The 56,536-nt window shown below is 63.7% G+C and carries 49 protein-coding genes and 11 tRNA genes (1 of these 60 only partly in view); 49 read left to right on the forward strand and 11 right to left on the reverse strand.

The window, feature by feature from the left end; translation table 11 throughout:
- The first annotated feature begins 17 nt into the window (after positions 1–17).
- The 12 genes from ccmA (at position 18) to C3F42_RS25680 (ending at position 8,827) form a co-directional block, all read left to right on the forward strand.
- Positions 18–650: a cytochrome c biogenesis heme-transporting ATPase CcmA gene (gene ccmA, locus C3F42_RS25625; RefSeq protein WP_094012462.1), complete on the forward strand. Its 633-nt coding sequence runs from the start codon at positions 18–20 to the stop codon at positions 648–650.
- A complete protein-coding gene (ccmB, locus tag C3F42_RS25630) occupies positions 647–1,315 on the forward strand; it encodes a heme exporter protein CcmB (protein WP_031315999.1) in 669 nt (222 codons plus the stop codon). Before ccmA ends, ccmB begins: the two co-directional genes overlap by 4 nt.
- 46 nt (positions 1,316–1,361) lie before the next feature.
- The gene (locus C3F42_RS25635; RefSeq protein WP_023632019.1) at positions 1,362–2,129 is read left to right on the forward strand and encodes a heme ABC transporter permease; all 768 of its coding nucleotides are present in this window, start codon (positions 1,362–1,364) and stop codon (positions 2,127–2,129) included.
- A complete protein-coding gene (ccmD, locus tag C3F42_RS25640) occupies positions 2,126–2,302 on the forward strand; it encodes a heme exporter protein CcmD (RefSeq protein WP_023632020.1) in 177 nt (58 codons plus the stop codon). Before C3F42_RS25635 ends, ccmD begins: the two co-directional genes overlap by 4 nt.
- Positions 2,299–2,754 (forward strand): cytochrome c maturation protein CcmE, encoded by a 456-nt coding sequence (gene ccmE / locus C3F42_RS25645; RefSeq protein ID WP_023632021.1) that lies wholly within the window; start codon positions 2,299–2,301, stop codon positions 2,752–2,754. The genes ccmD and ccmE overlap by 4 nt, the downstream gene beginning before the upstream one ends.
- An 11-nt stretch (positions 2,755–2,765) precedes the next feature.
- Positions 2,766–4,739 (forward strand): heme lyase CcmF/NrfE family subunit, encoded by a 1,974-nt coding sequence (locus C3F42_RS25650; RefSeq protein WP_177410859.1) that lies wholly within the window; start codon positions 2,766–2,768, stop codon positions 4,737–4,739.
- Positions 4,736–5,272, forward strand: a complete 537-nt coding sequence (locus C3F42_RS25655; RefSeq protein WP_023632293.1) for a DsbE family thiol:disulfide interchange protein — start codon at positions 4,736–4,738, stop codon at positions 5,270–5,272. The genes C3F42_RS25650 and C3F42_RS25655 overlap by 4 nt, the downstream gene beginning before the upstream one ends.
- Complete coding sequence (locus C3F42_RS25660; RefSeq protein WP_023632294.1) at positions 5,269–5,745, forward strand: cytochrome c-type biogenesis protein; 477 nt, start codon at positions 5,269–5,271, stop codon at positions 5,743–5,745. The genes C3F42_RS25655 and C3F42_RS25660 overlap by 4 nt, the downstream gene beginning before the upstream one ends.
- A complete protein-coding gene (gene ccmI, locus C3F42_RS25665) occupies positions 5,738–6,925 on the forward strand; it encodes a c-type cytochrome biogenesis protein CcmI (protein ID WP_038706547.1) in 1,188 nt (395 codons plus the stop codon). The genes C3F42_RS25660 and ccmI overlap by 8 nt, the downstream gene beginning before the upstream one ends.
- A gap of 13 nt (positions 6,926–6,938) precedes the next feature.
- Positions 6,939–7,364, forward strand: a complete 426-nt coding sequence (locus tag C3F42_RS25670) for a hypothetical protein (protein ID WP_038706546.1) — start codon at positions 6,939–6,941, stop codon at positions 7,362–7,364.
- A gap of 148 nt (positions 7,365–7,512) precedes the next feature.
- Positions 7,513–8,301: a PhzF family phenazine biosynthesis protein gene (locus C3F42_RS25675; RefSeq protein ID WP_104445095.1), complete on the forward strand. Its 789-nt coding sequence runs from the start codon at positions 7,513–7,515 to the stop codon at positions 8,299–8,301.
- A gap of 109 nt (positions 8,302–8,410) precedes the next feature.
- Positions 8,411–8,827: a cupin domain-containing protein gene (locus C3F42_RS25680; protein ID WP_104445096.1), complete on the forward strand. Its 417-nt coding sequence runs from the start codon at positions 8,411–8,413 to the stop codon at positions 8,825–8,827.
- A 54-nt stretch (positions 8,828–8,881) separates the two neighbouring features.
- Here C3F42_RS25680 and C3F42_RS25685 read toward each other — a convergent pair.
- A tRNA-Asn gene (locus C3F42_RS25685) sits at positions 8,882–8,957 on the reverse strand.
- A 61-nt stretch (positions 8,958–9,018) separates the two neighbouring features.
- Positions 9,019–10,215: an amino acid aminotransferase gene (locus C3F42_RS25690; RefSeq protein ID WP_094012465.1), complete on the reverse strand. Its 1,197-nt coding sequence runs from the start codon at positions 10,213–10,215 to the stop codon at positions 9,019–9,021.
- Between the two features lie 288 nt (positions 10,216–10,503).
- On the opposite strand from C3F42_RS25690, the gene uvrB reads away from it, so the two are divergent.
- Positions 10,504–12,519 carry an excinuclease ABC subunit UvrB gene (gene uvrB, locus C3F42_RS25695; RefSeq protein ID WP_038706544.1) on the forward strand — a complete coding sequence of 672 codons (2,016 nt, stop codon included), beginning with the start codon at positions 10,504–10,506 and terminating at the stop codon, positions 12,517–12,519.
- A gap of 48 nt (positions 12,520–12,567) precedes the next feature.
- Here uvrB and C3F42_RS25700 read toward each other — a convergent pair whose 3' ends face one another.
- A complete protein-coding gene (locus C3F42_RS25700; protein ID WP_177182952.1) occupies positions 12,568–14,058 on the reverse strand; it encodes an MDR family MFS transporter in 1,491 nt (496 codons plus the stop codon).
- Between the two features lie 49 nt (positions 14,059–14,107).
- Positions 14,108–15,163, reverse strand: coding sequence for an HlyD family secretion protein (locus C3F42_RS25705; RefSeq protein ID WP_094012467.1), 1,056 nt, complete (start codon positions 15,161–15,163; stop codon positions 14,108–14,110).
- Positions 15,164–15,303: 140 nt separating this feature from the next.
- Between C3F42_RS25705 and gltX the strand changes: the two genes are divergently transcribed.
- From gltX to C3F42_RS25765, 12 genes are all read left to right on the forward strand, one after another.
- Complete coding sequence (gene gltX, locus C3F42_RS25710; protein WP_094012468.1) at positions 15,304–16,785, forward strand: glutamate--tRNA ligase; 1,482 nt, start codon at positions 15,304–15,306, stop codon at positions 16,783–16,785.
- Positions 16,786–17,066: 281 nt separating this feature from the next.
- Positions 17,067–17,142 (forward strand) — tRNA-Ala (locus C3F42_RS25715).
- A 72-nt stretch (positions 17,143–17,214) separates the two neighbouring features.
- Positions 17,215–17,290, forward strand: a tRNA-Glu gene (locus C3F42_RS25720).
- A gap of 53 nt (positions 17,291–17,343) precedes the next feature.
- Positions 17,344–17,419, forward strand: a tRNA-Ala gene (locus C3F42_RS25725).
- A 42-nt stretch (positions 17,420–17,461) separates the two neighbouring features.
- Positions 17,462–17,537: transfer RNA gene (locus tag C3F42_RS25730), tRNA-Glu, on the forward strand.
- Positions 17,538–17,604: 67 nt separating this feature from the next.
- Positions 17,605–17,680 (forward strand) — tRNA-Ala (locus C3F42_RS25735).
- Positions 17,681–17,722: 42 nt separating this feature from the next.
- A tRNA-Glu gene (locus tag C3F42_RS25740) sits at positions 17,723–17,798 on the forward strand.
- Between the two features lie 170 nt (positions 17,799–17,968).
- Entirely contained in the window at positions 17,969–18,508 is a 540-nt protein-coding gene (locus tag C3F42_RS25745; protein ID WP_023631831.1) for a TetR/AcrR family transcriptional regulator, read from the forward strand.
- A gap of 24 nt (positions 18,509–18,532) precedes the next feature.
- Positions 18,533–19,366: an alpha/beta fold hydrolase gene (locus C3F42_RS25750; RefSeq protein ID WP_038706542.1), complete on the forward strand. Its 834-nt coding sequence runs from the start codon at positions 18,533–18,535 to the stop codon at positions 19,364–19,366.
- A 44-nt stretch (positions 19,367–19,410) separates the two neighbouring features.
- The gene (locus C3F42_RS25755; RefSeq protein ID WP_023632910.1) at positions 19,411–19,845 is read left to right on the forward strand and encodes a thioesterase family protein; all 435 of its coding nucleotides are present in this window, start codon (positions 19,411–19,413) and stop codon (positions 19,843–19,845) included.
- 52 nt (positions 19,846–19,897) lie between these two features.
- A complete protein-coding gene (locus C3F42_RS25760; RefSeq protein ID WP_038706541.1) occupies positions 19,898–20,869 on the forward strand; it encodes a tRNA-dihydrouridine synthase in 972 nt (323 codons plus the stop codon).
- A 129-nt stretch (positions 20,870–20,998) separates the two neighbouring features.
- Entirely contained in the window at positions 20,999–21,442 is a 444-nt protein-coding gene (locus C3F42_RS25765; RefSeq protein ID WP_031315058.1) for an Hsp20 family protein, read from the forward strand.
- Between the two features lie 74 nt (positions 21,443–21,516).
- Here C3F42_RS25765 and C3F42_RS25770 read toward each other — a convergent pair whose 3' ends face one another.
- Together C3F42_RS25770 and C3F42_RS25775 are read right to left on the reverse strand one after the other, a co-directional pair.
- Positions 21,517–24,813, reverse strand: coding sequence for a PAS domain S-box protein (locus tag C3F42_RS25770; protein ID WP_023630509.1), 3,297 nt, complete (start codon positions 24,811–24,813; stop codon positions 21,517–21,519).
- Between the two features lie 62 nt (positions 24,814–24,875).
- On the reverse strand, positions 24,876–25,754 hold the full coding sequence (locus C3F42_RS25775) for a LysR family transcriptional regulator (RefSeq protein ID WP_023630510.1): 879 nt from the start codon (positions 25,752–25,754) through the stop codon (positions 24,876–24,878).
- Between the two features lie 132 nt (positions 25,755–25,886).
- On the opposite strand from C3F42_RS25775, the gene leuC reads away from it, so the two are divergent.
- The 4 genes from leuC (at position 25,887) to asd (ending at position 30,331) form a co-directional block, all read left to right on the forward strand.
- Positions 25,887–27,320, forward strand: coding sequence for a 3-isopropylmalate dehydratase large subunit (leuC, locus tag C3F42_RS25780; protein WP_094012469.1), 1,434 nt, complete (start codon positions 25,887–25,889; stop codon positions 27,318–27,320).
- Entirely contained in the window at positions 27,317–27,958 is a 642-nt protein-coding gene (gene leuD / locus C3F42_RS25785) for a 3-isopropylmalate dehydratase small subunit (RefSeq protein ID WP_094012470.1), read from the forward strand. The genes leuC and leuD overlap by 4 nt, the downstream gene beginning before the upstream one ends.
- A gap of 114 nt (positions 27,959–28,072) precedes the next feature.
- Positions 28,073–29,155, forward strand: a complete 1,083-nt coding sequence (gene leuB / locus C3F42_RS25790) for a 3-isopropylmalate dehydrogenase (RefSeq protein ID WP_023630513.1) — start codon at positions 28,073–28,075, stop codon at positions 29,153–29,155.
- 63 nt (positions 29,156–29,218) lie between these two features.
- Positions 29,219–30,331 (forward strand): aspartate-semialdehyde dehydrogenase, encoded by a 1,113-nt coding sequence (asd, locus tag C3F42_RS25795; protein ID WP_023630514.1) that lies wholly within the window; start codon positions 29,219–29,221, stop codon positions 30,329–30,331.
- Positions 30,332–31,169: 838 nt separating this feature from the next.
- On the opposite strand, the gene C3F42_RS25800 is transcribed toward asd, so the two are convergent.
- The gene (locus tag C3F42_RS25800) at positions 31,170–32,348 is read right to left on the reverse strand and encodes an integrase core domain-containing protein (protein ID WP_104444790.1); all 1,179 of its coding nucleotides are present in this window, start codon (positions 32,346–32,348) and stop codon (positions 31,170–31,172) included.
- A 343-nt stretch (positions 32,349–32,691) separates the two neighbouring features.
- Between C3F42_RS25800 and C3F42_RS25805 the strand changes: the two genes are divergently transcribed.
- From C3F42_RS25805 to C3F42_RS25880, 16 genes are all read left to right on the forward strand, one after another.
- On the forward strand, positions 32,692–33,699 hold the full coding sequence (locus tag C3F42_RS25805) for an aspartate-semialdehyde dehydrogenase (protein ID WP_038706539.1): 1,008 nt from the start codon (positions 32,692–32,694) through the stop codon (positions 33,697–33,699).
- A 71-nt stretch (positions 33,700–33,770) separates the two neighbouring features.
- The gene (locus C3F42_RS25810) at positions 33,771–36,404 is read left to right on the forward strand and encodes a FimV/HubP family polar landmark protein (protein WP_104445097.1); all 2,634 of its coding nucleotides are present in this window, start codon (positions 33,771–33,773) and stop codon (positions 36,402–36,404) included.
- Positions 36,405–36,539: 135 nt separating this feature from the next.
- Positions 36,540–37,394 (forward strand): tRNA pseudouridine(38-40) synthase TruA, encoded by an 855-nt coding sequence (gene truA / locus C3F42_RS25815; protein WP_023632367.1) that lies wholly within the window; start codon positions 36,540–36,542, stop codon positions 37,392–37,394.
- A 59-nt stretch (positions 37,395–37,453) separates the two neighbouring features.
- Positions 37,454–38,074: a phosphoribosylanthranilate isomerase gene (locus C3F42_RS25820; RefSeq protein WP_038706537.1), complete on the forward strand. Its 621-nt coding sequence runs from the start codon at positions 37,454–37,456 to the stop codon at positions 38,072–38,074.
- 208 nt (positions 38,075–38,282) lie between these two features.
- On the forward strand, positions 38,283–39,176 hold the full coding sequence (gene accD, locus C3F42_RS25825; RefSeq protein ID WP_028690439.1) for an acetyl-CoA carboxylase, carboxyltransferase subunit beta: 894 nt from the start codon (positions 38,283–38,285) through the stop codon (positions 39,174–39,176).
- The gene (folC, locus tag C3F42_RS25830; RefSeq protein WP_094012613.1) at positions 39,176–40,483 is read left to right on the forward strand and encodes a bifunctional tetrahydrofolate synthase/dihydrofolate synthase; all 1,308 of its coding nucleotides are present in this window, start codon (positions 39,176–39,178) and stop codon (positions 40,481–40,483) included. Before accD ends, folC begins: the two co-directional genes overlap by 1 nt.
- The gene (locus tag C3F42_RS25835; protein ID WP_094012614.1) at positions 40,467–41,129 is read left to right on the forward strand and encodes an SPOR domain-containing protein; all 663 of its coding nucleotides are present in this window, start codon (positions 40,467–40,469) and stop codon (positions 41,127–41,129) included. Before folC ends, C3F42_RS25835 begins: the two co-directional genes overlap by 17 nt.
- A 187-nt stretch (positions 41,130–41,316) precedes the next feature.
- Positions 41,317–41,871: a CvpA family protein gene (locus tag C3F42_RS25840; protein ID WP_038706536.1), complete on the forward strand. Its 555-nt coding sequence runs from the start codon at positions 41,317–41,319 to the stop codon at positions 41,869–41,871.
- Positions 41,872–41,913: 42 nt separating this feature from the next.
- The gene (purF, locus tag C3F42_RS25845; protein ID WP_023631895.1) at positions 41,914–43,419 is read left to right on the forward strand and encodes an amidophosphoribosyltransferase; all 1,506 of its coding nucleotides are present in this window, start codon (positions 41,914–41,916) and stop codon (positions 43,417–43,419) included.
- Between the two features lie 15 nt (positions 43,420–43,434).
- On the forward strand, positions 43,435–44,646 hold the full coding sequence (locus tag C3F42_RS25850; RefSeq protein WP_038706535.1) for an O-succinylhomoserine sulfhydrylase: 1,212 nt from the start codon (positions 43,435–43,437) through the stop codon (positions 44,644–44,646).
- Positions 44,643–45,416 carry an SDR family oxidoreductase gene (locus C3F42_RS25855; RefSeq protein ID WP_031316683.1) on the forward strand — a complete coding sequence of 258 codons (774 nt, stop codon included), beginning with the start codon at positions 44,643–44,645 and terminating at the stop codon, positions 45,414–45,416. Before C3F42_RS25850 ends, C3F42_RS25855 begins: the two co-directional genes overlap by 4 nt.
- Positions 45,417–45,666: 250 nt before the next feature.
- A tRNA-Val gene (locus C3F42_RS25860) sits at positions 45,667–45,742 on the forward strand.
- 81 nt (positions 45,743–45,823) lie between these two features.
- Positions 45,824–45,900 (forward strand) — tRNA-Asp (locus C3F42_RS25865).
- A gap of 83 nt (positions 45,901–45,983) precedes the next feature.
- Positions 45,984–46,060, forward strand: a tRNA-Asp gene (locus C3F42_RS25870).
- A 139-nt stretch (positions 46,061–46,199) separates the two neighbouring features.
- Positions 46,200–46,276: transfer RNA gene (locus C3F42_RS25875), tRNA-Asp, on the forward strand.
- 197 nt (positions 46,277–46,473) lie between these two features.
- Positions 46,474–47,361 (forward strand): DUF2242 domain-containing protein, encoded by an 888-nt coding sequence (locus C3F42_RS25880; RefSeq protein WP_038706534.1) that lies wholly within the window; start codon positions 46,474–46,476, stop codon positions 47,359–47,361.
- Between the two features lie 203 nt (positions 47,362–47,564).
- Here C3F42_RS25880 and C3F42_RS25885 read toward each other — a convergent pair whose 3' ends face one another.
- Positions 47,565–48,605: an AraC family transcriptional regulator gene (locus C3F42_RS25885; protein ID WP_038706533.1), complete on the reverse strand. Its 1,041-nt coding sequence runs from the start codon at positions 48,603–48,605 to the stop codon at positions 47,565–47,567.
- 4 nt (positions 48,606–48,609) lie between these two features.
- Positions 48,610–49,728, reverse strand: coding sequence for a nitrilase-related carbon-nitrogen hydrolase (locus tag C3F42_RS25890; RefSeq protein ID WP_094012616.1), 1,119 nt, complete (start codon positions 49,726–49,728; stop codon positions 48,610–48,612).
- Positions 49,729–49,933: 205 nt separating this feature from the next.
- On the opposite strand from C3F42_RS25890, the gene C3F42_RS25895 reads away from it, so the two are divergent.
- From C3F42_RS25895 to C3F42_RS25905, 3 genes are all read left to right on the forward strand, one after another.
- Entirely contained in the window at positions 49,934–51,970 is a 2,037-nt protein-coding gene (locus tag C3F42_RS25895; protein ID WP_094012617.1) for an NADPH-dependent 2,4-dienoyl-CoA reductase, read from the forward strand.
- A gap of 860 nt (positions 51,971–52,830) precedes the next feature.
- Positions 52,831–53,088, forward strand: a complete 258-nt coding sequence (locus tag C3F42_RS29665; RefSeq protein ID WP_177410823.1) for a hypothetical protein — start codon at positions 52,831–52,833, stop codon at positions 53,086–53,088.
- A 9-nt stretch (positions 53,089–53,097) separates the two neighbouring features.
- Complete coding sequence (locus C3F42_RS25905) at positions 53,098–53,991, forward strand: 1-aminocyclopropane-1-carboxylate deaminase/D-cysteine desulfhydrase (RefSeq protein WP_104445098.1); 894 nt, start codon at positions 53,098–53,100, stop codon at positions 53,989–53,991.
- Here C3F42_RS25905 and C3F42_RS25910 read toward each other — a convergent pair.
- Positions 53,982–54,527, reverse strand: a complete 546-nt coding sequence (locus C3F42_RS25910) for a cytochrome b (RefSeq protein ID WP_023631611.1) — start codon at positions 54,525–54,527, stop codon at positions 53,982–53,984. The two genes, C3F42_RS25905 and C3F42_RS25910, sit on opposite strands and share 10 nt — an antisense overlap.
- A 124-nt stretch (positions 54,528–54,651) precedes the next feature.
- The gene (locus tag C3F42_RS25915) at positions 54,652–55,647 is read right to left on the reverse strand and encodes a DUF1853 family protein (protein WP_094012582.1); all 996 of its coding nucleotides are present in this window, start codon (positions 55,645–55,647) and stop codon (positions 54,652–54,654) included.
- 44 nt (positions 55,648–55,691) lie between these two features.
- On the opposite strand from C3F42_RS25915, the gene C3F42_RS25920 reads away from it, so the two are divergent.
- Positions 55,692–56,536 carry the 5' portion of an NAD(+) kinase gene (locus C3F42_RS25920; protein ID WP_023632574.1) on the forward strand. The gene runs 46 nt beyond the window's last position, so 845 of the gene's 891 nt are visible here — the first part of the coding sequence; the start codon lies at positions 55,692–55,694; its stop codon lies beyond the right edge, outside the window.

The following is a 56,536-nucleotide window of genomic DNA, read 5'->3' on the forward strand; positions in this document are numbered from 1 at the left end:
CTGCATAAGGCGATACCGTGACCCTTCACCTCCAAGCTGCGGGCGTGGCCTGCGAGCGCGACTGGCGGCTGCTGTTCGAGCACCTGCACTTCGAGCTGCACCCCGGCGACATGCTGCAGATCGCCGGCCCCAACGGTAGCGGCAAGACCAGCTTGCTGCGCCTGCTGGCCGGGCTGATGCAGCCCACCGCCGGGCAGATCCTGCTGGGGGGGCAGCCGTTGGCCGAACAACGCCATGCCCTGGCCAGCATCCTGCTGTGGATCGGCCATGCCGCCGGGATCAAGGACCTGCTCACCGCCGAAGAGAACCTTGCCTGGCTCTGCGCATTGCACCGCCCGGCCAACCGCGAGGCGATCTGGAAGGCGCTGGAGGCTGTCGGCCTGCGCGGTTTCGAGGACGTGCCCTGCCATACCCTGTCCGCTGGCCAGCAGCGCCGCGTGGCCCTGGCCCGGCTGTACCTGGACAGCCCGCCGCTGTGGATCCTCGACGAACCTTTCACCGCTCTTGACAAGCAGGGCGTGGCCCAACTGGAAGCGCACCTGGCGGCGCACTGCGAGCAGGGTGGTACCGTGGTGCTGACCACCCACCATACGCTCGAGCGCAAGCCATCCGGCTATCGCGAGCTGAACCTGGGGCAATGGGCGGCATGAGCGTATTCCTTCTGCTGTTGCGCCGCGAGGCGCGGCTGTTGTTCCGCCGCCCGGCGGAGCTGGCCAACCCGCTGGTGTTCTTCGCCATTGTCGTTGCCCTGTTCCCGCTGGCGGTAGGGCCAGAGACACAATTGTTGCAAACCTTGTCGCCAGGACTGGTCTGGGTAGCGGCCTTGCTGGCGGTATTGTTGTCGCTCGACGGGTTGTTTCGCAGTGATTTCGAGGACGGCTCGCTCGAGCAGTGGGTGCTTTCGCCGCATCCGTTGGCCATGCTGGTACTGGCCAAGGTGCTGGCGCACTGGATCTTTTCCGGGTTGGCGCTGGTATTGTTGGCACCGCTGCTGGCGCTGATGCTGGGGCTGCCGCCCAGTTGCCTGCCGGTGCTGCTCGCCTCCTTGTTGCTGGGCACCCCGGTCTTGAGCCTGCTGGGCGCGGTTGGGGCGGCGCTGACGGTCGGTCTCAAGCGCGGCGGCCTGCTGCTGGCATTGTTGATTCTGCCGTTGTATATCCCTGTATTGATCCTGGGCAGTGGTGCGTTGCAGGCGGCGTTGCAGAATATGCCCGCCACCGGTCATCTGCTCTGGCTCGCCAGCCTGACGGCCCTGGCGGTGACATTGGCACCCTTTGCGATCGCGGCCGGCCTGAAGATCAGCGTCGGCGAATAACGAGTGCCGGGCATTGCAGCCCGGCCAACACCCTGGATGTACCCTGATGAAAATAAGCTGGACGTGGTTCCACAAGCTGGGTTCCCCCAAATGGTTCTATGCCATCAGCGGCCGCATGCTGCCGTGGCTGACCGTTTGCGCCATCGTGCTGTTGCTGGTCGGCATCACCTGGGGCCTGGCCTTCGCCCCCCAGGACTACCAGCAGGGCAACAGCTTCCGCATCATCTATATCCATGTGCCGACCGCCATGCTGGCGCAGTCGTGCTATGTGATGCTCGCCGTGGCAGGCGTGGTGGGGCTGGTGTGGAAGATGAAACTGGCCGATGTCGCGCTGCAGTGCGCGGCGCCCATTGGTGCCTGGATGACCGCGGTGGCCCTGGTCACCGGGGCAATCTGGGGCAAGCCCACCTGGGGCAGTTGGTGGGTCTGGGATGCGCGTCTGACGTCCATGCTTATCCTGCTGTTCCTGTACTTCGGCATCATTGCCCTGGGTCAGGCCATCAGCAATCGCGACAGCGCTGCCAAGGCCTGCGCAGTGCTGGCGATCGTCGGCGTGATCAACATCCCGATCATCAAATATTCGGTGGAGTGGTGGAATACCCTGCACCAGGGCGCCACCTTCACGCTCACCGAAAAGCCGGCAATGCCGGTGGAAATGTGGGCGCCGTTGCTGATCACCGCGTTGGGCTTCTATTGCTTCTTCGGAGCCGTGCTCTTGCTGCGCATGCGTCTGGAAGTGCTCAAGCGCGAGGCACGGGCCAGTTGGGTCAAGGATGAAGTGCTGAGCCAGCTTGGCCGGGAGGCGGCACGATGAGCTTTGCCTCCTTCACTGATTTTCTGGCCATGGGCCACCATGGCCTGTACGTCTGGTCGGCCTATGGCATCTGCCTGGCGGTGCTGGCGTTGAATGTCGCCGCGCCCCTGTTGGCCCGCCGTCGTTACCTGCAAGAAGAGGCGCGCCGTCTGCGCCGGGAGAACAAACCGTGAATCCGCAGCGTAAGAAACGCCTGTTCATCATCCTAGGCTTGCTGGCCGGCGTCGGCGTCGCCGTGGGCTTTGCCCTGAGTGCGCTGCAGCAGAACATCAACCTGTTCTACACCCCGACGCAGATCGCCAACGGCGAGGCGCCCCTGGACACCCGCATCCGCGCCGGTGGCATGGTCGAGAAAGGCTCGGTGCAGCGCTCGGCCGATTCGCTCGACGTGCGCTTCGTGGTCACCGACTACAGCAAGTCGGTACCGATCACCTACCGCGGCATCCTCCCCGACCTGTTCCGCGAAGGGCAGGGCATTGTCGCCCTCGGCAAGCTCAATGCCGACGGCGTGGTGGTGGCCGATGAGGTATTGGCCAAGCACGATGAGAAATACATGCCGCCGGAAGTCACCAAGGCACTGAAGGAAAGCGGCCAGGCCGCCAGCGATGCGGGGGCCAAGCCATGAACGCGACCCTGGTGATCCCCGAGCTCGGCCAGTTGGCGATGATCCTGGCCATCTGCTTCGCCGTCGTGCAGGCCAGCGTGCCGCTGCTCGGCGCCTGGCGCGGCGACAGCCTGTGGATGGGCCTGGCGCGGCCGGCGGCCTGGGGGCAGTTCGCCTTCCTGGCCTTCGCCTTTGCCTGCCTCACCCACGCCTTCATGACCGACAACTTCTCGGTCGCCTATGTGGCCAGCAACTCCAACAGCGCCTTGCCCTGGTACTACAAGTTCAGTGCCGTCTGGGGCGCGCACGAAGGCTCACTGCTGCTGTGGGCGTTGATCCTCGGCGGCTGGACCTTCGCCGTGTCGATCTTCTCGCGCCAGTTGCCCCAGGTGATGCTGGCCCGGGTACTGGCGGTCATGGGCATGATCAGCGTGGGCTTCCTGAGCTTCCTGATCATCACTTCCAACCCGTTCCAGCGCCTGCTGCCGCAGGTGCCGGGCGACGGTCGCGACCTCAACCCGTTGCTGCAGGACTTCGGCCTGATCGTCCACCCGCCGATGCTGTACATGGGCTACGTGGGCTTCTCGGTGGCGTTCGCCTTCGCCATCGCCGCCTTGCTCGGCGGGCGTCTGGACGCCGCCTGGGCGCGCTGGTCGCGGCCCTGGACCATCGTCGCCTGGGCCTTCCTCGGCGTCGGTATCACCCTCGGCTCGTGGTGGGCCTACTACGAACTGGGCTGGGGCGGCTGGTGGTTCTGGGACCCGGTCGAGAACGCCTCGTTCATGCCCTGGCTGGTGGGCACGGCGCTGATCCACTCGCTGGCGGTCACCGAAAAGCGCGGGGTGTTCAAGAGCTGGACCGTGCTGCTGGCCATCGCCGCCTTCTCCCTGAGTCTGCTGGGTACATTCCTGGTGCGTTCCGGTGTACTGACCTCGGTCCACGCGTTCGCCGCCGATCCTTCGCGCGGCATCTTCATCCTGTTCTTCCTGCTGTTCGTGGTCGGCGGCTCGCTGACCCTCTTCGCCCTGCGTGCCCCGGTGGTCAAGAGCCAGGTGGGCTTTGCCTTATGGTCCCGTGAAACGCTGCTGCTGGCCAACAACCTGGTGTTGGTGGTGGCGGCGTCGATGATCCTGCTCGGCACGCTGTACCCGCTGGTGCTCGACGCCCTGACCGGGGCCAAGTTGTCGGTCGGCCCGCCGTACTTCGACGCCTTGTTCCTGCCGCTGATGGCGCTGCTGATGGTGGTGCTGGGTATCGGTGTGGTGGTGCGCTGGAAGGACACCCCCGGCAAGTGGCTGGCCGGCATGCTGACCCCGGTGCTGATCGGTAGCGCGGTGCTGGCGCCGATCGCGGGGTTGATCGTCGATGACTTCGACTGGCCGGCCCTCAGCGTGTTCGCCCTGGCCGCATGGGTGGTGCTCGCTGGCGTGCGCGATATCCTCGACAAGACCCGTCACAAGGGCCTGGTCAAAGGCCTGGGTGGCCTTAACCGCAGCTATTGGGGCATGCACCTGGCGCACCTCGGGCTGGTGGTCTGCGCCCTGGGCGTGGTGCTGTCGAGCAACAACAGCGCCGAGCGCGACCTGCGCATGGCACCGGGTGAGAGCGTCGAGCTGGGCGGTTACCAGTTCCTGTTCGAGGGCGCCAAGCACTTCGAAGGCCCGAACTTCATCTCTGACAAGGGCACTATTCGCGTTTCGCGCAATGGCCGCGAAGTGTCCGTGCTGCACCCGGAAAAGCGCCTGTACACCGTGCAGCAGTCGATGATGACCGAGGCCGGCATCGATGCCGGTTTCACCCGCGACCTGTATGTCGCCTTGGGCGAGCCGCTGGAAAACGGCGCCTGGGCGGTGCGGGTGCATATCAAACCCTATGTCCGCTGGATCTGGCTGGGCGGTCTGCTGACCGGCCTGGGCGGCTTGCTGGCGGCCTTCGACCGGCGCTACCGCGTCAAGGTCAAGACCCGGGTGCGTGAGGCCCTGGGCGTGTCTGGAGCAACTGCATGAAGCGTTGGATCATGGTGGTGCCCCTGGCGGTGTTCCTGCTGGTGGCGGTCTTTCTCTACAAGGGGTTGTTCCTCAAGCCCGACGAACTGCCTTCGGCGATGATCGGCAAACCATTCCCGGCGTTCTCCCTGGCGTCGGTGCAGGATGACCGCACCCTGACCCAGGCCGACCTGCTCGGGCGCCCGGCGCTGGTCAACGTGTGGGGCACCTGGTGCCCGTCCTGCAAGGTCGAGCACCCCTACCTGAACCAGCTGGCCGAGCAGGGCGTGGTAATCCACGGGGTCAACTACAAGGACGACAACGCCGCCGCGCTGAAGTGGCTGGCCGAGTTCCACAACCCTTACCAGCTGAACATCGCCGACCAGCAAGGCACGCTGGGCCTGGACCTGGGCGTGTATGGCGCGCCGGAAACCTTCCTGATCGACGCCAAGGGCATCATCCGCTACAAGCATGTCGGCGTGGTCGATGCCACGGTGTGGCGCGAGCAGTTGGCGCCGCTGTACCAGGGCCTGGTCGACGAGGCCAGGCCATGAAGCGCTGGCTTACTGCTGCCGTGCTTGGCCTGAGCCTGGCCGGGGTGGCCAAGGCCGCCATCGACACCTACCAGTTCCGCGACGAAGCCGAGCGCGAGCGCTACCAGCAACTGACCAAGGAACTGCGCTGCCCCAAGTGCCAGAACCAGGACATCGCTGATTCCAACGCACCGATCGCCGCCGACCTGCGCCGCGAGATCTTCCGCATGCTGGGTGAAGGCAAGAACAACCAGCAGATCGTCGATTTCATGGTCGATCGCTACGGTGACTTCGTGCGCTACAAACCGGCGCTGAGCGGGCGCACCTGGCTGCTCTGGTTCGGCCCGGGGATTCTCCTGGCCGGTGGTTTCGTGGTGTTGGCGGTGATCGTCCGCCGTCGCCGCGGGCAGGCTGTGGCCGGCAACACCGAACTGTCCGCCGACGAACGCGAGCGTCTGGCCAAACTGCTGGATAAAGAACATACCCATGACTGAATTCTGGCTTAGCGCGGGCCTGTTGTTGCTCGCCGCCCTGGCTTTCCTGCTGCTGCCGATCCTGCGTGGCCACCGCCGTCAGCAGGCCGAACAAGACCGTACCGCCCTCAATGTGGCGCTCTACGAGGAGCGCGTCGCCGAACTGTCCGCCCAGCAGGCGGCCGGGGTGCTTGACGACCGGCAATTGGCCACGGGGCGTGACGAAGCCGCCCGCGAGCTGCTGGCTGACACCGAACGCGACGATGCGGTGCGCCAGGGCCGCCTGGGCAAGGCCATTCCGTTGCTGGCGGCGGTGCTGGTACCGGTGATGGCTCTGGGGCTCTACCTGCACTTCGGCGCAGCCGACAAGGTCGAGTTGACCCAGGAGTTCGCCAGCGCGCCGCAGTCGATGAGCGAAATGACCACACGCCTGGAGCGCGCGGTGCAGGCCCAGCCGGACTCGGCCGAGGGCCTGTACTTCCTTGGCCGGGCATACATGGCCGAGCAGCGGCCGGCTGATGCGGCCAAGGCCTTCGAGCGTGCCGTGGCCCTTGCCGGGCGCCAACCCGAGCTGCTCGGGCAATGGGCCCAGGCGCTGTACTTCGCCGCCGACAAACAATGGTCGGCGCAACTGCAGGCGCTCACCGATGAAGCACTGAAAGCCGATCCACGAGAAGTCACCAGCCTTGGCCTGCGTGGCATCGCTGCGTTCGAGGGCGAACGCTTCCAGGAAGCCATCGACTTCTGGCAGCGCCTGTTGGCGCAATTGCCGGAGGGTGATGCCTCTCGTGCCGCGCTGCAGGGTGGCATCGATCGTGCCGCCGACAAGCTCAAGGCCGGGGGCGGCAAGGTCGCCGAGGCCGCGCGCCTGAAAGTACGGGTCGAGCTGGGCGCGGCGCTCAAGGACAAGGTGCGCCCGGATGACACCGTGTTCATCTTCGCCCGTGCCAGCAATGGCCCGCCCATGCCGCTGGCGGCCAAGCGGGTGACGGTGGCGCAGTTGCCGATCGAAGTGGAGCTGTCGGATGCCGACGCGATGATGCCGCAGATGAAACTGTCGGACTTCACCGAAGTCCAACTGGTTGCCCGAGTCTCGCGCGCCGGCGTGCCGACTCGCGGCGAGTGGAAGGGCCAGAGTGCGCCACTGGCCACCACCACCCAGGCCACCCAGCACCTGACCATCGACAGCCCCGATTCGTAAGAGAGCAACCGTCATGAACAGCACCGTCCGCCTGACCCTGATCACCCTGGCCCTGGGTCTTTCCGCGTGTACGGTGCACCAGCCGGGGGAGCGTGAACCGCTGCCACCGATCGAGACCACGCCGCCACCGCACCAGGGGCCTGTGGTCAAGCCATTGCCAGGCGGGCAGCCCGGCACCCAGCCGAGCAAGCCGGCGGCGATTCCCAAGCCCATGCCGCGCACCTCCGCAAGCTTCGCGCCGCCGCCCGGTGGCGCCAGCCATTGGGATCCGAAGCTTGGGGTCTATGTACTGGAGAAGCAACCCAATACGTTCTACCGCCAGCGCACCTACTACCGCTGGAACAACGGCTGGAGCTGGTCGCTGAGCCCCAGTGGGCCTTGGCAGGAAACCGACAGCAGTGGCGTGCCGGGCGGCTTGGGCAGGGCGTTCGCGCAGTAGCGATCATCTGCCAGGTGCGAGCGGGATGGGTTCGATGATTAGCCGGCGATGCCCGCTGCGTTGAGGGTGCTGGGCAATACGGTTCCGGTTAGCGGTTGAATCTTGTTCGAGTCCGCCCGGTGCTGCGCCGGGCTTGAGGAGCCTTTGCATGCAACTAGAGATTTTTCAGGTCGATGCCTTTTCATCCGTGCCATTCGGCGGTAACCCGGCGGCGGTGATTCCCCTGCAACAGTGGCTGCCCGACGACGTTCTGCAGCGCATCGCCGAGGAAAACAACCTGTCCGAAACGGCGTACTTCGTACGAAATGGCGAAGCGTTCGATCTGCGCTGGTTCACCCCGGCGGTGGAAGTCGACCTGTGTGGGCATGCGACATTGGCCGCGGCCTGGGTGCTATTCGAGCAACTGGGGGAGCAGGCTGAGGTGCTGCGCTTCAATACCCGCAGCGGGGAATTGCGGGTGAGCCGCAACGCTGATGGTCTGCTGGCAATGGATTTCCCGGTCAAGCAGCCGGTTGCCGTCGAGATTGCGCCGGGGTTGCTCGAGGCGTTGGGGTTGAGCGAGGCCCGGGCGTTGTATCGGACGGACGATTATGTATTGGTGATCGACGATGCTTCGCTGATCGAAGGGCTCAAGCCGGATTTCGTGGCGTTGTCGTCATTCGATGTGCGGGGGATTGCAGTGACGGCGGCGGGGCGGGGGTTCGATTTCGTCACGCGATGGTTCGGGCCCAGGGTGGGGGTCAATGAAGATCCGGTGACCGGGTCGGCCCACACTACCCTGGCGCCTTATTGGGCCGAACGGCTGGGCAAAAACAGCTTGCGCTGTGAGCAGGGTGGGGCGCGCAAGGGGCAGTTGCAGTGTGATGTGCCGGGCAATGGGCGAGTGATCATCAGTGGGCGGGGGGCGCTGTATCTGCGGGGTGTGATTTTTATTTGAGTGCCACTGGCGGGCGGCCAATCGGCCTCCCGCTATTTCCGCGAATTGGCCGTTTGCCCTTTGTGACGCCGGGCTTAACCTGCAGGCAGATCCCTACAGGAGAAGCCCCATGCGTTCTGTCCATTTCCCCGCGGCCCTGCTGACGCTCGGCCTGCTCGCCCCACTATCGCTGGCCTGGGCCCATGGCGAAAAGCCCGATCAGGTCAGGATCCTCCAGGAGCAGCTCCCCACCAATTCCCCTGGCAACAAAGCCGTGATGCTCACGGTGAGCTATGCCCCTGGCGAGGCATCGCCCGGCCACTGGCATCCGGGTGCGGTCATGGCCTATGTGCTGGAAGGCGCGGTGACATCCAAGCTCAATGACGAATCGGAGAAGACCTACAAGGCCGGCGAATTCTGGTACGAGGCTCCGGGGACGGTGCACAGCGTCTCGCGCAATGCCAGTAAAAGTGCCCCAGCCAAGCTGCTGGTATGGAGCCTGGTGGAAGAAGGCAAGCCGGTGACCGAGCCGTTGCCCAAGCGCTGAATCGCAGGTAATAAAAAACCTCCAGTGCATGCGCATCTGGAGGTTTTCAGAGTTTGGCTCCGCGACCTGGACTCGAACCAGGGACCCAATGATTAACAGTCATTTGCTCTACCGACTGAGCTATCGCGGAATCTGCGCGTATCTTACTGCGTGTCTCGGGGAAGTCAAGCTTCCCCTAGACAATCAAGCAGTTACAGCACTTCTACGATGGCCTTGGTGACCACGTGGATGTTGCTCTGGTTCAGCGCGGCGACCGCGATGCGGCCAGTGTCCAGCGCGTAGATGCCGAACTCGTTCTTCAGGCGTGCCACTTGTTCAACGGTCAGGCCCGAGTAGGAGAACATGCCGCACTGGCGGCCGACGAAGCTGAAGTCACGCTTGGCGCCGTACTCGGCCAGCAGCTCGACCATCTGCTTGCGCATGCCGTGGATACGCTCGCGCATCTCGGCCAGCTCGGTTTCCCACATCTGGCGCAGCTCGGGGCTGTTGAGCACCGCGGCGACGATGCTGGCACCGTGGGTCGGCGGGTTGGAGTAGGTGGTGCGGATAACCCGCTTGACCTGCGACAGCACGCGGGTGCTCTCGTCCTTCGAGGCGGTGACGATCGACAGCGCGCCGACACGCTCGCCGTACAGCGAGAACGACTTGGAGAACGAGCTGGAAACGAAGAACTCCAGGCCCGACTCGGCGAACAGGCGAACGGCAAAGGCGTCTTCGTCGATGCCGGCACCGAAGCCTTGGTAGGCCATGTCGAGGAAGGGGATGTGGCCTTTTGCCTTGACTACTTCCAGCACATTTTTCCAGTCGTCCAGCGACAGGTCGACGCCGGTCGGGTTGTGACAGCAAGCGTGCAGCACGATGACCGAACCAGATGGCAGGCTGTTCAGGTCTTCGAGCATGCCGGCGCGGTTGACGTCCTGGCTGGCGGCATCGTAGTAGCGGTAGGTCTGTACCGGGAAACCGGCGCTCTCGAACAGCGCACGGTGGTTTTCCCAGCTCGGGTCGCTGATGGCGACTACGGCGCCCGGCTGCAGGCGCTTGAGGAAATCGGCGCCGATCTTCAGCGCGCCGGTACCGCCGACGGCCTGCACGGTGACCACGCGGCCTGCGGCCAGCAACGGCGATTCGGCGCCGAAGATCAGCTTCTGCACGGCCTGGTCGTACTGGGCGATGCCGTCGATCGGCAGGTAGCCGCGGGAGGCGTGCTGGGCGGCACGGGCGGTCTCGGCTGCGATCACCGCGCGCAGCAGCGGGATGCGGCCTTCCTCATTGCAGTAGACGCCCACGCCCAGGTTCACCTTGTCGGTGCGTGGGTCGGCGTTGAATGCTTCGTTGAGGCCCAGGATAGGGTCGCGGGGTGCCAGCTCGACAGCGGAAAACAGGCTCATTGTTACCTTGGCTCTGATAGGAGAGTGATAGGGTCGCCACGCTCCAGCCGAAGGCACTGAAGCGGTGCGCAAACGGGGAGTCAGTATAGTGATACCCACCGGTCACTGCGACAGTCTGGCGCAGCTTTTCCGGCTGTTTGCGCAAATATTTTTCGACCATTGGTCGAATTGCCCGGTCCATTGCCTTGAAGGGGCGAGGGTCGCACTTGAATCTGGCGCCCGGGGGGCGCATTTGGGTATAGACTACTGGCTAAATTTACAGTTGCCGCGACATCCACGAGGTCCGTCATGTCCGAGTTCCAGCTCGTCACCCGCTTCCAGCCGGCCGGCGATCAGCCCGAGGCCATCCGCCAGATGGTCGAGGGTATCGACGCCGGCCTTTCGCACCAGACCCTGCTCGGGGTGACCGGCTCGGGCAAGACCTTCAGCATCGCCAACGTCATCCAGCAGGTGCAGCGCCCGACCATGGTGCTGGCGCCGAACAAGACCCTGGCCGCCCAGCTGTACGGCGAGTTCAAGGCATTCTTCCCGAACAACGCCGTCGAGTATTTCGTTTCCTATTACGACTACTATCAGCCGGAAGCCTATGTTCCGTCGTCGGACACCTTCATCGAGAAGGACGCCTCGATCAACGACCATATCGAACAGATGCGCCTGTCGGCGACCAAGGCGCTGCTGGAACGACGCGACGCGATCATCGTCACCACCGTGTCGTGCATCTACGGCCTGGGCAGCCCCGAGACGTACCTGAAGATGGTCCTGCACGTCGATCGTGGCGACAAGCTCGACCAGCGCGCCCTGTTGCGCCGCCTGGCCGACCTGCAATACACCCGCAACGAGATGGATTTCGCCCGCGCCACCTTCCGCGTGCGCGGCGACGTGATCGACATCTTCCCGGCCGAATCAGACCTCGAGGCCATCCGCATCGAGCTGTTCGACGACGAAGTGGAGAACATCGCCGCTTTCGACCCGCTCACCGGCGAGGTCATCCGCAAGCTGCCGCGTTTCACCTTCTACCCCAAGAGTCACTACGTGACCCCGCGGGAAACCCTGGTCGAGGCAGTGGACGGCATCAAGGAAGAGCTCAAGCAGCGCCTCGAGTACCTGCACGCGAGCAACAAGCTGGTCGAGGCCCAGCGCCTGGAGCAGCGCACCCGTTTCGACCTGGAGATGATCCTCGAACTGGGCTACTGCAACGGCATCGAGAACTACTCGCGCTACCTCTCCGGCCGCCCGGCCGGCGCGCCGCCGCCCACGCTCTACGATTACCTGCCGGATGACGCGCTGCTGGTGATCGACGAATCACACGTCAGCGTTCCGCAGGTCGGCGCCATGTACAAGGGCGACCGCTCACGCAAGGAAACCCTGGTGGAGTATGGCTTCCGCCTGCCGTCGGCACTCGACAACCGTCCCATGCGTTTCGATGAATGGGAGGCGGTCAGCCCGCAGACCATCTTCGTCTCCGCCACCCCTGGCCCCTACGAGGCCGAGCATGCCGGGCGGGTGGTTGAGCAGGTGGTGCGGCCGACCGGCCTGGTCGACCCGCAGGTCGAGGTGCGTCCGGCACTGACCCAGGTCGACGACTTGCTGTCGGAGATCGGCAAGCGCGTCGCCCTGGGCGAGCGCGTGCTGGCCACCACGCTGACCAAGCGCATGGCCGAGGACCTCACCGATTACCTGGCCGATCACGATGTGCGGGTGCGCTACCTGCACTCGGACATCGACACCGTCGAGCGGGTCGAGATCATCCGCGACCTGCGCCTCGGCACTTTCGACGTGCTGGTGGGGATCAACCTGCTGCGCGAGGGTCTGGACATGCCCGAGGTGTCGCTGGTCGCGATCCTTGACGCCGACAAGGAGGGCTTCCTGCGTTCGGAACGCTCGCTGATCCAGACCATCGGCCGTGCCGCACGTAACCTCAACGGTAGGGCGATCCTCTACGCCGACAACATCACCGGCTCCATGCAGCGAGCCATCGATGAGACCGAGCGGCGCCGCGAGAAGCAGGTCGCTTTCAACCAGGCCAACGGCATCGTGCCCAAGGGCGTGGTCAAGGACATCACCGACATCCTCGAAGGCGCCACCGTGCCTGGAGCCCGCAGCAAGAAGCGCAAGGGCATGGCCAAGGCGGCGGAGGAGGCCGGGCGTTACGAGGTCGAGCTGCAGACCCCGGCGCAGATCACCAAGCGCATCAAGCAACTGGAAGAGAAGATGTTCCAGTTCGCCCGCGACCTGGAGTTCGAAGCGGCGGCGCAATTGCGCGACGAGATCGGACAGTTGCGCGAGCGGCTGATCGCCAGCTGATTGCCGCCTGTTAGTGTTATGTGGTGTGGAAGCGGGCTTGCCAATGGGTCAATGGGCTTCCCCAGCTTTCAACCCCTGCGGCAGCTTGCGCGTCAACAGCACCGCCAGCATGCTCACCACAAGGCCGATGCCGACGAAATGGAAGGCATCGTTGTAGGCCATGATCAGGGCCTGCTGGTGGGTGATCTCCGACAGCTTGCCCAGTGCCGCGTTGTCGCTGCCCAGGCGTTCAGCCAGTTGCGCCAGGCGTTCGGCCACCTGCGGATTGCTCGGCACCACCGCCTCGCGCAAATAGTCGAAATACACTTTGGTCCTCGCATCCAGCAGCGTTGCCAGCAGGGCTATGCCGATGGCACCCCCCAGGTTGCGCAGGATATTGAACAGGCTCGAAGCCGACCCCGCGTCCTGCGGCTGGATGTAAGCCGTGGCAATCAGCGAGATGGTCACCATGATCATCGGCTGGCCGAGGGCGCGGATCACCTGGATCTGGTTGAACTGCGGGCCGGCAAAGTCCGGGTTGAGCACGCCGGAGCCGAAACTGGCTGCGCCGAACAGGCAGAAGCCCAGGGCGCACAGCACCTTGGGCGGGATCACCTTCATCAGCTGCGGTACCAGAGGGATCAGGAACAGCTGCGGTATGCCCATCCACATGATCACTTTGCCGATCTGCAGCGCGTTGTAGCCCTGCACCTGCGCCAGATAGAGCGGCAACAGGTAGATCGAGCCATACAGGCCGACGCCCATGCCCAGGCTGGCGATGCTCGACAGGCCGAAGTTGCGGTTGCCGAGGATGCGCAGGTTGATCAACGGGTGCGGCCGGGAGAACTGGAGGATCACGAACAGGATAAGGGCGAGCAGGGCGACGGTGCCCAGGCTGACGATCAGGCTCGACTCCAGCCAGTCCTTGCGATGGCCTTCCTCGAGAAACACCTGCAGGCAACCCAGGCCCAGGCCGAGGGTGGCGATACCAGCGTAGTCGGTGCTCTTGAGCAGTTCCCAGTGCGCTTCCTTCTTTTCCAGCCCATAGAGCAGCCCGGCGATCATCAGCAGCCCCGGCGGGATGTTGATGTAGAAGATGTATTCCCAGCCCCAGTTCTCGGTCAGCCAGCCGCCCAGGGCCGGGCCGATGGATGGGGCGAAGGTGGCGGTCATGGCGAACATGGCCATGCCCTTGGCGCGGTGGTGCTCCGGTAGCTTGATGAGCGTCAGGGTGAAGGCCAGCGGGATCAGCGCGCCGCCGGTAAAGCCCTGCAGGGCGCGGAACACAATCATGCTTTCCAGGTTCCAGGCCATCGAGCACAACAGCGACGACACCAGGAAGCCCAGCGATACCCAAACCGCCAGGCGTCGGGCCGAAAGCAGCTGCACCAGCCAGGCGGTCAGCGGGATCATGATGATCTCGGCCACCAGGTAGGAGGTGGAGATCCACGAGCCTTCCTCCAGGGTCGCCGACAGCGCGCCCTGGATGTCCTTGAGCGAGGAATTGGTGATCTGGATGTCCAGCACCGCCATGAAGGCACCGAGCATCACGCTCATCACCGCGATCCAGTCGCGCCGGGTCGGCTCGGCGGTCGGGCGTAACAGCGCGTCACCGGCCATGCTGGTCGTCGTCTTCGCCGCGCAGGTCGACGGTGACGGTCACCGACATGCCTGGGCGGATGCGACCGTGCAGCGGGTTGTCCGCGGCGACGGTCAGCTTGACCGGCAGGCGCTGCACGACCTTGGTGAAGTTGCCGGTGGCGTTGTCCGGCGGCAGCAGGCTGAACTGCGCGCCGGAGGCGGCGAACAGGCTGTCGACCCGGCCTTCGATCGGGGTGTCGGGGTAGCTGTCGAATACCAGCTCGGCGCGTTGGCCGGGGTGCATCCCGCCGATCTGGGTTTCCTTGAAGTTGGCCTGTACCCAGATGTCCTCGTCGGGGACGATCGACATCAGGTAGGCGCCGGCCTGCACCACCTGGCCGTTGCGTGCGTTGCGCTGGCCGATGGTGCCGCTGATCGGCGCGTGGATCGCGCAGCGGGTCAGGTTCAGCTCGGCCTGGGCCAGGTCGGCGTGGGCATTGGCGATCTGCGCGTCGAGGCGCTTGAGCTCGGCGGCCAGGGCGTCGACCTGCTGGCGTTGGCCCTTGAGGTCAGCCTGGGCCTTGTCCACTTGGGAGCGGGCGACATGGCTTTCGGCCGACAGGGTAGTGACCCGCTCTTCGGAGACGAATCCAGGTTTGCGCAGAGCCTGGGCGCGGTTTAGGTCAAGTTGCGAGCGGTCGAGGTTGGCCTGGTTGGCGGCCACCTGGGCCTGGCCCGCGGCGATCAGGCTGCCTTGCTGGGTCAGGCGGCTGCGCGCCTGCGCGAGTTCGGCCTCGCGGCTGGCCAGTGCGGCACGGGCACGCTCGACGGCGAGTTCGAAGTCGGCGGCTTCCAGGCGCACCAACACGTCGCCTTTGCTCACATGCTGATTGTCCTCCACGCGCACCTCGTCGATACGCGCCCCCAACTGGCTGGAGATACGCGTGATCTCGCCCTGCACATAGGCGTTGTCGGTACTCTCGTAGAAGCGTCCCTTGAAGTACCAGTGGGCCAGGAAGGCGAGGCCGACCAGCAGTACCAGGGTAATGAAGACCAGCAAGCGACGTTTGAGTGGGCTAGGCATGGGGGTATTCGTTGAAAAGTGTAAGCAAATTTAACAGCTCTGGATGGCAAGGCCACAAGTGACGATAGCGCCATTGCTGGAGCCCGATGCCTGCTCCCTGCTAACATCGCGCCTTTGTTTCTCTTCGTTCGAGACTCTCAATGACCACCGTTCGCACGCGTATTGCGCCATCGCCCACTGGCGACCCCCATGTCGGCACCGCCTACATCGCCCTGTTCAACTACTGCTTCGCCAAGCAGCACGGCGGTGAGTTCATCCTGCGTATCGAAGACACCGACCAGTTGCGCTCCACCCGTGAGTCGGAGCAGCAGATCTTCGACGCACTGCGCTGGCTCGGCATCGAATGGAACGAAGGCCCGGACGTCGGCGGCCCGCACGGCCCGTATCGTCAGAGTGAGCGCGGGGAGATCTACGCCAGGTATGCCAAGGAGCTGGTCGATGCCGGCCACGCCTTCTATTGCTTCTGCACCGCCGAAGAGCTGGAGCAGATGCGTGCCGAGCAGATGGCCCGCGGCGAAACCCCGCGCTATGACGGCCGCGCCCTGTTGCTGAGCGACGAGGAAGTGCAGCGCCGCCTGGCCGCTGGCGAGCCGCACGTGATCCGCATGAAGGTGCCGAGCGAAGGCATTTGCGTGGTCCCGGACATGCTGCGTGGCGATGTCGAGATTCCATGGGATCGCATGGACATGCAGGTGCTGATGAAGAACGACGGCCTGCCGACGTACTTCCTGGCCAACGTGGTCGACGACCACCTGATGGGCATCACCCATGTGTTGCGTGGTGAAGAGTGGCTGCCATCGGCGCCCAAGCTGATCAAGCTTTACGAGTACTTCGGCTGGGAGCAGCCCAAGCTGTGCTACATGCCGCTGCTGCGCAACCCGGACAAGAGCAAGCTGTCCAAGCGCAAGAACCCGACCTCGGTCACCTTCTACGAGCGCATGGGCTTCATGCCCGAAGCCATGCTCAACTACTTGGGCCGCATGGGTTGGTCGATGCCGGACGAGCGCGAGAAGTTCTCGCTGGCCGAGATGGTCGAGCACTTCGACCTGTCGCGCATCTCCCTGGGCGGGCCGATTTTCGACATCGAGAAACTGTCCTGGCTCAACGGCCAGTGGCTGCGTGAACTGCCGGTGGAAGAGTTCGCCGCGCGCGTGCAGAAGTGGGCGTTCAACAGCGACTACATGATGAAGATCGCCCCGCACGTTCAGGGCCGGGTCGAAACCTTCAGCCAGGTCGCCCCGCTGGGTGGCTTCTTCTTCGAAGGCGCGCTGAAGCTCGACGCCAAACTGTTCGAGAGCAAGAAACTGTCGGCCGACCAGGTGCGCCAGGTGATGCAGCTGATCCTGTGGAAGCTGGAAAGCCTGCGCCAGTGGGAAAAGGATCGCATCACCGCCTGCATCCAGGCCGTGGTCGAGTCGCTGGAGCTCAAGTTGCGCGACGCCATGCCGCTGATGTTCGCCGCCATCACCGGCCAGGCCAGCTCGGTGTCGGTGCTCGACGCCATGGAAATCCTCGGCCCCGACCTGACCCGCTACCGTCTGCGCCAGGCCATCGACCTGCTCGGCGGCGTGTCGAAGAAGGAAAACAAGGAGTGGGAAAAGCTGCTGGCGAAAATCGCCTGATCCAGGCTTTTCCGGCCATGTGGGAGCGAGCTTGCCCCGCGATTGCGATGTCGGATTCATGACCGCCATCGCGGGACAAGCCCGCTCCCACTGGCCGCACTCCTCGCAGAGGGGCAGGGCAGGGCGGTAAGTGATTGTTATCTGTGAAAAATTTTTTGAATATTTTCGAAAATTCGTTTGACAGCCTTGCAATCCGATCTTAATATGCGCCCCGTCCACAGCGATGAACGAAAACGAAACGCCAGGCACCCAGCCAGCGCTTCGGTTCAAAGCGACATTGTGGGGCTATAGCTCAGCTGGGAGAGCGCCTGCATGGCATGCAGGAGGTCAGCGGTTCGATCCCGCTTAGCTCCACCAAATTCCGCTTGATGGCCAAGGTCCTCAGGCAAGACCGGTTCCAGAGAACGGGTCTTGAAGGTAAGAAGGTTCGTCCCCTTCGTCTAGTGGCCTAGGACACCGCCCTTTCACGGCGGTAACAGGGGTTCGAGTCCCCTAGGGGACGCCAGTTTTACACAAGCGATGTTGCATGATGTCGCTGGGCCGAGAGGCTAGAAATCCGGGGCTATAGCTCAGCTGGGAGAGCGCCTGCATGGCATGCAGGAGGTCAGCGGTTCGATCCCGCTTAGCTCCACCAATTTTGCCGCGATTCGCGAAGGCGGATCGGCACGAAGGTTACGTCCCCTTCGTCTAGTGGCCTAGGACACCGCCCTTTCACGGCGGTAACAGGGGTTCGAGTCCCCTAGGGGACGCCACTTTTACCCGCGTTTTGCGGGAGTTTAAAGGCTCATCATCCAGATCGATGCGTCTTTTGTTTTACTCGGGGCTATAGCTCAGCTGGGAGAGCGCCTGCATGGCATGCAGGAGGTCAGCGGTTCGATCCCGCTTAGCTCCACCAATTCGCCACGATTCGCAACAGCGGGTCGGCACGAAGGTTAAAGTCCCCTTCGTCTAGTGGCCTAGGACACCGCCCTTTCACGGCGGTAACAGGGGTTCGAGTCCCCTAGGGGACGCCAATTTTTTACCTGCGTTTTGCAGGACTTATAAGGCTCATTCGCTTATTGAATGGGCCTTTTGTTTTTCTGCCTTCCAAAAAATCCAGCTGTGCCGATCAATGGCCGCAGATTCCGCTTGCCAGAAAATATTATGAGCATAATATGTCGATCATAATATTCAGAGGTGAGCCATGAGCGACAAGAAGAGCAAGACCCGCCAGCGCATCCTCGATGCGGCGCGCAGCGCGCTGGTCCAGCAAGGCCCGGCCGATCCGAGCGTAAGCCAGGTCATGGGCGCTGCGGGGCTTACGGTCGGCGGCTTCTATGCCCACTTCGATAGCAAGGACGAGCTCATGCTCGAAGCCTTCAGCCAGTTGCTGGCCGAACGCCGTGCCTTGCTCGCCCAGCTCGATCCAGCCCTTGACGGTACCGAGCGCCGGGCGTTGGTCGCGGCCTTCTACCTGTCGCGCAAGCACCGCGATACCGAGGTGCAGGCCTGCCCGATTCCCAATGCGCTGAGCGAGATGCAGCGCCTGCCCGACGCCTTCCGTGACGTGCTGGCCGAACACATCGAGCTGATGACCGCGCAAATGGTCGACCGTCCCGAGGACATCGACAAGGCGCTCGCCGATTTCGCCCTGATGGTTGGCGGCCTCGCCGTGGCCCGCGCCCTGGGCGACGGCGAGTTGTCCGACCGGATACTGCGTGCCGCCAAGTCGGCGGTGATCTGAGCAACCTGACCCTGGAGCAAGGCGATGACTACCCTGAGCTGGATTCGTGGCGTCAATGGCACCCTCGGCCACCTGGCCCCTGAACATGTCGCCGGCAAGATGCGCCGCGCCTTCATGACTCCGCGCAACCTGCCGCCCAAACCGTGGGAGCTGCCGCTGCTGGCCAGGGCCGAGCGCATAACCTTGCGCTTCGGGTTGTCGGCGTTGCGCTGGGGGCAGGGGCCGACGGTATTGCTGATGCATGGCTGGGAAGGGCGCCCCACCCAGTTTGCGGCATTGATCGAGCGGCTGGTGGACAGCGGCCATACCGTGGTGTCGCTGGAAGGGCCGGCACACGGGCGTTCGCCCGGCGAGCAGGCGCATGTGGTGGCGTTTGCCCGCGCCTTGCTCGAGGCCGCCGCCGAACTGCCGCCGCTGCGCGCGGTGATCGGACACTCGATGGGTGGCGCCAGCCTGTTGCTGGCGCTGCAGTGGGGGCTGCGCACCGATGCGGCGGTAAGCATCGCCGCTCCGGCCCGTTTGCTCGGCGTGCTGCGTGGCTTTGCCCGGCGACTGGGCTTGCCGGCGCGGGCGCGGGCCGCGTTCATCCGCCAGGTGGAGCGCGATGTCGGCGTCCAGGTGGCGCGCCTGGATGTCAGTGCCTATCAACTGGATGTGCCGGGCTTGGTGGTGCATGCCGAGGACGATCCCGTAGTGCCCGCCAGCGAGGCGCCGCTGATTCACCAGGCCTGGTTCGACAGCCGCCTGCTGCTGCTGGAGGAGGGCGGTCATCAGCGGGTGCTGGCCGATCCGCGCCTGGGCCAGGCAGTGATCGAGCTGCTCGCACGCTCCACCGAGCGGGCGCGGCAAAGCGCCTGAGCATCCGGTACACTCTGCCCGTTCACTGAAAACCAGGAGCAGGCATGAGTTGGGATCTGGCGGCACCATTCATCATCGACCTTCGCGTCGGCAGCGAGGATATCGACGGCCTCGGCCACGCCAACAACGCCGTCTACGTCACCTGGCTGGAGCGCTGCGCCTGGCGCCATTCCCAGCGTCTGGGGCTGGACCTGGCCGAGTATCGTCGGCTGGACCGGGCCATGGCGGTGGTCCGCCATGAAATCGACTACCTCGCCGCCGCCTATGAGGACGACGAGCTGCAACTGGCCACCTGGATCATCGATTGGGACCAGCGCCTGCGCATGACCCGGCGCTTCCAGCTCAAGCGCCCGAGTGACGGCGTGACCTTGCTGCGGGCACAGACCACCTTTGCCTGCATCGAGCTGTCCAGCGGCAAGCCCAGGCGCATGCCGGCGGAATTCATCGACGGCTACGGCCCGGCGCTGACCGGCAGCTGACGGCTGGCGGAAGTTTGCTAGACTGCCGCCTTTTTCGTGGCGAGACCCTGAAATGCAAATTGCCCTGGCCCCCATGGAGGGGCTGGTCGACAACATCCTGCGCGACGTCCTGACCCGTGTGGGCGGTATCGATTGGTGCGTCACCGAGTTCATCCGCGTCTGCGACCGCCTGCTGCCGGCCTCTTCGTTCGACAAGCTGGCACCGGAGCTGCGCCAAGGCGCCCGTACCGCCGCTGGCGTGCCGATGCGCGTGCAATTGCTCGGCTCCGACCCAGTATGCCTGGCCGAGAACGCAGCGCTGGCCTGCGAGCTGGGCGCGCCGGTGATCGACCTGAATTTCGGTTGCCCGGCCAAGACCGTCAACAAATCACGGGGCGGGGCGGTGCTGCTCAAGGAGCCGGAGCTGTTGCATGCCATCGTCCGTGAAGTGCGCCGGGCGGTGCCGGCACATATCCCGGTGACCGCAAAGATGCGCCTGGGCTACGACAGCCCCGACGGTGCCCTGGACTGCGCCACGGCGCTGGCCGAGGGCGGCTCGGCGCACCTGGTGGTGCATGCGCGGACCAAGGTCGAGGGCTACAAGCCGCCCGCCCACTGGGAATGGGTGGCGCGGGTGCAGGATGTGGTCAAGGTGCCGGTGTTCGCCAATGGCGAGATCTGGACTGTCGACGACTGGCGGCGTTGTCGCGAAGTCAGCGGCGCCGAGCACATCATGCTTGGCCGCGGGCTGGTGTCGCGTCCGGATCTGGCCTTGCAGATCGCTGCGGCCCGGGATGGTATCGAGTATCAGCCGATAAGCTGGGAGGCGCTGCAGCCGCTGCTGCGCGAGTTCTGGCGCCAGGCACAGCATAAGTTGTCGCCGCGCTATGCCCCAGGGCGGATGAAGCAGTGGCTGGCGATGCTGACCCGCGGTTACCCCGAGGCGGTGGCGCTCTTCGCCGAGTTGCGTCGGGAGGATGACTGCCAGCGAATCAGCGGCTTGCTGGGGATGGAGGAGCAGGCGGCGCTAGTCTGTGTTGCCTGAGCCAACCTGGCGTAAATTTTTTCACGTTGGCCCTTGAAAGCCTTTTGCCCGGACATATCTCTTGAGTACGCGATGCCGAACTCGGGTCGCGTAGTGACTTAACTTGCTGAATCTCAGGAGTTCATGACCATGACTACCGCTTTCTCTCTCGCACCACTTTTCCGCAACTCTGTCGGTTTCGACCGTTTCAACGATCTGTTCGAAGCCGCCGCCCGTAATGAGGCCGGTAGCAGCTACCCGCCCTACAACGTGGAAAAACACGGTGATGACCACTACCGCATCGTGGTGGCCGCCGCTGGTTTCCAGGAGCAGGACCTCGATCTGCAGGTCGAAAAAGGCGTCCTCACGGTGACTGGCGGCAAGCGCGACGGCAGCAGCGAAGGCGTTACCTTCCTGCACCAGGGCATTGCCCAGCGTGCCTTCAAGCTGTCGTTCCGCCTGGCCGACCACATCGAGGTCAAGGGCGCGGGCCTGGCCAATGGATTGCTCAGCATCGAGCTGCTGCGCATCGTGCCGGAAGAAGCCAAGGCCAAGCGGATTCCGATCAACGGTGACAAGCCGGCGCTGAACTGATTTCAGCGCATGAAGAAAGGGTACCCTCGGGTGCCCTTTCTGCATTCTGTGGCGCAAGCAACTGTGTTTGGGCATCAGTAGTCCGCCGGTGCCTCCAGCAGCATCTGGCGAAACTCCGGCAATGGCAATGGGCGGCTGTGCAGGTAGCCCTGGTACAGGTGGCAGCCTTGTCGCTCAAGGAACTCCAGCTGTTCGGTGAGTTCCACCCCCTCGGCAATCACCGCGAGCTCCAGGCTGCGAGCCATGGCCACGATCGCGCGGACGATCTCGGCGTCGTTGGGGTCGACCGGTGCGTCGCGTACGAAGGTCTGATCGATCTTCAGCGCATCCACCGGCAGGCGCTTGAGATAGGTGAGCGACGAATAGCCAGTGCCGAAGTCGTCCATGGCGAAGCTCACGCCGTGACGCTTGAGTTCGCGCATCTTGCTGATGGTGTCCTCCAGGTTCTGGATGACGATGCCTTCGGTGATCTCCAGCGTGAGCATGCGCCGGGGCAGGCGGTAGTCGTCGAGGCTGCGCAGCACCCGGTCGACGAAATCGTTCTGGCGGAATTGCCGCGGGCTGATGTTGACGCACAGGCTGAAATCGTCGGCGTCGATCAGGCCATCGCCAAGCATCCGCGCACAGGCGTCGCAGGCTTCATCGAGAATCCAGCTGCCGACTTCGAGGATCAGCCCGCTTTCCTCCAGAACCTGAATGAACTGCGCCGGAGGTTGCTGGCCCAGTTGCGGATGATGCCAGCGCAGCAGCACTTCAGCGCCGACGATCCGGTTGTCGCGGGCATCGACCTGGGGCTGGAAGTGCAAGGCCAGTTCGCCGCGGGCGAGGGCCAGGCGCAAGTCGTTCTCCATGCGCAGCCGCTCACTGGCGGCCTTCTGCATGGTGGTGTGGAACAATTGCGTGGTGTTACGTCCGGAGTCCTTGGCGCGGTACAGGGCGATGTCGGCACGCTTGAGCAGGTCGGCGGGGGTGGCGCCATGGTCGGGGATCAGCGCCACGCCGATACTGGGTGTGACCTGCAGGCGCTGGCCGTCCAGCGACATCGGTTCGGCCAGCAGCTCGCGCAGGGTGTCGGCCAGTTCACGTACCTTGTTTTCCACCTGCTCGCGGCTGCCCTCCAGGCCGCTGAGCAAAACCACGAATTCGTCGCCGCCCAACCGCGCCACGGTGTCTTCCAGGCGCACACTGGCTTCGAGACGGGCGGTGATGATCTTCAACACCGTGTCGCCCACTGGGTGGCCGAGCGAGTCGTTGATGTGCTTGAAGTGGTCAAGGTCGAGGAACAGCAAGGCGCCGCGCAGGTTGTGGCGCTTGAGCAGGGCGATCTGCTGACTCAGGCGATCCATCAGCAGGGCGCGATTGGGCAGGTTGGTCAGTGGGTCGTGGTAGGCCAGGTGGCGGATCTGTGCCTGAGCGTTCTTCAACAGGCTGACATCGCGAGCGGTCAGCAGCAGGCAGTCGGTTTCGTTGAGGCTGATTGGCTCTACCGACACTTCCACAGTGAGGATATCGCCGCGCTTGTTGCGGCCGAGCATCTCCCGGTGATGCACCCGGCCGCGCTCGCGCAGTTCGTTGAGCAGGGCAGCGCGCTGTTTCTCATCGGCCCAGATGCCGATCTCGTAGACCGTGCGGCCCAGCACCTCCTCAGGCTTATAGCCGGTCAACCGGCTGAAGCCGTCGTTGACTTCCACATAGCGCCCGCTGTGGCGCTCGGTAATAGTGATGGCGTCGGGGCTGGAATGGAACGCCTTGGCGAATTTCTCCTCGCTTGCCTTGAGCGCTGCCTCGGCGCGTTGCTGCTGAGTAATGTCGCGCAGGGTGGTAACGCTGCACGGCTGGCTGTCTACGCTGATCAGGCGGCTGGAGATCACGCAGGTCAGCGGCGTGCCGTTGCGGTGATTGACCACCACCGCCACATTGCTCAGGGCCTGGTCGCGGATCACCCGCTCGATGCGCTGGGCACGTTCGGCCGACTCGGCCCACAGGCCGATTTCCTCGGCGGTGTGGCCGAGGATCTGCTCCGGGGCCCAGCCAAAGGTCTGGCTGAAGGCCGGGTTGATCTCGATGAACTGACCGCTGTCCTGGCGGGTCACGCAGATGGGGTCGGGGCTGACCTGGAACAGGCTGGCGAACTTTTCCTCTGAGGCCGTCAGACGCTGCTCGCGCTCCACCTGGTCGGTGATGTCGAGCAAAGTGCCGGCCATGCGCAGCGGGTTGCCCTGTTCGTCGCGGTATAGACGGGCGCGGCTTTCGATATAGCGCGAGGCACCGTTGTCGAGCTGTACGCGATAGGTGATCTGGTAATTGCCCGCCGGTCCTTCGCGCAGGCTGCGATAGGCTTGGCGCATGACGCTGCGTTCGTGCTCGGGCACGCCTTCGAAAAAGGCCTCGAACGATTCGTGGAAGGGCACTGGGTCCAGCCCGTGCAGTTGCGCGGCGCGGGCCGAACCGTAGAGCATGCCGCTGGGGATGTGCCAGTCCCAGGTACCCAGCTGGGCCGAGTCCAGGGCCAGATCGAGACGCTCCTGGCTGTCCTTGAGCGCCTGTTCGGCGCGTTTGCGCTCGGTGGTATCGACAAAGGTGCTGATCAGGTAGGTGCCACCTTCGAGTTCGATGCCTTGGGTACAGAGAATGCCATCGTGAATCTTGCCGTTGGTGGCGCGGAACTGCACCTCGAGGGTCAGTGGGCCGCTACCGGCGCGGGTGGCTTCCAGCACCTGGTGACGTTGCTCGGGGTTGACCCACAGGCCCAGTTCGACGCTTGTCTTGCCCACTACTTGAGCGCCCGGCCAACCGAACATGTGCTCGAAGTGCTGGTTGACCTCGATGATCAGGCCGTCATGGCGGCGAGTCAGGAGGATGGCGTTGGGGCTGAGGTGGAACAGGGTGGCGAAGCGCTTCTCCGAATGGATCAGCGCGGTTTCGCGCTCGCGCTGGCGGCTGATCTCGCGGATCACCCCGATCATCTGCGGGCGGCCATGGGGATCGTGGGTAAGGCTGCCGTTGATTTCCAGCCAGTGCACGCTGCCATCGGGCCAGCGGATGCGATGGCGCATGGCCTGCTCGACCGGTTCGCCATTGACCACGGCCTGGAACGCCTGGCGCGTCCGGGCGCGATCCTCCTCGGGCAGCAGGTCGAGGTAATCGATGTCGTTGGGCAGCGGCCGTTGCGGGTCGAAGCCGAACAGCGCCTGGGTGCCCCGCGACCAGCTCACCCGGCCACTCTCGATATCCCACAGCCAAGCCCCCAGGCGCGCGGCGTTGAGCGCGGCCAGCAACTGGGGAGCGTTCTGCCAGGCCTGTTCCGACTCCTGTGGGTCGGCCGCGGGAATACGGGGCAGGCGCGGAAAGCGGTTTGCTGATTTGGGCATCGATACCAGACCTTTGGCGGAAACGCGTCCTTGTGGAGAGAGAATGCCGTGCCTGCGACCGGTCAGGCAGCCCCGGCGTCGCTGTCGAGCAGCGCCATGAAGGCCCTGGCCGCATTCGATAGCGTGCGCTCCGTGTGCAATATGTAGCCTAGCTGGCGCGACAGCTGTATGCCGGGCAGTGCGATGGGCGCAACCTGCTCATCGAGCATAGTACGTGGCAGCACACTCCAGGCCAGGCCGATCGACACCATCATCTTGATGGTTTCCAGATAATTGGTGCTCATGGCGATATTCGGCACCAGGCCCTGGCTTTCGAACAGGCGCTGGACAATATGGTGTGTGAAGGTATTGCCGCCGGGGAACACCGCCGGGTGGCGCGCCACGTCAGCCAGGCTGACTCCGCCGTTGCTGGCCAGCGGGTGCTCCGGCGAGGCGACGAAGTCGAGGGCGTCATTCCAGACTTGAGTCGCCCTGATCAGATGGTGAGGTTCTGGGGCCAGGGTAATAACGGCAATCTCAGCGCGGCCATGGAGAATTTCATCGTAGGCAGCTTCTGAATCCATGAACTGAATATCCAGCGCTACTTCGGGGTGTTGCCGGGTGAAAGCCCGTAATACCGGGGGGAGTCGATGTAAACCGATATGGTGGCTAGTTGCCAGGGTTAGTCGACCTCCCACTTCACCCGTCAGATTGGTCAATGCGCGTCGCGTATCATCGAGCACGTTGAGGATCTGATAGGCCCTTGGCAGCAACGCGCGGCCAGCTTCGGTGAGGTTCACTTCACGGCCCAGCCGATCGAAAAGCCGCACATCCAATTGTTGTTCCAGCCCGGCGATGCGTTTACTGATAGCGGGTTGTGTCAGATGCAGACGCTCGCCGGCGCCGGAAAAACTGCCGGTTTCGGCAATGGCGATGAAGGCGCTGAGGTTGGCCAAGTCCATCTGATTTGAATTCCTGATGGTTATGCAAAGCATGAAAATTATGAATTTGAGTTATTCAATTTAACGCCATAGCATCGTCCGTACAAGCCAAGGGGTCTTTGGCATAGAAAGACGCTGATGAGGAACAGTCTGATGGCTGGTAAAACGCTCTACGACAAACTTTGGGAAGCTCATGAGGTCAAGCGCCGCGATGACGGCTCGTCCTTGATCTACATCGACCGTCATATCATCCACGAAGTGACCTCGCCCCAGGCTTTCGAAGGCCTGCGCCTGGCCAGCCGCCAGCCATGGCGCATCGATGCCAACATTGCCACCCCTGACCACAACGTGCCGACCACGCCTGAGCGTAAAGGCGGTATCGAGGCCATCGCCGACCAGGTTTCGCGCCTTCAGGTGCAGACCCTTGATGAGAACTGTGACGAATATGGCATCGTCGAATTCAAGATGAATGACGAGCGTCAGGGTATCGTGCACGTCATCAGCCCGGAGCAGGGCGCGACCTTGCCGGGCATGACCGTGGTCTGCGGTGATTCGCATACTTCCACCCATGGCGCGTTCGGTGCCCTGGCCCATGGCATCGGCACCTCCGAGGTCGAGCACGTGCTCGCCACACAGTGCCTGGTGGCCAAGAAGATGAAGAACATGCTGGTGCGCGTCGAAGGCCAATTGCCCGCCGGTGTCACCGCCAAGGACATCGTCCTCGCCGTGATCGGCAAGATCGGCACCGCCGGCGGTAACGGCCATGCCATGGAGTTTGCCGGCAGCGCGATCCGCGACTTGTCCATGGAAGGTCGCATGACCATCTGCAACATGTCCATCGAGGCCGGTGCCCGTGTGGGCTTGGTCGCGGTCGACGATACCACCGTCAACTACGTCGAGGGCCGTCCCTACGCGCCAAAGGGCGAGCAGTGGACGCAGGCCATCGAGACCTGGAAAGGATTGGTCTCTGACGCCGACGCAGTGTTCGACACCGTGGTCGAACTCGACGCCGCGCAGATCAAGCCACAGGTGAGCTGGGGCACCTCGCCGGAGATGGTGTTGGCCGTCGATCAGCGCGTGCCTGATCCGGCCGCCGAGCCCGACTTGATCAAGCGTGGCTCGATCGAGCGCGCCCTCAAGTACATGGGCTTGGCTGCGAACCAGGCGATCACCGATATCCAGCTTGACCGCGTGTTCATCGGCTCGTGCACCAACTCGCGCATCGAAGACCTGCGCGCAGCTGCTGAGATCGCCAAGGGCCGCAAGGTCGCCGCCAACATCAAGCAGGCGCTGGTGGTGCCGGGCTCGGGATTGGTCAAGGCCCAAGCGGAGCGCGAAGGGCTGGACAAGATTTTCCTCGAGGCCGGTTTCGAGTGGCGTGAACCAGGTTGCTCGATGTGCCTGGCGATGAACCCGGACCGCCTGGAAAGCGGCGAGCACTGCGCGTCCACTTCCAACCGCAACTTTGAAGGTCGCCAGGGCGCCGGTGGCCGTACCCACCTGGTCAGCCCGGCCATGGCCGCCGCCGCCGCAGTGACCGGCCACTTCATCGATGTCCGCGAGTTGATCCAAGGGAGCGCAGCATGAAAGCCTTTACCCAGCATACTGGTATTGTCGCACCTTTGGATCGAGCCAACGTCGACACCGATCAGATCATTCCCAAGCAGTTTCTCAAGTCGATCAAGCGCACTGGCTTCGGTCCCAACCTGTTCGACGAGTGGCGCTACCTTGACGTCGGCCAACCATACCAGGACAACAGCAAGCGCCCGTTGAACCAGGATTTCGTGCTCAACCATGCGCGTTACCAAGGAGCCAGCGTGTTGCTGGCGAGGGAGAACTTCGGTTGCGGCTCTAGCCGCGAGCATGCTCCGTGGGCACTCGATGAGTACGGTTTCCGCAGCGTGATCGCGCCGAGCTTCGCCGACATCTTCTTCAACAACAGCTTCAAGAATGGCCTGTTGCCGATCATTCTCGACGCCGCCGAAGTCGACGAGCTGTTCAAGCAGGTCGAGGCCAACCCGGGTTACCAGTTGACCATCGACCTCGACGCCCAGGCCGTGACCCGTCCGGACGGAAAAGTGCTGAAGTTCGAGATCGATGCATTCCGCAAGCACTGCCTGCTCAACGGCCTGGACGATATCGGCCTGACCCTGCAGGACAGCGACGCGATCAAGGCGTTCGAGGGCAAGCACCGCGCCAGCCAGCCGTGGTTGTTCCGCGATTGATCGAAGGCCTCATCACCACGCGTGGAAGCGGGCTTTCCCCGCGATGAGGTCCGTTGGACACTGAGTTTATCGGCGCGCCGACAGGGCGCGCCGCTTGATTGGATAGAGGAAAGCATGAGCAAGCAGATTCTGATTCTCCCAGGTGATGGCATCGGTCCGGAAATCATGGCCGAGGCGGTCAAGGTGCTGGAACTGGCCAACGACAAGTTCCAGCTCGGCTTCAGCCTCACCCACGACGTGATCGGTGGTGCGGCCATCGACAAGCACGGCGTGCCGCTGGCCGACGAGACCCTGGAGCGTGCGCGCCATGCTGACGCGGTTCTGCTGGGCGCCGTGGGCGGTCCGAAGTGGGACAAGATCGAGCGTGACATCCGCCCGGAGCGCGGCTTGCTGAAGATCCGTTCGCAACTGGGCCTGTTCGCCAACCTGCGCCCGGCCATCCTTTACCCGCAGTTGGCCGACGCCTCGTCGCTCAAGCCAGAGATCGTCGCTGGCCTGGACATCCTTATCGTCCGCGAGCTGACCGGCGGCATCTACTTCGGCGCGCCACGCGGCCAGCGCGAGCTGGAAGGCGGCGAGCGCCAGGCGTACGACACCCTGCCGTACAGCGAAAGCGAAGTGCGCCGCATCGCCCGCGTCGGCTTCGACATGGCCCGTGTACGCGGCAAGAAACTGTGTTCGGTGGACAAGGCCAACGTCCTGGCTTCCAGCCAGCTGTGGCGTGAAGTGGTGGAGGAAGTGGCCAAGGACTACCCGGACGTCGAGCTGAGCCACATGTACGTCGACAACGCCGCCATGCAGCTGGTGCGCGCGCCCAAGCAGTTTGACGTGGTGGTGACCGACAATATGTTCGGCGACATCCTGTCGGATGAAGCTTCCATGCTCACCGGTTCCATCGGCATGCTGCCGTCGGCGTCGCTGGATGCCGACAACAAGGGCATGTACGAGCCGTGCCACGGCTCGGCGCCGGACATCGCCGGGCAGGGCATCGCCAACCCGCTGGCGACCATTCTCTCGGTGTCGATGATGCTGCGCTACAGCTTCAACCAGACGGCCGCCGCCGAGGCGATCGAGCAGGCGGTGAGCCTGGTGCTGGACCAGGGCCTGCGCACTGGTGACATCTTCTCCGAAGGTTGCCGCAAGGTCGGTACGCAGGAAATGGGCGACGCAGTAGTCGCAGCGCTGCGGAATCTGTAATCTCTCTGGCCCGCCACCCAAAACTCCCGGTGGCGGCCCACTTTTAGCAAAGGTGTAGTTGCGATGAAACGTGTAGGTCTGATCGGTTGGCGTGGAATGGTCGGTTCCGTGCTTATGCAGCGGATGCTCGAAGAGCAGGACTTCGACCTGATCGAGCCGGTGTTCTTCACCACCTCCAATGTCGGTGGCCAAGGTCCGGCGGTGGGCAAGGACATTGCGCCGCTCAAGGATGCCTACAACATCGAAGAGCTCAAGACCCTCGACGTCATCCTCACCTGCCAGGGCGGCGACTACACCAACGAAGTATTCCCCAAGCTGCGCGAAGCCGGCTGGCAGGGTTACTGGATCGACGCGGCCTCCTCCCTGCGCATGCAGGACGACGCGGTGATCATTCTTGACCCGGTCAACCGCAAGGTCATCGACCAGCAGCTGGATGCGGGCACCAAGAACTACATCGGCGGCAACTGCACCGTCAGCCTGATGCTGATGGGGCTGGGCGGCCTGTTCGAAGCCGGCCTGGTCGAGTGGATGAGTGCCATGACCTATCAGGCGGCTTCCGGTGCCGGCGCGCAGAACATGCGTGAGCTGATCAAGCAGATGGGCGGTATTCACGCGGCGGTCGCCGACGACCTGGCCAACCCGGCCAGCGCCATCCTCGACATCGATCGCAAGGTGGCCGAGGCCATGCGTGGCGAAGGCTTCCCGACCGACAACTTCGGCGTGCCGCTGGCCGGCAGCCTGATCCCGTGGATCGACAAGGAACTGCCGAACGGCCAGAGCCGCGAAGAGTGGAAGGCCCAGGCCGAGACCAACAAGATCCTCGGGCGCTTCAAGAGCCCGATCCCGGTCGATGGCATCTGCGTGCGGATTGGCGCCATGCGTTGCCATAGCCAGGCGCTGACCATCAAGCTGAACAAGGATGTGCCTTTGGCGGATATCGAAGGCATGATCAGCCAGCACAACCCTTGGGTGAAGCTGGTGCCGAATCAGCGTGAGATCAGTATGCAGGAGCTGAGCCCTACCCAGGTGACCGGGACCCTGAACGTGCCGGTCGGGCGTTTGCGCAAGCTGAACATGGGGTCGCAGTACCTCGGGGCCTTCACCGTTGGTGACCAGTTGCTGTGGGGGGCTGCGGAGCCGCTGCGGCGGATGTTGCGGATTCTGCTGGAGCGGTGATCTGGGTGGTTTGAGTTTGGATTTTGAAGGACCCGTGTTGCGAGAGTGATGCGGGTTTTTTTATTGGTGCTAGATTGGTTGTTGGTTGTTTTGATTTTTTTATGCGCATTCATTTGAGATGTTGACGCTTATTCACCTTTCCGCCCTTACGGCGGGTCCCTTTTTGAAGGATCAAAAAGGAACCAAAAAATCCTCGCTCCATTCATCCGGCCCTCCGCTTCGCTCCGGGTTCCCTCACTCCGGCCTTGCTCCCGGGAGGACCGCGCTGAACACCCCATCCTGGGGCGCAGCGCTTGACGGGCATCCATGCCCGTCACCTCCCTCCGCAAGACCTGCGTTCGGCCTCCTGAAGTCGCGAAGTTACGGGCGGCGCCTGCACTAACGCAGCTAGTCTCTAGTTGCCATCGTGGGAACTCTAGATAAACACCGCGGGGCAAACCCGCTCCCACCATAGTTTGACTAAGTTATTCAACGTGGGAGCGGGCTTGCACCGCGATGGCGTAATGAAAAACAACATAACATCCACTAACAAACAAAAATCTCTGCTCTTGATCTGCTCTTGATCTGCTCTTGATCTGCTCTTGATCTGCTCTTGATCTTGCTTCTAAGTGCGCGATAGTTCAGGCGCCACCGATTGCGACTTCAGGAGGCCGAGTGGAGTTCTTGCGTAGTGGGGCGACGGCCATGGATGGCCGTCGAGCGCTGCGCCCCAGGATGGGGCGTACAGCGCGGTACCCACGGGAGCAAGAACGGAGCGAGGGAACCCCGGAGCGAAGCGTAGGGGCCGTATGAATGGAGCCATGTACGGATCACCCACATGGGTTACACAAAAGTTCACTCACATAGGTGACAACACCTTGAGTGTTACATAACCATCAGTGGCATCCCGCACATCGACTCTGCCAAGGATGATGGGACCGAAAATAACATCCCAGACGCCATCCCCAACCTGCTCCAGTCCAATGGTCTGGTGCTTGAGCACATAACCTACGTAGATCCTCAAGCCCCGGCGATTGATGATGCCGGAGCTATCAGCCGGCAAGCTCTCGATATGACTGGGATAGGTCATTTCGGGGAGCTTTTCAGGGAATGGGCGTGGAGATGGCTGGTAGCAAGACGCCGGTGTTTTCTGCTTCAGCGCTTCATGCAAGCGCTCGTGATTGTAGTGCTGCCGAAAGCGATCAAAGTGCCGTTGTTGAGCCTCCCAGGCCACTGCCGGCGGCGATGGGAGCGTGCTTTTGAGCGTTCGATGCATGCGCTCGTGGCGGCCATTTTGTTCAGGCCGACCAGGCGCAATGCGCTCGGGAATGATGCCTAGACGCAGCCACCAGATCGACAGCTGAGAAAGTCCCGCACGCCCCTTACTGGCAAACGGCACACCGTTATCGGTACGAATCCGCTCAGGCAAACCATTCTCTCGGAACACTTGGGTGAAAACGGCCTGGGTTTCCAGCAGGTTGGTATTGGGCATGCTGTGGCAGGCGAGCAGGAAACGACTGGCGTGATCCATGATCGTCAGCGGATAGCACCAGACGCCTGCACCTGTCAGAAATTGACCTTTGTAGTCCGCACTGAACAGCTGGTTAGGCGACTCGGCCTTCTCCAGGGGCTTGGGATAGACCGCTACACGCTGACGTAAGCGGCGTGGTTTGACCAATTGGGCTTTCTTGAGGATGTTGTAGATCGCTGTCTTCGAGGGCGGCGCCTGATCAGGGAAACGCTCCTGTAGCGCAGCCTGGATCTTTTTCGGCCCCGGTTCCGTTTCGCCTCGACTGCGTAATTCGATGATGGCTTCGCGAACTGCGGCGGGTACGACCCAATCCTGGTTCAACCGGCGGCGGCTGCGTTCTTCCAGCCCCGAAGGCCCCTCTTTCTCATATCGCTCGACCCATTTGTAGCCGGTCTTTCGGCTGATCTCGTAGGCCTGGCACAGGGCGCTGAAGCTGGGCGGCCCCTGCAGGTAATCCGCAATGAAAAGCATTTTAAGGTCCATAGGTTTCAGCTCTCGCCAAGGCATGGTCAGATCCTCGAAAACCGACCCTGCCAGTTAAAGACTGTTACCTATGTGCGTGAACTGATTTGTAACCCATGTGGGTGAGTCATACCGCCAGGATTTTTTGGTTCCTTTTTGATCCTTCAAAAAGGGACCCGCCGTAAGGGCGGAAAGGTGACTAGATGTCGACATCATCTCCGAATGCGCCTAAAAAATAAAAACCAACACCCTGATATCCGAATCCGAATCCGAATCCGAATCCGAATCCGAATCCGAATCCGAATCCGAATCCGCCCCTACCTCCCACCCCACAATCCAAGTAAAGTGCCGCTCCCCCGCCGTACCCCCTGGAAAAGGAACCGATCTCATGACCCCCAAAGCCCTGGACGTAGCCGTAATCGGCGCCACCGGCACAGTAGGTGAATCCCTCGTCCAGATCCTCGAGGAAGTTGCCTTCCCGGTCTCCACCCTGCACCTGCTGGCCAGCATGGAATCCGCCGGCAGTAGTGTCATGTTCGCGGGCAAGAAACTGAAGGTCCGTGAAGTGGACAACTTCGATTTCTCCCAGGTCAGGCTGGTCTTCTTCGCCGCCAGCCCAGCCGTCAGCCGCAGCTTCGCGCCGAAAGCCATCGCCGCCGGTTGCGCGGTGATCGACCTGTCCGGCGCCCTGGACGGCGCCACCGCGTTGGTCCCGGAAGCCAACGGCGAGCGCATCACCGAACTCGCACAGCCCGCACTGATCACCAGCCCGAGCGCCGGCGCAGTGGCCCTGGCGGTGGCGCTGGCGCCGCTCAAGGGTTTGCTCGATATCGAGCGCGTTCAGGTCAATGCCTGCCTGGCAGTTTCGGAGCAGGGCAGGGAGGCCGTCAGCGAGCTCGCCCGGCAGACCGCCGAACTGCTCAACGCACGCCCTCTGGAGCCGCGCTTCTTCGATCGCCAGGTCGCCTTCAACCTGCTCCCTCAGGTCGGGACACCCGATGAACAAGGCCACACCAATGTAGAGCGCCGTCTGGTGAACGAACTGCGTCAGGTATTGGACCTGCCGCAACTGAAGATTTCCGTGACCTGCATTCAAGTCCCGGTGTTTTTCGGCGATAGCTTCAGTGTCGCCGTGCAAAGCCGTAATCCGGTCGACCTGGTGGCCGTCAACGCCGCGCTGGAGGCTGCCGACGGCATCGAGCTGGTCGAGCCGGGTGATTATCCGACGCCTGTGGGTGACGCGGTGGGCCAGGACGTGGTCTATGTTGGACGTGTACGCCACGGTGTCGATGAAGACCAGCAGCTCAATCTCTGGCTGACCACCGACAATGTGCGCAAGGGCGCGGCGCTGAACGCCGTGCAGGCGGCACAATTGTTGATAAAACACATGGCGTAAAAGATACTGCGAGCTATTTTGTCCTGCACCGCACCAGGGTTTTCGGGACGTTTCATACAAGGGAAGAGTTCATGCTTCGAATTCGCAAACTGGTTCTGGCCATCGCGGCAGCCTCGGCGCTGTCGTCCGGGGTGGCGAACGCTCTGGGGTTGGGTGAGCTGACCCTCAAGTCGGCGCAGAACCAGCCGCTGGATGCCGAGATCGAACTGCTCGACGTGCGCGACCTCTCCGCGGCGGAAATGGCGCCAAGCCTGGCGTCGCCGGAAGAGTTCGCCAAGGCCGGGGTGGCCTTCCCGCCTTATCTCGAAGACCTCACCTTCACGCCAGTGATCAACCCCAACGGCAAGAGCGTGCTGCGGGTCACTTCCAGCAAGGCGCTGCCGGAGCCGGTGGTCAAGTTCCTGGTCCAGGTCATGTGGCCCCAGGGCCGCCTGCTGCGCGACTACAGCGTGCTGCTCGACCAAGCCCAGGCCCAGGGCAGCCAACCGGCCCCGGCGGGCATCAACCCGGCTGTCAGTGCGGGTAGCTACACCACCAAGCGCCGTGACACTCTCTGGCAGATCGCCGCGCGCAATACCAACGGCGGCTCGATCCAGCAGACCATGCTGGCCATCCAGGCGCTGAACCCGGATGCCTTCATCGGCAACAACATCAACCAGCTCAAGACCGGCCAGGTGCTGCGCCTGCCCGATCAGCAGCAGGTGCAGAGCATTCCCCAGGCCCAGGCCAACCGCGAAGTCGCCGAGCAGTACGCCGCCTGGCGCGAAGGCCGCCGCCTCGGTCCGCGTGCACGGCAGCTGGATGCCACCCGCCGTGGCGAGGCTGGCGCGGCCCCCGCGCGCATCGCCCAGGGCGACAACCTGCGCCTGGTGGCTCCGGGCGGCAAGGGCGCGGCCGGCGAGGCCAAGGCGCTGGGCGACAAGCTTGCCGTGGCCCAGGAAAGCCTCGACACCAGCCGGCGCGACAACGATGAACTCAAGAGCCGCATGGCCGACCTGCAGAGCCAGCTGGACAAGCTGCAGCGCCTGATCGAGCTGAAGAACGACCAGCTGGCGCGTCTGGAGGCCCAGGGCGCCGCGGCGCCACAGGCACCGGCAGCGGCGCTGCCGGGCGAGCCGGCTCCGGCGCAACCTGCGGTGAACGCGCAATTGACCCCTGCCGAGCCGGTGGTCGCCCCGGCGCCTGCCGCGGCCGACACCGCGCCACAAGACGCGGCAGCCGAGGCATCGGCCAGCGAAGAGCCGGGCATGCTCGACCAACTGCTGGGCAACCCGCTGTTGCTGGGCTTGATTGCCGGTTCCGCATTCCTGGTGCTGCTGTTGCTGTTGCTGCTTCTGGCCCGCAAGCGCAAAGCCCAGCAGGAAGCTGAAAAACACCTGCGCATGGCCCGTGCGCTGGCCGAGGATGGTGAGCGTGGCCCGGACCTGGACCTGCCGCCGAGCAGTTTTGAAGGTCTGGATGTGTCGGCGCCAAGCGTGACCCTGTCGCCTGCGGTAGTGGCGGCCTCGGCCGCTGCGGCCGTTGCGGCAGAAAAACCTGCGGTGCCTGCCGACGTCGTTGCTCCGGCGGCTGATCCGCGCGCGGCGTTGCTGGCCGAGGTGGATGAAAGCCTGGTCCGTGGTCGCCTCAACCACGCCGCCGACCTGCTCGAAGCGGCGGTGGCCTCCGAGCCGCAGCGCAGCGATCTGCGCCTTAAGTTGATGGAAGTCTACGCACGTCAGGGCGACCAGGACGCGTTCGCTGGCCAGGAACGCAAGCTGGCGGTCAACGACACGAACCAGGCCGAGGTCGCCGCGCTCAAGGAGCGCTTCCCGGCCATGCTGGGTGTCGCGGCGGTGGCGGCAGGCGCTGCCGGGGCCGCGGCCCTGGCAGCCGAGTTGGATGAGCAGTATGTCCAGGATCTCCTGCAGGACAAGGAGCTGGAGCTGGGTGAAAGCGCGCCGGAACTCGTCGTGGAGCCGGTCGTGGCGGCCGAGCCAGAGCCTGAGCCTGTGGTCGAAGAGGGCGATCTGGACAGTGCCTTCGACCTGAGCCTGGACGATGACCTGCCGGCAGATGACCACCTCGACATGGCCGGTCTCGAGGACCTGGTCGTCGAGGCGCCCGAGGCCGAGGCTGCACCCGCCGTTGCCGAAACCGATGCCGACGACGACTTCGAGGCACTGCTCGCCCAGGCGCAGGCGACACCGCAAAATGTCGACGACTTGGCCGAATTCGACCTGGATGTCGCCGAAGACCCGGTGGCTCCGACCGGCAGCGAGGAAGCCCCGGTGGACGTGGCGGCCGAGCTGGCGGCCTTCGAGGCCATTCCGGAGTTCGATCCGATTTCCGAGCTGGAGCTGCCCGACGACTTCGACCTGTCGCTGTCGCTGGACGACGACTCGCCGGCGGCGAAGAACTTCGCCTCGGAGCTGGACGACGTCAACGCCGAGCTCGACAAGCTGTCGCAGAACCTCGAGACCCCATCGGTTGCGCAGCCATCGTTCACCGCCGAGGACGCTGCGCTGGAGCCCGAGCCGCTGGACGACCTGGACTTCGACTTCTTCTCCGGCGCCGACGAGGTGGCCACCAAGCTCGACCTGGCCCGCGCCTACATCGACATGGGCGACCATCAGGGCGCCCGTGACATCCTCGACGAAGTAGTCAAGGACGGTGACGACAGCCAACGCCAGGAAGCCAACGAGATGCTCTCACGCCTGGTCTGACGCAAAGCTGTACATCGCGGGGCAAGCCTGCTTTCACGCAAGACGTGGGAGCGGCCTTGCCCCGCGATCATTTCGGCCCCTGCACGGTTTGCCGGTATACTCCCGCCTTTCGTTTCATCATCAGGTTTGCCGCTCTTGGACATCATCGATACCGCCGCCGCCGAATCGGCTGCCGAAGGCTACACCCGCATCGCTTTGGGCGTGGAATACAAAGGTTCGCGCTATCGCGGCTGGCAACGCCAGGCCAGCGGCGTGCCGAGTGTCCAGCAGGCCCTGGAACAGGCGCTGTCGACGGTGGCCAACGAACCTATCTCGGTGATCTGCGCCGGGCGCACCGATGCCGGCGTCCATGGCTGCGGGCAGATCGTGCATTTCGACACCCGCGCCGTGCGCGACGAGCGCGCCTGGACCCTGGGCACCAACTTCAACCTGCCCCACGACATCAGCGTGGTCTGGTCGGCGCCCATGCCTGCGCACTTCCATGCCCGCTTCAAGGCCACCGCGCGGCGCTACCGCTATGTGATCTACAACGACCCGATCCGTCCGGCGCACCTGGCCGAGGAAGTCACCTGGAACCACCGCCCGCTGGACGTCGAGCGCATGGCCGAGGCCGCGCAATACCTGCTGGGCACCCATGACTTCAGCGCCTTCCGCGCCAGCCAGTGCCAGGCCAAGTCGCCGATCAAGCACATCCACCACCTGCGTGTGACCCGGCATGGGCGGATGATCGTGCTGGATGTGCGTGCCACCGCGTTCCTGCACCACATGGTGCGCAACATTGCCGGCGTGCTGATGACCATCGGTGCCGGCGAGCGTCCGGTGGAGTGGGCCCGCGAGGTGCTGGAAGGGCGCAACCGCCGTGACGGCGGGGTAACCGCGCACCCTTACGGTCTTTACCTGGTGCAGGTGGAATACCCGGAAGAATACGCGCTGCCGCAGCGTTACATCGGCCCACACTTTCTTACTGGCTACGAGGCGCTGGCGGACTGACGGGGCACAGGTCATTTGCTACCATCGACGCTTTCCCGATCACTCAAGGTTCGCTGTCCATGAGCAATGTTCGCAGCAAGATCTGCGGGATTACCCGCATCGAGGATGCCCTGGCCGCGGTCGAGGCCGGCGCCGACGCCCTCGGTTTCGTCTTCTATGCGAAAAGCCCGCGGGCGGTGGACGTGCGTCAGGCGCGTGCGATCATCGACGCGCTGCCGCCGTTCGTGACCACCGTGGGGCTGTTCGTCAACGCCTCGCGCTGCGAGCTCAACGAGATCCTCGAAGTGGTTTCCCTGGACCTGCTACAGTTCCACGGCGATGAAACCCCGGCCGATTGCGAGGGCTACCACCGCCCCTGGATCAAGGCCCTGCGGGTGCGCCCGGGGGATGACCTGGAGGCCGCCTGTCGGCACTACGCTGGCGCTCGCGGCATCTTGCTGGATGCCTATGTGCCGGGCGTGCCGGGAGGAACCGGCGAGGCGTTCGACTGGTCGCTGATTCCGCAACACCTGAGCAAGCCGATAATCCTTGCCGGTGGCCTGTCGGCCGACAACGTCGCCGAGGCCATTCGCCAGGTGCGCCCGTACGCGGTGGACGTCAGCGGCGGCGTGGAGCAGGCCAAGGGCATCAAGGATGCGGCAAGGATCGAAGCCTTCATGCAGGCGGTCAAGCGCGCGTGAACGCGGATGTGACGGCTGGCCGCGCGCCATCGTCCATAGCTTTCGCAGCCCGGTGCTGCCAGGCCGCGCCAGAGCGCGGGGCGTGCCGGGGAAGAATTGGAGGTGGGGCGGCCCGAGGTCGGCCCGTCGTCGCTTTACAGAAGAATTTGAGCTCAAGGGCAGGGCGGGGCCGCAAAGGTCTCCCCGGCCAATACTGGAGAAAGCAAGCATGAGCAACTGGTTGGTAGACAAACTGATCCCTTCGATCATGCGTTCCGAGGTGAAGAAGAGCTCGGTGCCGGAAGGACTGTGGCACAAGTGCCCGTCCTGCGAAGCCGTGCTGTATCGCCCGGAGCTGGAAAAGACCCTCGACGTCTGCCCTAAGTGCAACCATCACATGCGTATCGGCGCCCGCGCGCGCATCGATATCTTCCTCGATCCAGAAGGTCGCGCCGAACTGGGCGCCGACCTGGAGCCGGTCGACCGCCTGAAGTTCCGTGACGGCAAGAAGTACAAGGACCGCCTGACCGCCGCGCAGAAGCAGACCGGCGAGAAGGACGCGCTGATCTCCATGAGCGGCACCCTGATGGGCATGCCGATCGTGGTCAGCGCCTTCGAGTTCTCCTTCATGGGCGGCTCGATGGGCGCCATCGTCGGCGAGCGTTTCGTGCGCGCTGCCAACTACGCACTGGAAAACCGCTGCCCGATGGTCTGCTTCTCCGCTTCCGGCGGCGCGCGCATGCAGGAAGCGCTGATCTCGCTGATGCAGATGGCCAAGACCTCCGCCGTGCTGGCGCGCCTGCGCGAAGAAGGCATCCCGTTCATCTCGGTACTGACCGACCCGGTCTACGGCGGCGTTTCCGCCAGCCTGGCGATGCTTGGCGACGTGATTGTCGGCGAGCCGAAGGCGCTGATCGGCTTTGCCGGCCCGCGGGTTATCGAGCAGACCGTGCGCGAGAAGCTGCCGGAAGGCTTCCAGCGCAGCGAGTTCCTGCTGGAGCACGGTGCCATCGACCTGATCATTTCCCGTGACGAGCTGCGTCCGCGCCTGGCCCGCCTGCTGGCGCAGATGACCGGCCAGCCGACCCCTGAAGCGGCCAAAGAGGTCGCCGCGGTCGCGTGATGAACCAGCGCAGCCTGGGCGACTGGCTCGCCTACCTCGAACAGTTGCACCCCTCGGCCATCGACATGGGCCTGGAGCGCTCGCAACAGGTGCTTGCGCGCCTGGGGCTGGGCACGCTGGCGCCCCGTGTGGTCACGGTGACCGGCACCAACGGCAAGGGCTCGACCTGCGCCTTCATGGCCGCGTTGCTGCGCTCGCAGGGGCTAAGGGTCGGGGTGTACAGTTCGCCGCATCTGCTGCGTTACAACGAACGGGTGCTGATCGACGGCCAGGAGGCCAGCGATGAGCGCCTGTGCGAAGCGTTCGCTGCGGTGGAGGCGGCGCGTGGCGACATCTCGCTGACCTATTTCGAGATGGGCACCCTGGCGGCGTTCTGGTTGTTCAAGCACTCCGCGTTGGATGCGGTGGTGCTTGAGGTCGGCCTGGGTGGCCGGTTGGATGCAGTCAACCTGGTGGATGCCGACGTGTCGCTGGTCACCAGCATTGGCGTCGACCACGTCGATTACCTGGGCGATAGCCGCGAGTCGGTAGCCTTCGAGAAGGCGGGAATCTTCCGTCGGGGTAAGCCGGCGCTGTGCGGTGACCTTGATCCGCCGCAGCCTTTGCTGGACAAGGTGCGTGAGCTGGATTGCCCGTTCTTCCTGCGTGGACGTGATTTCGACCTGGATAGCAGCGTTGACCACTGGCATTGGCGTGGTTGCCAGCTCGACGGATCGCCCGTTGAACTGCGTGACCTGCCGTTGCTCGACCTGCCCATGGAGAATGCCGCCCTGGCCTTGCAGGCCTTCCTGCTGACGGGGCTGCCGTGGGATGCCGGCAAGGTTCGTCAGGCTTTGCTGGATACTCGTATCACTGGCCGTCTCGACCGACGTGAGCTGCTGCTCCAGGGCAGGCGCGTGGAGTTGTTGCTGGATGTCGGCCATAACCCACACGCCGCCGAGTACCTGGCCCGCCGCTTGGCGGCACGCCCGGTGAAGGGGCGACGTCTGGCGGTCTTCGGCCTGTTGGCCGACAAGGACCTGGCCGGCGTGCTTGCGCCGCTGCGCGGCCAGGTCGCCGACTGGGCAGTGGCGCCGCTGGACACGCCGCGCAGCCGCCCGGCCGCAGAGCTGGCGGATGCTTTGACGAACCTCGGTGCGTCAGTGAAGTCTTACGCCAGTGTCGCAGCTGCCCTCGAAGGGCAGTGCGCCCAGGCGACGGCGGATGACCAGATCCTGCTGTTCGGTTCGTTTTTCTGCGTTGGCGAGGCCCTGGCCTGGCTTGAACGGCAGGTTTCCGAGGATGGAGTAGATGGCAGTGCTGGATAAAGGGATGAAGCAGCGCATGGTCGGTGCGCTGGTGCTGGTGGCGCTGGCGGTGATCTTCCTGCCGATGCTGTTCACCCGCGAGGACGAGATGCGCCAGGTGCGTGTCGAGGCGCCGGAAGCGCCGGCCATGCCCAATCTGCCTCAGGTGCAGGTAGAGCCTGTCCAGGTGCCGGAGCCACAACCGCTGCCGGAGCAGAGCGACCAGCCTGTAGTGGTGGTTGATGAGTCCACGGCGCCGGTAGCTACGCCGAGCCAGCCGATCACCCCGGCACCGACTGCGGCGCAGCCTCAGCCCAAACCGCAGACTTCGGTACCCCCTCCGGCGGTAGCCAAGGTCGAGCCCCGTTTGGCGCCTGCTGCTGCCGCGGCCAAGCCCGCTGCACCTTCGAAGATCGACGTCAACGGCCTGCCGGTGAGCTGGTCGATCCAGCTGGCCAGTCTGTCCAATCGGGCCGGTGCCGAGAACCTGCAGAAGACCCTGCGCAGCCAAGGCTACAACGCCTATATCCGTTCGGCGGATGGCATGAATCGGGTATTCGTCGGGCCGTTGATCGAGCGGGCAGAAGCCGAGCGCCTGCGTGATGTGATCAATCGCCAGCAGAACCTGAAAGGCATCGTCGTGCGTTTCCAGCCGGAGCGTGGTTGACATTCCATCGCGGGGCAAACCGGCTCCCACCTGTCGCGTGGGAGTGGGCTTGCCCCGCGATGGTTTTCAAACCTGCAAAGCTGTCCCAGGAGTCAGCCTGCAGCCCTTCAAACACCTGACATTCCGCTTACCCCAAGCCCCCTTGCTCTGGTAAAATGCGCCGCCTCAAACGTCGGCAGGCAACACCGTGGCATTTACCTGGGTTGATTGGGCGATCATCGCGATCATCGCCATTTCCTCACTGATCAGTCTCAAGCGCGGCTTCGTCAAGGAAGCCTTGTCCCTGCTCATCTGGATTGTCGCCGGCGCGGTGGCCTGGATGTTCGGCGGCTCGCTTGCGCAGTATCTGGAAAGCTATATCCAGATGCCGTCCGCACGGGTCATTGCCGGCTGCGCCATTCTTTTCGTCGCCACGCTGCTGGTCGGGGCGATGCTCAATTTCCTCATCGGCGAGCTGATTCGCGTGACCGGGCTGTCCGGCACCGATCGCTTCCTCGGCATGGCCTTCGGCGCCGCGCGCGGGGGGCTGCTGGTGGTGGTGGCGGTCGGGCTGTTGAGCCTGGGGCCTGTGCAACAGGATCCGTGGTGGCAGGAATCGCGCCTGATACCACAATTTCTATTGGTAGCCGATTGGTCGAAGAACCTCATACTCGGGTTCAGCGGCCAGTGGATGTCCAGTGGGGTCAGCGCACCCGTTGACCTTCCGTTCAAGGAGCAGTTGCTCGGGCCGACCAAGCCCTGAGCGCGCTTCACTCAAGTTTCATCAAAGTAGGGGTTGCGTCGCATGTGTGGCATCGTCGGTATCGTCGGTAAGTCGAACGTCAATCAGGCGCTGTATGATGCGCTAACCGTGCTTCAGCACCGCGGCCAGGACGCTGCCGGTATCGTGACCAGCCACGACGGCCGGTTGTTCCTGCGCAAGGATAACGGCCTGGTGCGCGATGTCTTCCAGCAGCGCCACATGCAGCGCCTGGTGGGCAGCATCGGCATCGGCCATGTGCGTTACCCGACCGCTGGCAGCTCCACCTCGGCAGAGGCCCAGCCGTTCTACGTCAACTCGCCGTACGGCATCACCCTGGCGCACAACGGCAACCTGACCAATGTCGAGCAGTTGGCCAAGGAGATCTACGAGTCCGACCTGCGCCACGTCAATACCAACTCCGACTCCGAAGTGCTGCTGAACGTGTTCGCCCACGAACTGGCCGTGCGCGGCAAGCTGCAGCCGACCGAAGAGGACGTTTTCGCCGCCGTTTCCCACGTGCACAGCCGCTGTGTCGGTGGCTACGCGGTGGTAGCGATGATCACCGGCTACGGCATCGTCGGCTTCCGTGACCCCAACGGCATCCGCCCGGTGGTGTTCGGCCAGCGTCACACCGACGAAGGCGTCGAGTACATGATCGCCTCGGAAAGCGTGGCCCTGGACGTGCTCGGCTTCACCCTGATCCGCGACCTGGCGCCGGGTGAGGCGGTGTACATCACCGAAGGCGGCCAGATGTTCACCAAGCAGTGTGCGGAAAACCCGAAACTCCAGCCGTGCATCTTCGAGCACGTCTACCTGGCTCGTCCGGATTCGATCATCGACGGTGTCTCGGTGTACAAGGCGCGCCTGCGCATGGGCGAGAAGCTCGCCGAGAAGATCCAGCGCGAGCGCCCGGACCACGACATCGACGTGGTCATCCCGATTCCCGACACCAGCCGCACCGCGGCGCTGGAACTGGCCAACCACCTGGGCGTCAAGTTCCGCGAAGGTTTCGTCAAGAACCGCTACATCGGCCGTACCTTCATCATGCCCGGCCAGGCCGCGCGCAAGAAGTCGGTGCGCCAGAAGCTCAACGCCATCGAGCTGGAATTCCGCGGCAAGAACGTGATGCTGGTGGATGACTCGATCGTGCGCGGCACCACCTGCAAGCAGATCATCCAGATGGCCCGCGAAGCCGGCGCCAAGAACGTCTACTTCTGCTCCGCGGCCCCTGCGGTACGCTACCCCAACGTCTACGGCATCGACATGCCGAGCGCTCACGAACTGATCGCCCACAACCGTACCACCGAACAGGTGGCCGAGTTGATCGGCGCCGACTGGCTGATCTATCAGGACCTGCCGGACCTGATCGAATCGGTCGGTGGCGGCAAGATCAAGATCGAGCATTTCGATTGCGCGGTGTTCAACGGTGAGTATGTCACCGGCGATATCGACGAAGCCTACCTCGACCGCATCGAGCAGGCCCGTAATGACCTGGCCAAGGTGAAGACCCAGGCGGTCAGCGCGATCATCGACCTGTACAACAACTGATTTGGGAGCGACGGCATGACCGAACAATGGGATGCCGGTCGACTGGACAGTGACCTCGAGGGTGTCGGTTTCGACACCCTGGCGGTGCGCGCCGGTCAGAACCGTACACCGGAGGCCGAGCACAGCGAAGCGCTGTTCCTGACCTCCAGTTATGTTTTCCGCACGGCTGCCGACGCTGCCGCGCGCTTTGCTGGCGAAACGCCTGGCAACGTCTATTCACGCTACACCAACCCGACCGTGCGTGCCTTCGAGGAGCGCCTGGCGGCCATGGAAGGCGCCGAGCAGGCCGTGGCCACCTCCACCGGCATGGCGGCGATTCTCGCCGTGGTCATGTCGCTGTGCAGTGCCGGCGACCATGTGCTGGTATCGCAGAGCGTGTTCGGCTCGACCATCAGCCTGTTCGAGAAGTACTTCAAGCGTTTCGGCGTGCAGGTGGACTACGTACCGCTGGTCGACCTGGGCGGCTGGGAAAAAGCCATCAAGGCCAATACCAAGCTGTTGGTCGTCGAGTCGCCGTCCAATCCGCTGGCCGAGCTGGTCGATATCAGCGCCCTGGCCGAAATCGCCCACGCCCGTGGCGCGCTGCTGGTGGTGGACAACTGCTTCAGCACCCCGGCCTTGCAGCAACCGCTCAAGCTCGGTGCCGATATCGTGTTCCACTCTGCGACCAAGTTCATTGACGGCCAGGGCCGTTGCATGGGCGGCGTGGTGGCCGGTCGCAGCGAGCAGATGAAGGAAGTCGTGGGCTTCCTGCGTACCGCCGGCCCGACCCTCAGCCCCTTCAACGCCTGGGTCTTCACCAAGGGCCTGGAGACCCTCAAGCTGCGCATGCGCGCCCACTGCGAGAGCGCCCAGGCGCTGGCCGAGTGGCTCGAGCAGCAGGACGGTGTCGAGAAGGTCCACTACGCCGGCCTGCCGAGCCATCCGCAACATGAACTGGCCAAGCGCCAGATGAGCGGCTTCGGCGCGGTGGTCAGCTTCGAGGTGAAGGGCGGCAAGGAAGGCGCCTGGCGCTTCATCGACGCCACCCGGGTGATCTCGATCACCACCAACCTCGGTGACAGCAAGACCACCATCGCCCACCCGGCAACCACCTCCCACGGCCGTCTGACGCCGCAGGAGCGTGAAGCGGCGGGTATCCGCGACAGCCTGGTGCGTGTGGCGGTCGGGCTGGAAGATGTGGCCGACCTGCAAGCCGATCTGGCCCGCGGCCTGGCGGCGCTGTGATCGACTGGAAGGGTGGCGAGCCCGGCCATAATGGTCGGGTGGCCCTGGTGACCGGTGCCGCCCGCGGCATCGGCCTGGGCATTGCTGCCTGGTTGATCTGCGAGGGCTGGCAGGTAGTGCTCAGCGACCTGGACCGCCCGCGTGGTGCCAAGGTTGCCAAGGCCCTGGGTGACAATGCCTGGTTCATTACCATGGATGTGGCCGACGAGGCCCAGGTCAGTGCTGGAGTGTCCGAGGTGCTCGGGCAGTTTGGCCGGCTGGATGCGCTGGTGTGCAATGCGGCGATCGCCAATCCGCACAACCAGACTTTGGAGAGTCTGTCCCTGGCCCAATGGAATCGGGTGCTGGCGGTCAACCTCAATGGCCCGATGCTGCTGGCCAAGCACTGCGCACCTTACCTGCGCGCCCATGGTGGTGCGATCGTCAACCTGGCCTCCACCCGTGCCCGGCAATCCGAACCGGATACCGAAGCCTATGCTGCCAGCAAGGGCGGGCTGGTCGCATTGACCCATGCCCTGGCCATGAGCCTGGCGCCGGAGATCCGCGTGAATGCCGTGAGCCCGGGGTGGATCGATGCCCGTGACCCCTCGCAGCGGCGCGCCGAGCCGCTGAGCGACGCCGACCATGCCCAGCATCCGGCTGGCCGGGTAGGGACGGTGGAGGACGTGGCGGCGCTGGTGGCGTGGCTGCTGTCGCGCCAGGCGGGGTTTGTCACCGGCCAGGAGTTCGTGGTCGATGGCGGGATGACCCGCAAGATGATCTACGCCTGAGCTGTAACCTGTTGAGATGTAAGACAAAGGGGCCGAAAGGCCCTTTTTTGTCGGTTGTCCCGGCCCTGTCGCGGGGCAAGCCCGCTCCCACGCTGTGGGCGTCTGGATTGTGGGGGGCGTGCTTGCCCCGCGATCAGGCTGCCTTTTTTGCCCTTTTTGAAAAAAACTTCAATGGGGGTATTGACTTAGCATCGGTACCTGCGTAAATTTCGCGGCCTCAGCGAAGCAAACGCAACAAGCAACATCGCGGGGGTGATTAGCTCAGCCGGGAGAGCATCTGCCTTACAAGCAGAGGGTCGGCGGTTCGATCCCGTCATCACCCACCACTTCCTGAGAGCGTTTCTGGTCCAAGGTGCTTTGCAAGAAGCCCTCTGGCAGAGAGAAACAGGACGCAAGTCCAGCACTGCGCGGCGGTAGTTCAGTCGGTTAGAATACCGGCCTGTCACGCCGGGGGTCGCGGGTTCGAGTCCCGTCCGCCGCGCCATTTTATTCCAGATGGGTGCTTGCACCGGTCTGAGGCCGAAAGGCCAGGTCCCAGTTTCAATCAGGCGCAAGCCTGAACGATACGCAGCGGTAGTTCAGTCGGTTAGAATACCGGCCTGTCACGCCGGGGGTCGCGGGTTCGAGTCCCGTCCGCTGCGCCATCTTTCGCCAAGAGCCCCATGAACGCTCGAGGCAAGCAGAAAAGGCGATGATAAGTCGCCTTTTTTGTTCCTGGCTTTCGCGCTGTAGCGCTTGAAAGCTCAGATCCCAGTTTCAATCGGGTGCAAGCCCGAACGATACGCAGCGGTAGTTCAGTCGGTTAGAATACCGGCCTGTCACGCCGGGGGTCGCGGGTTCGAGTCCCGTCCGCTGCGCCATCTTCGCCTCGAGGCCCTTTGAACACCTCGAAGCAACGGAAAAGCGACCTTAGGGTCGCTTTTTTCGTTTCAGCAACTTGCCCGACCATGGGCAAGGATTTCCAACAAAGCTGACAGACTCTTCACCGATCAAAGGTTTCAGCCGCTGATCGATGTGATGCACAATACGCCCCATTCGTTTCTTCCCGGAATTGGCAATGTCTAGATCAACCGTCTATGGCGCGCTCGGGCTGGCCCTCGTGCTGGCGGGCGTGTCCGGCTGTTCCTCGAAAAAGGCCGCCGTATACGAGCATGAGAACTTCGATGACTCGGGCACCTTTTCCCGCACCTTCGCCACCAGCGAAGCGGGCTCCTGCGAGGCGGCGCGCCGTGCGCTGCTCAGCCAGGGCTACATCATCACCAGCAGCGATGCCAACCAGGTCGCCGGCAACAAGAGCTTCCAGCAGAACGCCGAGAACCACCTGCAGATCAGCTTCAACATCACCTGCGTTTCGGACATGAGCGACAAGCATCGCTCGACCATGTTCGCCAACGCCCTGCAGGATCGCTATGCCCTGAAGAAGTCCAACACTTCCGCCAGCCTCGGCGTGGGCGTGCTGGGCTCGGTGTCGATGCCGATCGGCTCCACCGACGACTCCATGGTCAAGGTGGCCAGCGAGACGGTCACTGCTGCGCAGTTCTACGATCGTTACTTCGCCCTGGTCGAAAGCTACCTACCGAAACCGAAGAAGCCGGAGAAGTCCGAGCCTGCCGCCGAGCCGAAGGTGGAAAAACCTGCCGCCGACCTGGGCCTGCCGGAGCCTGCGCCCGCAGCCCTCGCGCCCGTACCGCAGCCCGCCACGCCGGTAGCCGAAAGCGTGGCAGAGACACCGGCTCCGGTATCGACACCGGTTGCTGCCGCCCCTGCCGCAGCGCCTGCGCCCGTTGCCACCCCAGCGCCTCCCGTGCCGTCCAGCGAGGCCCCGGCCGCGCCGGTGGTGGATGACAGCAAGGGCTCGCAACCCATCGCGCCGCCTGTCGAGCCAGCGCCGATCCAGATCCAGCAGGAAGCCCCGGCGGCAGAGCAGGCGCCGGCGCCACTCTGACTCGTCGATAACTTCCTGGATGCCTGCTACGTTTATCGTTCATAGGGCTGTAATCATTCTGTCATTACGCTGGCTTAGGTTGGCGCAATGACAGAAGAACGACGAATGAGGGGCGTGAAGATGGACGATTACCAGGAAGAACTGCTCGAGTTCCAGGCCTATGAGCTGGACCTGCCGGAGCCGGCCGACGACGCCACCGAGCTCTAACCGACTTGCCGCTGATGGCGGCGAAACTCCCCCGGGGTCAGCCCCGTCCAGCGCTTGAACGCGCGCTGGAACGCCTCTGCCGAGGCGAATCCCAACAGATAGGCGATCTCGCCGAAGGCCAGTTCCGTATCGCGGATATAGGTCTCGGCCAGGTCACGCCGTGTGTCGTTGAGCAGGTTGCGAAAGCGCGTGCCTTCCTCGGCCAGCTTGCGGCGCAACGTCCAGGTCGGCAGTTGCAGGTGCCGCGCCACTTCCTCCAGGTCCGGTTCGTGCCCGCCATTGAGCAGTGGGCCCAACAGGTGGGTGATGCGCTCGCCCAGGCTGCGCACACGGGTGCGCTGGGCCAGTTCCGCTTCGCACAGCTGCAGTAGGTGCTGCCAGGTACTGGGGCAGTGCTGCAGGTTGGGCAGGTCCAGGGTGGCCCGGCTCAGGCGCAGTTGGTTGGCCGTGCCACCGAAATGCACGGTGCCCGTACACAGGCCTTGGTATTGCGTGGCGTAGGTGGGAGTGTCGAATTCGATCTCAAGACGTTCGGCTTGCACCGGCCTGGCGCTGAGGGCACCGAGCTGCGCGAGCCAGCCCGCGAGCATCGAGTCGACCACGAAGTGGTTGTAGCTGTTGTAGGGGCTGATGGAATAGAACCTCAGCCAAGCGCCCTGGGTATCTTCGTGGAAACTCGACCGACCCCGGTAGTTGGCGGCATACAACGGTTCGAAGCGCAGCAGGGTGCGGGCGGCTTCGCCGAGGGTGGGGGCCTGGGCGGCAGTCACCCCGGCCAGCCCGGCCTGGGCCAGGCGGCTCAGGCGCCCCATGTGTAGGCCCAAGGCAGGTTCGGCGGACAAGGCGATCGCTGCATGCCCCAAGTGCATGTAGCGCGGAATCGACAAGCGTGCACCCGGCTCGGCCAGGCGCCTGGCGTCAAGGCCGTAGCGTAGCAGCAGCGGCTGCGGGTCATGGCCGAGCTTGGCAAGTGCTTCTGCCAGGGGCTGGACGAAACCTACCGACAGGTCACCCAGGCGCACACGGGGGCGGGGCATCGCGTCACAGCCACAGGTTGAGCAGGCGCGCACCGTGGCTGTCGTTACCGACCCACAGTGTGCCGCTTTGGCTGGCAAAGCCCTGCCCGTCGCTGCCCAGCTCCCAGAACTGGCCGCGCATGAACACGCTCATGCTCGGGGTGCCGGCATTGGCGGCCAGCGGTAGTTGTTGCCAGGCGCGTTGCTCACTGACTTCGCCTCGTCGCAGCGGGAGGTCGGCCGCCTGCGCCTGATGGCGGTTCCCACGCCAGGGCGCCTGCCAGCTGTGCTTGCCACTGAGGAAGACCGGGTTGGCGATCACTTGCACCGATTGCGCGGCCAGTTGCCGGTGGTTGTCCGGATACCAGCTATCGCTGCCAATCAGCACGCCCAGGCGCCCGGCGGGGGTCTGCAATACCTGCAGAGGATGATGCCGGCCATCATGGATATAGCGCCGGTTTTCGCTGTCGGGGTATTGCTGTGACTGCGGCTGGCCGAGCACCGAACCATCGCTGGCGAACACCAGGCTGCTGTTGTACAACGGGCCGTTGCCGGTGCGCAGGACGCCATTCTCGACGTAGGGCGCCGGCAAAACGATGGAGCCCGCCACCAGAGTGACGCCGAATTCCCGGGCCAGGTTGCCGAACAGTTGCTGGTAATCGGCGGCCATCTGGGCCGCTTTCATGCGCAGGTGGGCATCCGAGCGGCGGTCGTCACCGCTGGCTGCTAGCATGGCCAGGCCATAGCGCAGAGGATTGCTCAACTCCAGCCATTGCCAAGCCTCGCTGCGTTGGGTCACCTGGTAAAGCTCGCGCTTTTCGCCACGGGCCCACAGCCAGGTGCCAATATGCTCGGGGAGTACCACCACGGTACGTGGATTGACCAGCCCTTGCGCGCGCGCCTGCTCCAGATAGGCCGAGAGCTTGCGGTGCAGGCGTGTCAGATTCTGATAGTCGCCTGGATACAGCAGTGGCTCGACCCCGAGCAGGTTGCCGTGCTCGCCTGGCACGCCTTGGTTGAGGGCCAGGTCGATGCGCAGGTCAGACAGGTAATGGCCCTCAGGGCGCTGCAGGGTCCAGAAGCCGTAGCCACAGAGGGCGGCGAGGGTGACCAGCGCCAAGGCGCCGACTAGCAGTTTTCGCATGGAGCGTTCCAGCGTTGTGCGGTAGAGGTGCCTTAGGGTAGACCTGCTGTGCAGCAGGATCAATAAGTTGTCAGTTTCGATCATTGAGCGCGTTCAAACGCCTGTTTAATGTCGGCCTCAGACAACCGACGGGCCCCGCGAGCTGGTGTAGACAGCGGCAGAGGCGCCCGCATTCCCGTGATCACGCCAACTGTGGAGTTCATCCATGGCTACTGAACGTTACCCGCACTTGCTGGCTCCACTCGACCTGGGCTTCACCACCTTGCGCAACCGCACCCTGATGGGTTCGATGCACACAGGCCTCGAAGAACGCCCCGGCGGCTTCGAACGCATGGCCGCATACTTCGCCGAGCGTGCCCGTGGTGGCGTCGGCCTGATGGTCACCGGTGGCATCGCGCCCAACGATGAAGGCGGCGTTTACTCCGGCGCGGCCAAGCTCAGCACCGAAGAAGAGGCCGCAAAGCACCGGGTCGTCACCGAGGCCGTGCATGCCGCCGGTGGCAAGATCTGCCTGCAGATCCTCCACGCCGGGCGCTATGCCTACAGCCCGAAGCAAGTGGCGCCCAGCGCCATCCAGGCACCGATCAACCCGTTCAAGCCCAAGGAGCTGGACGAGGAAGGCATCGAGAAGCAGATCCGCGATTTCGTCACCTGCGCAAGCCTGGCCCAGCGCGCCGGCTACGACGGCGTCGAGATCATGGGTTCGGAAGGCTATTTCATCAACCAGTTCCTCGCCGCCCATACCAACCACCGCACCGACCGCTGGGGTGGCAGTTATGAGAACCGCATGCGCCTGGCCGTGGAAATCGTGCAGCGGGTGCGCGAGGCGGTGGGGCCGAACTTCATCATCATCTTCCGTCTGTCGATGCTCGACCTGGTTGAGGGCGGCAGCACCTGGGACGAGATCGAGCTGTTGGCCAAGGCCATCGAGCAGGCTGGCGCCACACTGATCAACACTGGCATCGGCTGGCACGAGGCGCGCATCCCGACCATCGCCACCAAGGTGCCGCGCGCGGCGTTCAGCAAGGTCACCGCCAAGCTGCGTGGCGTGGTGAGGATCCCGCTGATTACCACCAACCGCATCAATACCCCGGAAGTGGCCGAGGCCGTGCTGGCCGAGGGCGATGCCGACATGGTCTCCATGGCCCGGCCGTTCCTGGCCGACCCCGATTTCGTCAACAAGGCAGCCGAAGGCCGTGGGGACGAGATCAACACCTGCATCGGCTGCAACCAGGCGTGCCTGGACCACACTTTCGGCGGCAAGCTGACCAGTTGCCTGGTCAATCCGCGGGCCTGTCACGAGACGGAGCTCAACTACCTGCCTGTGCAGGCAGTCAAGCGCATCGCCGTGGTCGGCGCCGGACCGGCGGGCCTGGCGGCCGCCACCGTGGCTGCCGAGCGCGGCCATGCAGTGACGCTGTTCGATGCTGCCGGCGAGATCGGTGGCCAATTCAATGTGGCCAAGCGGGTGCCGGGCAAAGAGGAGTTCTACGAGACCCTGCGCTACTTCCGTAACAAGGTGAAGTCCACGGGGGTTGAGCTGCGCTTGAATACCCGTGTCGACGTCGCCGCGTTGGTGGCCGGCGAGTATGACGAAGTCATCCTGGCCACCGGTATCGCACCGCGCACGCCGGCCATTCCCGGCATTGACAATGCCAAGGTGCTGAACTACCTGGACGTGCTGCTCGAGCGCAAGCCGGTGGGCCAGCGGGTGGCGGTGATCGGTGCGGGTGGTATTGGTTTCGATGTGTCCGAGTACCTGGTGCACCAGGGCGTGGCCACCAGCCAGGACCGTGAAGCGTTCTGGAAGGAGTGGGGGATCGATACGCAGCTGGAGGCTCGTGGTGGTGTGGCCGGGGTGAAGGCAGAGCCTCACGCGCCGGCGCGCCAGGTCTACCTGCTGCAGCGCAAGAAGACCAAGGTTGGCGACGGCCTGGGCAAGACCACCGGCTGGATCCACCGCACGGGGCTGAAGAACAAGCAGGTGCAGATGCTCAACAGCGTCGAGTACCTCGGCGTGGACGATGCCGGCCTGCATGTGCGCATCGGCGAGGGCGAGCCGCAGGTGCTGGCGGTGGACAACATCGTTGTCTGCGCGGGGCAGGAGCCGCTGCGTGAGTTGCATGATGGCCTTGTGGCGGCCGGGCAATCGGTGCACTTGATCGGTGGCGCTGATGTGGCGGCTGAGCTTGATGCCAAGCGGGCGATTAACCAAGGGTCGAGATTGGCGGCCGAATTGTAATTGTTTGAACTGGTGATGAGCCAACTTTCACAGGTGAGGTTTTCCTTTGGCAGTTGGCTTGTCAGCGAGTAGCTGTAACTGAAGAAGCACTGCGAGTAGTGTTCATATGCTCCATGTATCTTGCTCTTGCTCTTGCTCTTGCTCTTGCTCTTGCTCTTGCTCTTGCTCTTGCTCTTGCTCTTGCTCTTGCTCTTGCTCTTGCTCTGCTTTTGCTTCTAAGTGCGCGATAGTTCAGGCGACACAAATTGCGACTTCAGGAGGCCGAACGTAGGTCTTGCGGAGGGAGGTGACGGGCATGGATGCCCGTCAAGCGCTGCGCCCCAGGATGGGGCGTTCAGCGCGGTCCTCCCGGGAGCAAGGCCGGAGTGAGGGGACCCCGGAGCGAAGCGTAGGGGCCGGATGAATGGAGCGAGGATTTTTTGGTTCCTTTTTGATCCTTCAAAAAGGGACCCGCCGTAAGGGCGGAAAGGTGATTATGCGTCACCGTCGGAAATGAATGCGCTTATAAATTTCAAAACACACACTGTGTAAGTCAAAGTCAAAGTCAAAGTCAAAGTCAAAGTCAAAGTCAAAGTCAAAGTCAAAGTCAAAGTCAAAGTCAAAGTCAAATGCGATTGGCGTGGGTTTCCACAGTTATAAGCGCATTCATTTGCTATAATGACGCATATTCACCCTTTCGCCACCCGGCGAGTCACTTTTTGTCAAACGCCCGGAGCGCCGGCCGGACAAAAGTAACCAAAAAACGCTGCGCTCCATTCATCCGGCCCTCCGCTTCGCTCCGGGTTCCCTCACTCCGGCCTTGCTCCCGGGAGGACCGCGCTGAACGCCCCATCCTGGGGCGCAGCGCTTGACGGGCATCCATGCCCGTCACCTCCCTCCGCAAGACCTGCGTTCGGCCTCCTGAAGTCGCGAAGTTACGGGCGGCGCCTGGGCTGACGCAGCTGTCGCTAGCTGGGTATGGCGCTAGACTCCTGATCGGCAACGGCAACGGCAACGGCAACGGCAACGGCAACGGCAACGGCAACGGCAACGGCAACGGCAACGGCAACGGCAACGGCAACGGCAACGGCAACGGCAACGGCAACGAGCAGCACGTATGCATCTGCGTGATCAGATAAACTGCCTTCATGTCTGATTTTTCTCTCCCCCAAGCCCCCCTGCAACGCCTCGACCTATCTTGGTTACGCTACGCGGGAATCGAAGCTGCGGTCCTGCGCCTGGACCTGATCGACCCGCTGATCAGCGGCAACAAATGGTTCAAGCTGCGTCATCACCTGCTCCAGGCCCGCAAGGCCGATGCACCGGGCCTGATCAGCCTGGGTGGCAACCATTCCAACCATCTCCACGCCTTGGCCACCGCCGGCAAGCGCTTCGGCTTTGCTACCGCCGGGCTATTGCGTGGCCACCCCCGGGAAACACCGACGGTACAAGACCTTCGAGCCCTGGGCATGGAGATGCACTGGCTCGGTTTCGGCGGCTACCGCAATCGCCATGAACCCGGCTTCTGGGAGCCCTGGCAGGCCCGCTACCCGGGTTGGCACTGCATCCCTGAAGGCGGTGGCGGCCAAGCTGGCGCGCAGGGCTGCGGTTTGATCGTCGCGCAATGCCGAGCGCAATTGGCAACGCTCGGCTGGACGGACTACGACGCCTGGTGGCTGGCGGCAGGCACCGGCACGACCTTGGCCGGAATGGTGCTGGAAGAGGCGGGCAGGCATGTGGTCCATGGCGCCCTGGCCGTGCCCCTCGACCACGGTGTACCGGAAACCGTCGCGGCGCTGGCGGGTGCGCACGGCTATCAGTTGCACGACGCCAGCCGTGGCGGCTTTGCCCGTATCGATGACGCACTGCTGGCGTTTATCGCCGACACCGAACGGCAAACCAGCATGCCGCTGGAGGCGCTCTATACCGGCAAAGCCCTGCTGGCCCTGCGTGACCAGGTCGAGGCCGGGCGTTTTGTCCCCGGCACCCGCCTGGTGTTCCTGCACACCGGAGGCCTGCAGGGACGACGCGGTTACTTGTAGGGCAGCATGCGCAACAGCGTGTTGTCGCGCCGTACATAGTGGTGATAGAGCCCGGCCAGCGCGTGCAGGCCAATCAGCCAGTAGCCCCAGCTGCCGATGCGTTCATGCCAGCCCTTGATGAACTTGCTCAGGTCCGGGTCGGGGGCGACGATCGCTGGCAGCTCCAGGCCATAGAACGGGATCGGCTTGTCGGCGGCACTGAGTATTGCCCAACCGGCCAGCGGCAGGCCGATCATCATCAGGTACAGCAGCAGATGCACCAGGTGCGACAGACCCGTCTGCCAGGCCGGAGGCTTGGGCACGATCGCCGGAGTGGGGCGCGACAGGCGCATGGCCAGACGTAGCCACACCAGTACGAACACTGTCAGGCCGAGCATGAAGTGCAGGTCCTTCATCAAGTCACGTTCGGCACTGCCCTTGGGGAACAGGCCGCGCAGTTCAATGCAGGCGTAGACGGCGGCCAGCAGCACCAGCATCAACCAGTGCAGGGCGATCGACAGCCGCGCGTAATGGGTCGCGGGAGTGGATGAAACCATGGGGAGTCCTCGTCATCAGGTCGGAGAGGGCGCTCTTGTTGGCGCCTGGCTGTCATCGTACGGGTGCTGTGTAAAAATTGTGTTGATATGGATAGGCAAGATGGCCCCTTACAGGATGTTCTACTCAACCAGCCCGGGGAAGATGTGGCCATTTGTCTGCCACCAGAAACACCCGCTCGGCTTCTTGCCAAGCGCCGTGCGCATCCTCCTCAAGCCTGACGAGCAATTGTGCCGGGGCCACCTGATCCAGTTCTTGCAACCAACGATCAAACTGCTCAACTGTCCAGCAACTGCCTGCTTCGACCCGTGCCGGCGCCAGCCACCCATGCCGGGGCAGTGGCTGCCAGCGTCCGGCAGGACAGCGCTCGAGGTAGTCCGCCCAATCCCGCCGATGCAACCAGTGCCCGCGTGAATGCGCCGGATGGGCGCCAGCGGGTGCCTCGGCATACCCAGGCCAGGGGTAGAACAGATAGCCGCCGAGCCACAACCGGGCTTCAACTTCTGCGATTCCCAGCGCGGCCAGTGCGGCGCGGCTATGGGGCTGGCCGGAGATGGTCAGTTGGTGCCCAGCCAGGTGTGCCAGCTTGGTCCCGAGGCGGTCGTGGCAGCCGGGGCCGAGCCAGCGCGCTGGGTCTTGGCCATCGCCAGAAGGCGGACCAAGGTAGAGCTTGATGGCCAGCTCCAGATGATGATCGCCTTCGTAGTCGCGCAGCAGTATGTCCAACTCGCCCAATGTACGTCCGCCATTGCGAATTGCCAGATTGGCCGCCAGTAGCTCGACGCCCGGTGCCTGGTGCAGGGCGAACTGCCATAGGCTTTCGTAGTACATGCCCAGCCGCCGACTGTTCAGGCGTTCCAGCCAGCTCGACAGCGGCGCAGGCGCTCGATCGAGCACCGCGAGCCAGTGGTCCAAGTGCTGTGGATCAGTGGCCCAGGCGCTACCCTTCAGCGGATGGCGCTGAGGGCAGCCGGCCTGCGCCAGCAGTGGGGGGGACAGCAGCGCCCAGGCCAGATCGCGCACGGCGGGGTGATGCAGTTGGCGGGGCAGGTGCTCAAGTTCGGCGAAGGGCATCATCCTGCCAGCATAGCCGGTTTGCTGCTGGCCGGTCCTTTCGCCCATAATCCCGGCATTGTCACCCCGCCGCAGAGCCTCGCAGGAGCACCATGGAGCAATTTCGCAATATCGGTATCATCGGCCGCCTTGGCAGCTCCCAGGTGCTTGACACCATTCGCCGACTGAAAAAATTCCTCCTCGAGCGCCACCTGCACGTGATTCTCGAGGACACTATCGCCGAAGTCCTGCCCGGTCATGGCCTGCAGACCTCGACACGCAAATTGTTGGGCGAAGTTTGCGACCTGGTCATCGTCGTCGGCGGCGACGGCAGCCTGCTTGGCGCCGCCCGCGCTCTAGCCAGGCACAATATCCCGGTGCTGGGAATCAACCGTGGCAACCTGGGCTTTCTCACCGATATCCGCCCCGACGAGCTGGAGGAGAAGGTTGCCGAGGTACTCGACGGTCATTACCTGGTGGAGAACCGGTTCCTGCTGCAGGCCGAGGTGCGCCGTCACCATGAGGCCATCGGCCAGGGCGATGCGCTCAACGACGTGGTGCTGCACCCGGGCAAGTCGACGCGGATGATCGAGTTCGAGATCTACATCGACGGCCAGTTCGTCTGCAGCCAGAAGGCCGACGGCCTGATCGTCGCCACTCCGACCGGCTCCACCGCCTACGCGCTGTCCGCCGGTGGCCCGATCATGCACCCCAAGCTGGACGCTATCGTCATCGTGCCGATGTACCCGCATACCTTGTCCGGCCGGCCGATCGTGGTCGACGGCAACAGCGAGCTGAAGATCGTCGTGTCGAAGGACCTGCAGATCTACCCGCAGGTCTCCTGCGACGGCCAGAACCACTTCACCTGCGCTCCGGGCGATACCATCACGGTGAGCAAAAAGCCGCAGAAACTGCGCCTGATCCATCCGCTGGATCATAACTACTACGAGGTCTGCCG

The organism is Pseudomonas sp. PONIH3, assembly GCF_002934345.1.
Lineage (GTDB): Bacteria > Pseudomonadota > Gammaproteobacteria > Pseudomonadales > Pseudomonadaceae > Aquipseudomonas > Aquipseudomonas soli.

Bases quoted from the DNA above. Each gene is read 5' to 3' on its own strand.
- ccmB (WP_031315999.1), top strand. From the start codon at position 647: ATGAGCGTATTCCTTCTGCTGTTGCGCCGCGAGGCGCGGCTGTTGTTC.
- C3F42_RS25635 (WP_023632019.1), top strand. From the start codon at position 1,362: ATGAAAATAAGCTGGACGTGGTTCCACAAGCTGGGTTCCCCCAAATGG.
- ccmD (WP_023632020.1), top strand. From the start codon at position 2,126: ATGAGCTTTGCCTCCTTCACTGATTTTCTGGCCATGGGCCACCATGGC.
- C3F42_RS25655 (WP_023632293.1), top strand. From the start codon at position 4,736: ATGAAGCGTTGGATCATGGTGGTGCCCCTGGCGGTGTTCCTGCTGGTG.
- C3F42_RS25660 (WP_023632294.1), top strand. From the start codon at position 5,269: ATGAAGCGCTGGCTTACTGCTGCCGTGCTTGGCCTGAGCCTGGCCGGG.
- ccmI (WP_038706547.1), top strand. From the start codon at position 5,738: ATGACTGAATTCTGGCTTAGCGCGGGCCTGTTGTTGCTCGCCGCCCTG.
- C3F42_RS25670 (WP_038706546.1), top strand. From the start codon at position 6,939: ATGAACAGCACCGTCCGCCTGACCCTGATCACCCTGGCCCTGGGTCTT.
- C3F42_RS25675 (WP_104445095.1), top strand. From the start codon at position 7,513: ATGCAACTAGAGATTTTTCAGGTCGATGCCTTTTCATCCGTGCCATTC.
- C3F42_RS25680 (WP_104445096.1), top strand. From the start codon at position 8,411: ATGCGTTCTGTCCATTTCCCCGCGGCCCTGCTGACGCTCGGCCTGCTC.
- C3F42_RS25690 (WP_094012465.1), bottom strand. From the start codon at position 10,215: ATGAGCCTGTTTTCCGCTGTCGAGCTGGCACCCCGCGACCCTATCCTG.
- uvrB (WP_038706544.1), top strand. From the start codon at position 10,504: ATGTCCGAGTTCCAGCTCGTCACCCGCTTCCAGCCGGCCGGCGATCAG.
- C3F42_RS25705 (WP_094012467.1), bottom strand. From the start codon at position 15,163: ATGCCTAGCCCACTCAAACGTCGCTTGCTGGTCTTCATTACCCTGGTA.
- gltX (WP_094012468.1), top strand. From the start codon at position 15,304: ATGACCACCGTTCGCACGCGTATTGCGCCATCGCCCACTGGCGACCCC.
- C3F42_RS25745 (WP_023631831.1), top strand. From the start codon at position 17,969: ATGAGCGACAAGAAGAGCAAGACCCGCCAGCGCATCCTCGATGCGGCG.
- C3F42_RS25750 (WP_038706542.1), top strand. From the start codon at position 18,533: ATGACTACCCTGAGCTGGATTCGTGGCGTCAATGGCACCCTCGGCCAC.
- C3F42_RS25755 (WP_023632910.1), top strand. From the start codon at position 19,411: ATGAGTTGGGATCTGGCGGCACCATTCATCATCGACCTTCGCGTCGGC.
- C3F42_RS25760 (WP_038706541.1), top strand. From the start codon at position 19,898: ATGCAAATTGCCCTGGCCCCCATGGAGGGGCTGGTCGACAACATCCTG.
- C3F42_RS25765 (WP_031315058.1), top strand. From the start codon at position 20,999: ATGACTACCGCTTTCTCTCTCGCACCACTTTTCCGCAACTCTGTCGGT.
- C3F42_RS25770 (WP_023630509.1), bottom strand. From the start codon at position 24,813: ATGCCCAAATCAGCAAACCGCTTTCCGCGCCTGCCCCGTATTCCCGCG.
- C3F42_RS25775 (WP_023630510.1), bottom strand. From the start codon at position 25,754: ATGGACTTGGCCAACCTCAGCGCCTTCATCGCCATTGCCGAAACCGGC.
- leuC (WP_094012469.1), top strand. From the start codon at position 25,887: ATGGCTGGTAAAACGCTCTACGACAAACTTTGGGAAGCTCATGAGGTC.
- leuD (WP_094012470.1), top strand. From the start codon at position 27,317: ATGAAAGCCTTTACCCAGCATACTGGTATTGTCGCACCTTTGGATCGA.
- leuB (WP_023630513.1), top strand. From the start codon at position 28,073: ATGAGCAAGCAGATTCTGATTCTCCCAGGTGATGGCATCGGTCCGGAA.
- asd (WP_023630514.1), top strand. From the start codon at position 29,219: ATGAAACGTGTAGGTCTGATCGGTTGGCGTGGAATGGTCGGTTCCGTG.
- C3F42_RS25800 (WP_104444790.1), bottom strand. From the start codon at position 32,348: ATGCCTTGGCGAGAGCTGAAACCTATGGACCTTAAAATGCTTTTCATT.
- C3F42_RS25805 (WP_038706539.1), top strand. From the start codon at position 32,692: ATGACCCCCAAAGCCCTGGACGTAGCCGTAATCGGCGCCACCGGCACA.
- C3F42_RS25810 (WP_104445097.1), top strand. From the start codon at position 33,771: ATGCTTCGAATTCGCAAACTGGTTCTGGCCATCGCGGCAGCCTCGGCG.
- C3F42_RS25820 (WP_038706537.1), top strand. From the start codon at position 37,454: ATGAGCAATGTTCGCAGCAAGATCTGCGGGATTACCCGCATCGAGGAT.
- accD (WP_028690439.1), top strand. From the start codon at position 38,283: ATGAGCAACTGGTTGGTAGACAAACTGATCCCTTCGATCATGCGTTCC.
- folC (WP_094012613.1), top strand. From the start codon at position 39,176: ATGAACCAGCGCAGCCTGGGCGACTGGCTCGCCTACCTCGAACAGTTG.
- C3F42_RS25835 (WP_094012614.1), top strand. From the start codon at position 40,467: ATGGCAGTGCTGGATAAAGGGATGAAGCAGCGCATGGTCGGTGCGCTG.
- purF (WP_023631895.1), top strand. From the start codon at position 41,914: ATGTGTGGCATCGTCGGTATCGTCGGTAAGTCGAACGTCAATCAGGCG.
- C3F42_RS25850 (WP_038706535.1), top strand. From the start codon at position 43,435: ATGACCGAACAATGGGATGCCGGTCGACTGGACAGTGACCTCGAGGGT.
- C3F42_RS25880 (WP_038706534.1), top strand. From the start codon at position 46,474: ATGTCTAGATCAACCGTCTATGGCGCGCTCGGGCTGGCCCTCGTGCTG.
- C3F42_RS25885 (WP_038706533.1), bottom strand. From the start codon at position 48,605: ATGCCCCGCCCCCGTGTGCGCCTGGGTGACCTGTCGGTAGGTTTCGTC.
- C3F42_RS25890 (WP_094012616.1), bottom strand. From the start codon at position 49,728: ATGCGAAAACTGCTAGTCGGCGCCTTGGCGCTGGTCACCCTCGCCGCC.
- C3F42_RS25895 (WP_094012617.1), top strand. From the start codon at position 49,934: ATGGCTACTGAACGTTACCCGCACTTGCTGGCTCCACTCGACCTGGGC.
- C3F42_RS29665 (WP_177410823.1), top strand. From the start codon at position 52,831: ATGCCCGTCACCTCCCTCCGCAAGACCTGCGTTCGGCCTCCTGAAGTC.
- C3F42_RS25905 (WP_104445098.1), top strand. From the start codon at position 53,098: ATGTCTGATTTTTCTCTCCCCCAAGCCCCCCTGCAACGCCTCGACCTA.
- C3F42_RS25910 (WP_023631611.1), bottom strand. From the start codon at position 54,527: ATGGTTTCATCCACTCCCGCGACCCATTACGCGCGGCTGTCGATCGCC.
- C3F42_RS25915 (WP_094012582.1), bottom strand. From the start codon at position 55,647: ATGGGCGAAAGGACCGGCCAGCAGCAAACCGGCTATGCTGGCAGGATG.